57 protein-coding genes and 1 pseudogene (1 of these 58 cut by a window edge) are annotated in these 55,651 nt (G+C 68.5%); 36 read left to right on the forward strand and 22 right to left on the reverse strand.

The features are described from left to right. The 8 genes from VF106_RS27510 to VF106_RS27545 form a co-directional block, all read left to right on the forward strand. Window positions 1–410: DUF4097 family beta strand repeat-containing protein (locus VF106_RS27510; RefSeq protein ID WP_330842755.1), on the forward strand; the 410-nt coding region annotated here is incomplete at its 5' end. 151 nt (window positions 411–561) lie between these two features. Continuing rightward, window positions 562–2,421, forward strand: coding sequence for a molecular chaperone DnaK (dnaK, locus tag VF106_RS27515; protein ID WP_330842756.1), 1,860 nt, complete (start codon window positions 562–564; stop codon window positions 2,419–2,421). Further along, window positions 2,418–3,125 (forward strand): nucleotide exchange factor GrpE, encoded by a 708-nt coding sequence (grpE, locus tag VF106_RS27520; protein ID WP_330842757.1) that lies wholly within the window; start codon window positions 2,418–2,420, stop codon window positions 3,123–3,125. Before dnaK ends, grpE begins: the two co-directional genes overlap by 4 nt. A 21-nt stretch (window positions 3,126–3,146) precedes the next feature. Next, the gene (gene dnaJ / locus VF106_RS27525) at window positions 3,147–4,325 is read left to right on the forward strand and encodes a molecular chaperone DnaJ (RefSeq protein WP_330842758.1); all 1,179 of its coding nucleotides are present in this window, start codon (window positions 3,147–3,149) and stop codon (window positions 4,323–4,325) included. Window positions 4,326–4,327: 2 nt separating this feature from the next. Beyond that, window positions 4,328–4,756, forward strand: a complete 429-nt coding sequence (locus VF106_RS27530; protein ID WP_330842759.1) for a heat shock protein transcriptional repressor HspR — start codon at window positions 4,328–4,330, stop codon at window positions 4,754–4,756. 100 nt (window positions 4,757–4,856) lie between these two features. After that, window positions 4,857–5,258: a hypothetical protein gene (locus VF106_RS27535; RefSeq protein ID WP_330842760.1), complete on the forward strand. Its 402-nt coding sequence runs from the start codon at window positions 4,857–4,859 to the stop codon at window positions 5,256–5,258. Window positions 5,259–5,260: 2 nt separating this feature from the next. Continuing rightward, window positions 5,261–5,890 (forward strand): DUF3558 domain-containing protein, encoded by a 630-nt coding sequence (locus VF106_RS27540; RefSeq protein ID WP_330842761.1) that lies wholly within the window; start codon window positions 5,261–5,263, stop codon window positions 5,888–5,890. Continuing rightward, window positions 5,887–7,050 (forward strand): hypothetical protein, encoded by a 1,164-nt coding sequence (locus tag VF106_RS27545; protein WP_330842762.1) that lies wholly within the window; start codon window positions 5,887–5,889, stop codon window positions 7,048–7,050. The genes VF106_RS27540 and VF106_RS27545 overlap by 4 nt, the downstream gene beginning before the upstream one ends. A 2-nt stretch (window positions 7,051–7,052) precedes the next feature. On the opposite strand, the gene VF106_RS27550 is transcribed toward VF106_RS27545, so the two are convergent. Continuing rightward, window positions 7,053–8,156: a globin domain-containing protein gene (locus VF106_RS27550; RefSeq protein WP_330842873.1), complete on the reverse strand. Its 1,104-nt coding sequence runs from the start codon at window positions 8,154–8,156 to the stop codon at window positions 7,053–7,055. 302 nt (window positions 8,157–8,458) lie between these two features. Between VF106_RS27550 and VF106_RS27555 the strand changes: the two genes are divergently transcribed. Next, the gene (locus tag VF106_RS27555) at window positions 8,459–9,232 is read left to right on the forward strand and encodes a pyridoxamine 5'-phosphate oxidase family protein (RefSeq protein WP_330842763.1); all 774 of its coding nucleotides are present in this window, start codon (window positions 8,459–8,461) and stop codon (window positions 9,230–9,232) included. A gap of 292 nt (window positions 9,233–9,524) precedes the next feature. Continuing rightward, on the forward strand, window positions 9,525–12,116 hold the full coding sequence (gene clpB / locus VF106_RS27560; protein WP_330842764.1) for an ATP-dependent chaperone ClpB: 2,592 nt from the start codon (window positions 9,525–9,527) through the stop codon (window positions 12,114–12,116). Window positions 12,117–12,168: 52 nt separating this feature from the next. Here clpB and VF106_RS27565 read toward each other — a convergent pair whose 3' ends face one another. From VF106_RS27565 to VF106_RS27585, 5 genes are read right to left on the reverse strand one after another with little or no spacing between them, the layout of a single operon-like run. Then, window positions 12,169–14,319 carry an alpha/beta hydrolase family protein gene (locus VF106_RS27565; RefSeq protein ID WP_330842765.1) on the reverse strand — a complete coding sequence of 717 codons (2,151 nt, stop codon included), beginning with the start codon at window positions 14,317–14,319 and terminating at the stop codon, window positions 12,169–12,171. Then, on the reverse strand, window positions 14,316–15,428 hold the full coding sequence (locus VF106_RS27570; protein ID WP_330842766.1) for an alpha/beta hydrolase family protein: 1,113 nt from the start codon (window positions 15,426–15,428) through the stop codon (window positions 14,316–14,318). The genes VF106_RS27565 and VF106_RS27570 overlap by 4 nt, the downstream gene beginning before the upstream one ends. 21 nt (window positions 15,429–15,449) lie before the next feature. Further along, window positions 15,450–16,454 (reverse strand): ABC-2 membrane transporter-related protein, encoded by a 1,005-nt coding sequence (locus tag VF106_RS27575; protein WP_330842767.1) that lies wholly within the window; start codon window positions 16,452–16,454, stop codon window positions 15,450–15,452. After that, window positions 16,451–17,332, reverse strand: coding sequence for an ABC transporter ATP-binding protein (locus VF106_RS27580; protein ID WP_330842768.1), 882 nt, complete (start codon window positions 17,330–17,332; stop codon window positions 16,451–16,453). Before VF106_RS27580 ends, VF106_RS27575 begins: the two co-directional genes overlap by 4 nt. Then, window positions 17,329–17,721 carry a GntR family transcriptional regulator gene (locus VF106_RS27585; protein WP_330842769.1) on the reverse strand — a complete coding sequence of 131 codons (393 nt, stop codon included), beginning with the start codon at window positions 17,719–17,721 and terminating at the stop codon, window positions 17,329–17,331. Before VF106_RS27585 ends, VF106_RS27580 begins: the two co-directional genes overlap by 4 nt. A 127-nt stretch (window positions 17,722–17,848) precedes the next feature. On the opposite strand from VF106_RS27585, the gene VF106_RS27590 reads away from it, so the two are divergent. From VF106_RS27590 to VF106_RS27620, 7 genes are read left to right on the forward strand one after another with little or no spacing between them, the layout of a single operon-like run. Continuing rightward, entirely contained in the window at window positions 17,849–18,547 is a 699-nt protein-coding gene (locus VF106_RS27590; protein ID WP_330842770.1) for a TtfA family protein, read from the forward strand. Between the two features lie 10 nt (window positions 18,548–18,557). Continuing rightward, complete coding sequence (locus tag VF106_RS27595) at window positions 18,558–19,337, forward strand: SDR family NAD(P)-dependent oxidoreductase (protein WP_330842771.1); 780 nt, start codon at window positions 18,558–18,560, stop codon at window positions 19,335–19,337. After that, window positions 19,337–20,008 carry a DUF3137 domain-containing protein gene (locus VF106_RS27600; protein WP_330842772.1) on the forward strand — a complete coding sequence of 224 codons (672 nt, stop codon included), beginning with the start codon at window positions 19,337–19,339 and terminating at the stop codon, window positions 20,006–20,008. Before VF106_RS27595 ends, VF106_RS27600 begins: the two co-directional genes overlap by 1 nt. 57 nt (window positions 20,009–20,065) lie before the next feature. Continuing rightward, window positions 20,066–20,887, forward strand: a complete 822-nt coding sequence (locus tag VF106_RS27605) for an LURP-one-related family protein (protein ID WP_330842773.1) — start codon at window positions 20,066–20,068, stop codon at window positions 20,885–20,887. Window positions 20,888–20,903: 16 nt separating this feature from the next. Beyond that, window positions 20,904–21,458, forward strand: coding sequence for an orotate phosphoribosyltransferase (pyrE, locus tag VF106_RS27610; RefSeq protein ID WP_330842774.1), 555 nt, complete (start codon window positions 20,904–20,906; stop codon window positions 21,456–21,458). A gap of 47 nt (window positions 21,459–21,505) precedes the next feature. Continuing rightward, entirely contained in the window at window positions 21,506–21,931 is a 426-nt protein-coding gene (locus tag VF106_RS27615; protein WP_330842775.1) for a DUF2784 domain-containing protein, read from the forward strand. Further along, on the forward strand, window positions 21,877–22,527 hold the full coding sequence (locus VF106_RS27620; protein WP_330842874.1) for a TrmH family RNA methyltransferase: 651 nt from the start codon (window positions 21,877–21,879) through the stop codon (window positions 22,525–22,527). Before VF106_RS27615 ends, VF106_RS27620 begins: the two co-directional genes overlap by 55 nt. 37 nt (window positions 22,528–22,564) lie before the next feature. Here the strand turns inward: VF106_RS27620 and VF106_RS27625 are convergent, their stop codons facing one another. Beyond that, window positions 22,565–23,359, reverse strand: a complete 795-nt coding sequence (locus VF106_RS27625) for an AfsR/SARP family transcriptional regulator (protein WP_330842776.1) — start codon at window positions 23,357–23,359, stop codon at window positions 22,565–22,567. Between the two features lie 26 nt (window positions 23,360–23,385). On the opposite strand from VF106_RS27625, the gene VF106_RS27630 reads away from it, so the two are divergent. Next, complete coding sequence (locus tag VF106_RS27630; protein WP_330842777.1) at window positions 23,386–23,601, forward strand: DUF397 domain-containing protein; 216 nt, start codon at window positions 23,386–23,388, stop codon at window positions 23,599–23,601. Between the two features lie 24 nt (window positions 23,602–23,625). Here the strand turns inward: VF106_RS27630 and VF106_RS27635 are convergent, their stop codons facing one another. The 3 genes and pseudogenes from VF106_RS27635 to VF106_RS27645 form a co-directional block, all read right to left on the reverse strand. Continuing rightward, window positions 23,626–24,294: a DUF5753 domain-containing protein gene (locus VF106_RS27635; protein WP_330842875.1), complete on the reverse strand. Its 669-nt coding sequence runs from the start codon at window positions 24,292–24,294 to the stop codon at window positions 23,626–23,628. Then, window positions 24,295–24,501 (reverse strand): annotated as a pseudogene (gene relB, locus VF106_RS27640) (type II toxin-antitoxin system RelB family anti-toxin); the annotation flags it as partial. Window positions 24,502–24,700: 199 nt separating this feature from the next. Then, complete coding sequence (locus VF106_RS27645) at window positions 24,701–26,842, reverse strand: molybdopterin-dependent oxidoreductase (RefSeq protein ID WP_330842778.1); 2,142 nt, start codon at window positions 26,840–26,842, stop codon at window positions 24,701–24,703. A gap of 130 nt (window positions 26,843–26,972) precedes the next feature. Here VF106_RS27645 and VF106_RS27650 point away from each other — a divergent pair, with 130 nt between their 5' ends. The 3 genes from VF106_RS27650 to VF106_RS27660 all read left to right on the forward strand — a co-directional run bounded on the left by VF106_RS27650 (window position 26,973) and on the right by VF106_RS27660 (window position 29,355). Further along, entirely contained in the window at window positions 26,973–28,055 is a 1,083-nt protein-coding gene (locus VF106_RS27650; RefSeq protein ID WP_330842876.1) for a glycoside hydrolase family 76 protein, read from the forward strand. Between the two features lie 10 nt (window positions 28,056–28,065). Beyond that, window positions 28,066–28,809: an SDR family oxidoreductase gene (locus VF106_RS27655; protein ID WP_330842779.1), complete on the forward strand. Its 744-nt coding sequence runs from the start codon at window positions 28,066–28,068 to the stop codon at window positions 28,807–28,809. 138 nt (window positions 28,810–28,947) lie between these two features. Beyond that, a complete protein-coding gene (locus tag VF106_RS27660; RefSeq protein WP_330842780.1) occupies window positions 28,948–29,355 on the forward strand; it encodes a VOC family protein in 408 nt (135 codons plus the stop codon). Here VF106_RS27660 and VF106_RS27665 read toward each other — a convergent pair whose 3' ends face one another. Next, window positions 29,356–29,961: a DedA family protein gene (locus tag VF106_RS27665; RefSeq protein WP_330842877.1), complete on the reverse strand. Its 606-nt coding sequence runs from the start codon at window positions 29,959–29,961 to the stop codon at window positions 29,356–29,358. A 137-nt stretch (window positions 29,962–30,098) separates the two neighbouring features. Then, window positions 30,099–31,067, reverse strand: a complete 969-nt coding sequence (locus VF106_RS27670; protein ID WP_330842781.1) for an alpha/beta hydrolase — start codon at window positions 31,065–31,067, stop codon at window positions 30,099–30,101. 114 nt (window positions 31,068–31,181) lie between these two features. Here VF106_RS27670 and VF106_RS27675 point away from each other — a divergent pair, with 114 nt between their 5' ends. Further along, window positions 31,182–32,567, forward strand: coding sequence for an FAD-binding oxidoreductase (locus tag VF106_RS27675; protein ID WP_330842782.1), 1,386 nt, complete (start codon window positions 31,182–31,184; stop codon window positions 32,565–32,567). A gap of 607 nt (window positions 32,568–33,174) precedes the next feature. Here the strand turns inward: VF106_RS27675 and VF106_RS27680 are convergent. The 4 genes from VF106_RS27680 to VF106_RS27695 all read right to left on the reverse strand — a co-directional run bounded on the left by VF106_RS27680 (window position 33,175) and on the right by VF106_RS27695 (window position 36,287). Continuing rightward, window positions 33,175–33,843, reverse strand: coding sequence for a DedA family protein (locus VF106_RS27680; protein WP_330842878.1), 669 nt, complete (start codon window positions 33,841–33,843; stop codon window positions 33,175–33,177). Between the two features lie 52 nt (window positions 33,844–33,895). Continuing rightward, a complete protein-coding gene (locus VF106_RS27685) occupies window positions 33,896–34,174 on the reverse strand; it encodes a hypothetical protein (protein WP_330842783.1) in 279 nt (92 codons plus the stop codon). A gap of 148 nt (window positions 34,175–34,322) precedes the next feature. Beyond that, the gene (gene nagA, locus VF106_RS27690; RefSeq protein WP_330842784.1) at window positions 34,323–35,477 is read right to left on the reverse strand and encodes an N-acetylglucosamine-6-phosphate deacetylase; all 1,155 of its coding nucleotides are present in this window, start codon (window positions 35,475–35,477) and stop codon (window positions 34,323–34,325) included. Window positions 35,478–35,702: 225 nt separating this feature from the next. Next, window positions 35,703–36,287 carry a SigE family RNA polymerase sigma factor gene (locus VF106_RS27695; protein ID WP_330842785.1) on the reverse strand — a complete coding sequence of 195 codons (585 nt, stop codon included), beginning with the start codon at window positions 36,285–36,287 and terminating at the stop codon, window positions 35,703–35,705. Between the two features lie 48 nt (window positions 36,288–36,335). Here VF106_RS27695 and VF106_RS27700 point away from each other — a divergent pair, with 48 nt between their 5' ends. After that, complete coding sequence (locus tag VF106_RS27700) at window positions 36,336–36,623, forward strand: YciI family protein (protein ID WP_330842786.1); 288 nt, start codon at window positions 36,336–36,338, stop codon at window positions 36,621–36,623. Here VF106_RS27700 and VF106_RS27705 read toward each other — a convergent pair. Further along, window positions 36,617–37,084 carry a pyridoxamine 5'-phosphate oxidase family protein gene (locus tag VF106_RS27705; RefSeq protein WP_330842787.1) on the reverse strand — a complete coding sequence of 156 codons (468 nt, stop codon included), beginning with the start codon at window positions 37,082–37,084 and terminating at the stop codon, window positions 36,617–36,619. The two genes, VF106_RS27700 and VF106_RS27705, sit on opposite strands and share 7 nt — an antisense overlap. Before the next feature lie 8 nt (window positions 37,085–37,092). Then, a complete protein-coding gene (locus VF106_RS27710; RefSeq protein WP_330842788.1) occupies window positions 37,093–37,986 on the reverse strand; it encodes a short-chain dehydrogenase/reductase in 894 nt (297 codons plus the stop codon). Window positions 37,987–38,095: 109 nt separating this feature from the next. Here VF106_RS27710 and VF106_RS27715 point away from each other — a divergent pair, with 109 nt between their 5' ends. The 4 genes from VF106_RS27715 to VF106_RS27730 all read left to right on the forward strand — a co-directional run bounded on the left by VF106_RS27715 (window position 38,096) and on the right by VF106_RS27730 (window position 42,384). Continuing rightward, window positions 38,096–39,718, forward strand: coding sequence for an alkaline phosphatase D family protein (locus VF106_RS27715; RefSeq protein WP_330842789.1), 1,623 nt, complete (start codon window positions 38,096–38,098; stop codon window positions 39,716–39,718). 53 nt (window positions 39,719–39,771) lie between these two features. Continuing rightward, the gene (locus tag VF106_RS27720; protein ID WP_330842790.1) at window positions 39,772–40,599 is read left to right on the forward strand and encodes an LLM class F420-dependent oxidoreductase; all 828 of its coding nucleotides are present in this window, start codon (window positions 39,772–39,774) and stop codon (window positions 40,597–40,599) included. Window positions 40,600–40,927: 328 nt separating this feature from the next. Beyond that, the gene (fbaA, locus tag VF106_RS27725; protein ID WP_330842791.1) at window positions 40,928–41,962 is read left to right on the forward strand and encodes a class II fructose-bisphosphate aldolase; all 1,035 of its coding nucleotides are present in this window, start codon (window positions 40,928–40,930) and stop codon (window positions 41,960–41,962) included. Window positions 41,963–41,964: 2 nt separating this feature from the next. Beyond that, window positions 41,965–42,384 (forward strand): DUF3151 domain-containing protein, encoded by a 420-nt coding sequence (locus VF106_RS27730; RefSeq protein WP_330842792.1) that lies wholly within the window; start codon window positions 41,965–41,967, stop codon window positions 42,382–42,384. Between the two features lie 479 nt (window positions 42,385–42,863). Here VF106_RS27730 and VF106_RS27735 read toward each other — a convergent pair whose 3' ends face one another. From VF106_RS27735 to VF106_RS27745, 3 genes are all read right to left on the reverse strand, one after another. Continuing rightward, window positions 42,864–43,493, reverse strand: coding sequence for a GmrSD restriction endonuclease domain-containing protein (locus VF106_RS27735; RefSeq protein WP_330842793.1), 630 nt, complete (start codon window positions 43,491–43,493; stop codon window positions 42,864–42,866). Between the two features lie 105 nt (window positions 43,494–43,598). After that, window positions 43,599–44,237, reverse strand: a complete 639-nt coding sequence (locus tag VF106_RS27740) for an HNH endonuclease family protein (RefSeq protein ID WP_330842794.1) — start codon at window positions 44,235–44,237, stop codon at window positions 43,599–43,601. 52 nt (window positions 44,238–44,289) lie between these two features. Then, window positions 44,290–44,943, reverse strand: coding sequence for a hypothetical protein (locus tag VF106_RS27745; protein WP_330842795.1), 654 nt, complete (start codon window positions 44,941–44,943; stop codon window positions 44,290–44,292). Between the two features lie 75 nt (window positions 44,944–45,018). On the opposite strand from VF106_RS27745, the gene VF106_RS27750 reads away from it, so the two are divergent. Then, entirely contained in the window at window positions 45,019–46,308 is a 1,290-nt protein-coding gene (locus tag VF106_RS27750) for an adenylosuccinate synthase (RefSeq protein ID WP_330842796.1), read from the forward strand. Window positions 46,309–46,366: 58 nt separating this feature from the next. On the opposite strand, the gene VF106_RS27755 is transcribed toward VF106_RS27750, so the two are convergent. Then, window positions 46,367–47,437 carry a glycerophosphodiester phosphodiesterase gene (locus VF106_RS27755; protein WP_330842879.1) on the reverse strand — a complete coding sequence of 357 codons (1,071 nt, stop codon included), beginning with the start codon at window positions 47,435–47,437 and terminating at the stop codon, window positions 46,367–46,369. Between the two features lie 176 nt (window positions 47,438–47,613). On the opposite strand from VF106_RS27755, the gene VF106_RS27760 reads away from it, so the two are divergent. The 8 genes from VF106_RS27760 to VF106_RS27795 all read left to right on the forward strand — a co-directional run. Then, window positions 47,614–49,611 carry a TRAP transporter permease gene (locus VF106_RS27760; RefSeq protein ID WP_330842880.1) on the forward strand — a complete coding sequence of 666 codons (1,998 nt, stop codon included), beginning with the start codon at window positions 47,614–47,616 and terminating at the stop codon, window positions 49,609–49,611. 8 nt (window positions 49,612–49,619) lie between these two features. Beyond that, window positions 49,620–50,591, forward strand: coding sequence for a TAXI family TRAP transporter solute-binding subunit (locus VF106_RS27765; protein ID WP_414639070.1), 972 nt, complete (start codon window positions 49,620–49,622; stop codon window positions 50,589–50,591). Window positions 50,592–50,954: 363 nt separating this feature from the next. Beyond that, the gene (gene purD, locus VF106_RS27770; RefSeq protein WP_330842798.1) at window positions 50,955–52,211 is read left to right on the forward strand and encodes a phosphoribosylamine--glycine ligase; all 1,257 of its coding nucleotides are present in this window, start codon (window positions 50,955–50,957) and stop codon (window positions 52,209–52,211) included. A gap of 146 nt (window positions 52,212–52,357) precedes the next feature. Further along, a complete protein-coding gene (locus tag VF106_RS27775) occupies window positions 52,358–52,735 on the forward strand; it encodes a hypothetical protein (protein ID WP_330842799.1) in 378 nt (125 codons plus the stop codon). Further along, on the forward strand, window positions 52,629–53,345 hold the full coding sequence (locus VF106_RS27780; protein ID WP_330842800.1) for a DUF3558 domain-containing protein: 717 nt from the start codon (window positions 52,629–52,631) through the stop codon (window positions 53,343–53,345). The genes VF106_RS27775 and VF106_RS27780 overlap by 107 nt, the downstream gene beginning before the upstream one ends. A 9-nt stretch (window positions 53,346–53,354) precedes the next feature. Further along, window positions 53,355–54,575 (forward strand): PPE domain-containing protein, encoded by a 1,221-nt coding sequence (locus tag VF106_RS27785; protein WP_330842801.1) that lies wholly within the window; start codon window positions 53,355–53,357, stop codon window positions 54,573–54,575. Then, window positions 54,576–55,343, forward strand: coding sequence for an ESX secretion-associated protein EspG (locus tag VF106_RS27790; protein WP_330842802.1), 768 nt, complete (start codon window positions 54,576–54,578; stop codon window positions 55,341–55,343). It abuts the gene before it with no gap. A 51-nt stretch (window positions 55,344–55,394) separates the two neighbouring features. After that, on the forward strand, window positions 55,395–55,651 hold the 5' portion of the coding sequence (locus VF106_RS27795) for a hypothetical protein (protein WP_330842803.1). 58 nt of this gene lie beyond the right edge of the window; only the first 257 of its 315 coding nucleotides appear in the window; it begins with the start codon at window positions 55,395–55,397; its stop codon lies off the right edge, out of view.

Raw genomic sequence — 55,651 nt, forward strand, 5'->3', positions numbered from 1 at the left:
AGGTCATCGTCCCCCAAGCGGTCACGGTCAGTGGTCATCTCGACTCCGGCAGCGTCGAGGTGATCGGGGCGAAGAGTGCGAACGTCGCGGCCGAGTCCGGCGACGTGACGGTCCGGGACGTCGACGGCGAGGTGAACGCCAGCACGCAGTCCGGCAATGTCGACCTGTCCGACATCGGTGGTGCCGTGGTGGCCGGCGCCCAGTCCGGAGATGTGACTGTCGCCATGGCCGCGGCGGAGAACGTCACCGCGAGCACGTCGAGCGGCAACGTCGACGTGCGGGTGCCCAACGCGAGCTACCAGGTCGACATCCAGGCCGACGACCAGACGAACGAGGTGGGCGACGACGGCACCGGTCCGGCCATCGAACTGCGGACCGACAGCGGCAACGTGACTCTTCGACCCGTCTAGGGAACACACGGCCCCGGTCGCTCGTTGGTAGGGTCAGGAAGGTTGAGTGGCAGGGACTCAAGTCTGGTTTGACGAGTGATCGAGCCCGGCGGCAGACTTGAGCGGGAGACACTCAACCCACTCACGAGAAGTAATCAGGAGGGAAGAACCAATGGCGCGAGCGGTCGGAATCGACCTGGGGACGACCAACTCCGTCGTCGCTGTCCTCGAGGGCGGTGAGCCGACGGTGATCGCCAACTCCGAGGGTTCGCGGACGACCCCGTCCATCGTCGCCTTCGCCAAGAACGGTGAGGTGCTGACCGGCCAGCCGGCGAAGAACCAGGCCGTGACCAACGTGGACCGTACGGTCCGTTCGGTCAAGCGGCACATGGGCACCGACTGGTCGACCGAGGTCGACGCGAAGAAGTACAGCCCGCAGGAGATCAGCGCCCGCGTGCTGATGAAGCTCAAGCGGGACGCCGAGGCGTACCTGGGTGAGCCGATCACCGACGCGGTGATCACCGTCCCCGCCTACTTCGAGGACGCCCAGCGGCAGGCCACCAAGGAGGCCGGGCAGATCGCCGGCCTGAACGTGCTGCGGATCGTGAACGAGCCGACCGCGGCGGCCCTGGCGTACGGCCTGGACAAGGGCGAGAAGGAGCAGACCATCCTCGTCTTCGACCTCGGTGGTGGCACGTTCGACGTGTCGCTGCTGGAGATCGGCGAGGGCGTGGTCGAGGTCCGCGCGACGTCCGGTGACAACCACCTCGGTGGCGACGACTGGGACCAGCGGATCGTCGACTGGCTGGTCGACAAGTTCAAGCAGTCCGCGGGCATCGACCTCACCAAGGACAAGATGGCGCTCCAGCGCATCCGTGAGGCCGCGGAGAAGGCGAAGATCGAGCTGTCCAGCTCGAACAGCGCGAACATCAACCTGCCCTACATCACGGTGGACGCGGACAAGAACCCGCTGTTCCTCGACGAGACGCTGTCCCGTGCCGAGTTCCAGCGGATCACCAGCGACCTGCTGGACCGCACCAGGGCCCCCTTCAACAACGTGATCAAGGACGCCGGCATCAAGGTCGGCGACATCGACCACGTCGTGCTCGTTGGTGGCTCCACCCGTATGCCGGCCGTCAGCGACCTGGTCAAGGAGCTGACCGGCGGCCAGGAGCCGAACAAGGGCGTGAACCCGGACGAGGTCGTCGCGATCGGCGCGGCGCTGCAGGCCGGTGTGCTGAAGGGCGAGGTCAAGGACGTCCTGCTGCTGGACGTCACGCCGCTGTCGCTGGGCATCGAGACCAAGGGCGGCGTGTTCACCAAGCTCATCGAGCGGAACACGACCATCCCGACCAAGCGGTCGGAGATCTTCTCCACCGCGGACGACGGCCAGACCACGGTCGGCATCCAGGTCTTCCAGGGTGAGCGCGAGATCGCGGTGCACAACAAGAAGCTGGGCACCTTCGACCTCACCGGCATCCCGCCGGCACCCCGCGGCGTGCCGCAGATCGAGGTCACCTTCGACATCGACGCGAACGGCATCGTGCACGTCAGCGCGAAGGACCTCGGCACCGGCAAGGAGCAGTCGATGACCATCACCGGCGGCTCGGCGCTGCCGAAGGAGGACATCGACCGGATGGTCAAGGACGCGGAGGCGCACGCCGAGGAGGACAAGCGCCGCCGCGAGGAGGCCGAGACCCGCAACCAGGCCGAGACACTCGTCTACCAGACGGAGAAGTTCGTCAAGGACAACGACGAGAAGATCCCGGCCGACGTCAAGGACAAGGTCAACGCCGCGATCAAGGACGCGCAGGAGTCGCTGAAGGGCACCGACGTCGCGGCCATCAAGACCGCGATGGAGAAGCTCGCCACCGAGTCGCAGGCCATGGGCTCCGCGATCTACGCCCAGACCGGCGCGACGCAGGACGCGGGCGCGGGTGCCGCCGGCGACGGCCAGCAGGCCAGCAGCGGTTCGACCCAGGGCGCGGACGACGTCGTGGACGCCGAGATCGTCGACGAGGACAAGAAGTGAGTTCGTCCCGATCCGACGGCACCGCGGAGAACGGAGAGGAGCCGCGCGTAGTGGTGCGTGACCGGCGGCGCATCGACCCGGAGACCGGTGAGGTCCGGCCGCCAGCCCCAGACGCGGGGTTCGGCGCGCCCGAGCCCGAGGTGGCATCCGCGCCAGAAGAGGTGCTGGAGGTCATCCCCGGTCAAGAGGCCGAGCTGAAGGCACAGCTGGACGAGCGGACCGCCGACCTGCAGCGCCTGCAGGCCGAGTACGCCAACTACCGCAAGCGGATCGACCGCGACCGGGAGGTCGTGGTCAACTCCGCGAAGGCGTCGGTGGCCACCGAGCTGCTGTCCGTGCTCGACGACATCGATCGGGCACAGCAGCACGGCGACCTCACCGGTGCCTTCAAGGCGGTGGCGGACAAGCTCGTCGCGACGCTGGAGCGCACGGGGCTGGAGTCCTTCGGGCACGAGGGCGAGGCGTTCGACCCGGCCGTGCACGAGGCGGTCCAGCACGACACGTCGCCGGACGTCGCGGGGCCGACGGTGACCGCGGTACTGCGCCGCGGCTACCGCTTCGGCGACCGGGTGGTGCGGGCCGCGCTGGTCGCGGTCACCGACCACGAGCCGGCGGCACCGGACGTTCCGGCGGACGAGGGATTGCCGAGCAGTGAGTGGTACGACCCCAACAATCCCAACGACAAGCCGAACGAACAGGACTGAGTCGGGAGGAGGGGACGTCCGGTGAGTGCGAGGGACTGGATCGACAAGGACTTCTACCGCGAGTTGGGCGTCCCGTCCGACTCCAGTGATCAGGAGATCAAGAAGGCGTACCGGAAGCTCGCGCGTGAGCTCCACCCGGACGCCAACCCGGGCAACGCCCAGGCCGAGACGCGCTTCAAGGCGGTCTCCGAGGCATACGGCGTGCTCGGCGATCCGGACAAGCGCAAGCAGTACGACGAGGCCCGCCGGCTCTTCGGTTCCGGCGGGTTCCGTCCGGGCGGGTTCGGTGGCTTCGGCGGCGGGAGCGGCGGCGGGTCGACGTTCGACTTCAGTGATCTGTTCGCCGGGCAGCAGGCCGCAGGCGGTGGCGGCATCAGCGACCTGTTGGGCAACCTGTTCGGCCGCCGCGGCGGCACCACGTCGGCGGCCAACCGGCCACGGCGTGGCGCCGACGTGGAGACCGAGGTGCGGATCGACTTCGTGGAGGCGGTGAAGGGCGCGACCGTCCCGTTGCGCCTGTCGAGTCCGTCCACATGCGAAACCTGCAAGGGGTCGGGGGCCAAGCCCGGCACCAGCCCACGGACGTGCCCGACATGCGCGGGCGCGGGACTGGTCAGCCGTTCGCAGGGCGCGTTCGCGTTCAGCGAGCCGTGCCGCGACTGCCGTGGCACCGGGCGGATCGTCGACGACCCGTGCCCGGAGTGCCGCGGCGACGGCGTCAGCACCAAGTCGCGCACGTTGACCGTCCGGATCCCCGCTGGTGTCGACGACGACCAACGGATCCGGCTGGCGGGCCAGGGCGAACCGGGCACCGGCGGTGCGCACGCGGGTGACCTGTACGTGCGGGTCCACGTGACGCCGCACTCGGTGTTTGGGCGGACCGGCAACGATCTGACGCTGAAGGTGCCGGTCACCTTCAGCGAGGTCGCCCTTGGCACCACACTGGAAGTGCCGACGCTGGACGGCAAGGTGGCGTTGCGCGTGCCACCGGGCACAGCCAGCGGCCGGGTGTTACGGGTGCGGGGCAAGGGCATCGTCCGCCGCGACGGCCAGGCCGGTGACCTGCTGGTGACGCTGCAGGTGTCGGTTCCGTCCAAGTTGGACGATGCCGCGAAGGCGGCGTTGGAGGCGTACGCGTCCGCGACGTCCACACAGGACCCACGGCCTGAACTGACCGCGATGCTGGAGAAACGGAGCTAGCCATGACCGGATTCCCGTTTCCCCCAGGCGCCGACGAGGACACACCGGTGTTCGTGATCTCGGTGGCCGCCGAGTTGTCCGGCCTGCACGCGCAGACCCTGCGCGGGTACGACCGGATGGGCCTGGTGTCCCCCGGCCGAACCTCCGGCGGCGGGCGGCGCTACTCCATGCGCGACATCGCACTGTTGCGCGAGGTGCAGCGCCTTTCCCAGGAGCAGGGCGTCAACCTGGCCGGCATCAAGCGGATCATCGAACTCGAACGAGAGGTCGACGAACTGCGCACCAGGCTCGCCGAACTGACCGAGGAACTGGCCGCCGTCCACGCGGCAGCCGAACAGGCCGCCGCGGCCATCCACCGTTCCTACCGGAACGAACTGGTACCCGTCTCCCGCCAGACGGCTCTGGTCGTGTGGAAGCCCCGCAAGAAGTAGATCGTTTGATCGCAAGGGCCCGCGTCCGCGCGGGCCCTTGCCGTATCCTCGACTACCGAGTGCGTCCGACTGGTGACTGCCGGACAAGGGGAGGTCGGGGATGGGCAAACTGGAGCGAGGCGCGGGCCTACGCAGCCTGAGCGCCATCGCGAACAGCGGCTCCAGCGAAGCCGGCAGCTTCGCCTACGACGAGGACACGCTCCGCAGCTTGATCAAGAAGTGGCTGGAGCTGGCAGACCACTACGAAGGATCGCTCAAACGGGTGAACCTGGGCGAGGTCAAACCGCCTGGCTTGGACTTCGCGAGTGAGCGTCATGCCAAGGCTGCCAACAGCTCCGGCAAGGCATACATGGCCTATCTGGCTCAGAACTACGAGTACAGCATCCAGCAGGCACAGCTTCTGCAGAACACCTTGGACGACTACCTGGGCGTGGAGCACCACAGCGTCGCCGACTTCAACAAGACCGAGGTCGAGGAGACCGGACCTCAGGCGGGAATTTGACCGTGCGCACGCGACTGCTACTCGCCATCACCGCCCTCAGCATGGCCGTGGTCGCCGGCTGCACAACAACAAGCGAGGGGGTCCCGCTCCCGGGCTCGAACGCGACGACCAAGCCCTCGCTCGACGACCCGTCCACTGACGACGGGCTTCCGTCTGATGGCGCTCCCAAGGTCGAGAATCCGCTGGATGTCTCACGTTTCGAGCAGAAGCCGTGCGATGCGCTCACCTCCCAGCAAACCAAGGAACTGAACGTCCCGCTGGCCGGGGAGCAGAAGGGAGATTCCCTCGGCGAAACCTGTTATTGGCGGAACAGCCAGACACGGGGTTCGGTGAGCCTGAGTCTCCTCTCCGGAGACGAACGCGGGTTGAGCTCCCTGTATCGAGAGGCAGAAGGGAAGGTTTTCCCCTACTTCGAGTCGATTGATGACATCGAGGGACATCCAGCGATGGCCTTTAACACCACAGAGGCGAAACCCACCATCGAATGCGGAGTGGGTGTGGGTGTCACGGACAAGCTGGCGCTCCTGGTCCTGGTTGGTTTGTCCGATGCGAGGATCGGCAACAGGGATCCGTGCGAAGCGGCTACGCAGGTGGCCGGGATGGCGATGAAGACAATGAAGGAAGCAGCATGACTGATCAGGTTGTGCCGTTCTTCATGACCCCGGCGGAGATCTATCGCCAGCTCACCGAGGGACCGGGCGCCGCGCTGCTGAGGACGGAGCAGATAGACGCCGGCGACGAGTGGTCTGCGGAACAGGAGCGGGCCGACCTGATCAGGTCGCTGGCGGACACCATCAAGGCCGGCTGGCAAGGAGAAGCCAGTGCCGGCGCCTATGGCGCCGCGATGCCGTTGGCGGAGCTGGCGATCGAAAATGCTGTCAAGATTGGATTTTGCCAGGAGTTGCTGGCACGTCAGATCGAGTCTTTCGACACCGCCGTAAACAGTGTTCGGCCTGTTTCGGGTCCGCCTGAGAATTCGATGGACGAGCCCTTTCCGTTTGATGTGGACTATGAGAAGTCGGTCACGGACTATCAGGACGGCGCTCAGCACAACATAGCTGTTTTCCGCGTATACGACGATGCCAGCAGCTTCAATGAGACCAACACTCCGCAGGATTTCAACAACGGCGCTCGGTCCAGTGGGGATGTTTCCGTCGCGGGGCCGGTTGACACCATGCCAGTCACGGAGCCTGGGCCTCGTTCGGCAGTTGACCCTCGCGACGTCGGCCAGGTCAAGCACAGTTCCTCGTCGTTTGGTGCGCCCTGGTCCGTCTCTGGTGATCTGGCTGAGCCTGGCGTGGCGTCTGGAGGGTTTGAGACCAGTCCCAACGACTTCCAGCCCGCGCCGCCGGCTTTGTCGTCCCCTGTGACGTCACTGTCGAGTCCCGGCTTGGGACAGTCGCCGGTGTCGGCTTCACCAACCGGGGGGTTTGTCGGGGGCGTTCCGGTGGGTGGCTCCCCCGGTGGCGGTAGCGGCGGGTTCGGGCCACGTGGCGGAGGTGGTACAGGCGGTGGTTCTGGTGGGGTGCGGAATCTTGGGCCAGGGATGGGTGCTGGTGCGGTCGCGGCTGAGGATGCGGCTGCGCGGCGGGCCGGTCAGGCCGCGGCCGCCGCGGCTCGGCCCGGTGGGGCAGGGCCTGTAGGGGCTCCGGTGGGTGCCGGGCGCGGGAAGGGCGATGAGGACACCGAACACCAGCGCAAGGTGCTCATCGAGAACGACGCTGAGGAGACGTTCGGCAGCGACGTGCTGACCGCGCCTACGGTCATCGGTGACGACGAGTACGAGGACTGAGGTCAGTCCACTGTGAACGGGTCGTATACGACGCGGTCCAGGGCGGTGCCTGCCACCAGCATTCGGGACACCGTGGAGCGGACCATGCCCGGTGAACCGGACACGAGCACATCGTGGTTCGGCCAGGCGCCGTAGCGGGTGACGACGTCCGCCAGGGTGCCTCGCTCCGCTGTGGGCAGTGGGGAGTCGGACTCCAGGACCGGCACGACCTGTAGCCAGGGGTTGCTCGCCGCCACGGCCTGGAGGTTTTCCAGGTCGTACAGATCGGACCGGACGCGGCCGCCGAAGAACAGGTGCACCCGTGGGTTCTCGCCCCACTGGGACAGGTGGTCGATGATCGCGCGCATCGGGGCGACGCCCGTACCGCCCGCGATCATCAGGATGTCTCTTCCGGACTCGCGGTTGACGCCCAGCCGGCCCATGGCCGGGCCGATGCGCCACACGTCCCCGAGCTCGCCGTGCGTCACGAGTGCTCTCGACACCCAGCCGCCCTCGACGGCTCGGACGTGGAACTCCAGCAGGCCATCCTCCCTCGGGGCGGTTGCCGGGGTGAGGTAGCGCCACATCCTCGGGCGCTGCGGTATCTCCACGCTCAGGTACTGCCCCGGCTGGTACGGCACCGGGTAGTCCGGGCGGACCCGCACGACCGCGAGGTCCCTGCCCAGACGATGCCTCTCGACGACCGTGCCGTTCCACCACGGCGGGTTGTCGTCGGCGTTGGCGGCCTCCAGCATGGCCCTGGCCATGATCGTGTAGGCCTCGGCCCAGGCGCGTTCGACCTCGACGGTCCATGCCTGCTTCGCGTACTGCTTCACCGATGACAGCAGTGCCATGCCGACCGCTTCGAAGTGCTGAGTGACCACACCGAACTTGCGGTGGTCGCGGCCGAGCTGCCGGAGGAACGGCATCAGGTCGTCCGGGCGGTCGACCATCTGGACGATGTGCACGAGGGCGCGCAGCAGCCGGGAGCGCTGCACCTCCATGTTCACGGGGAACATCTCGCGAGTGGCCGGGGCGATGCTGAACAACGTGGCGTAGAACAGCTCGGCCATCTTCTCGGCGTGGGGCTCCACGACGGCGAAGCTTTCGCGGACCAGGCGCACCATGGTCGCGACGGGGCCGTCATTCGTCGCGGGGCCGTCCTGGTTCGGGATGGGGCTCACAACGGCGTTGGCGCTCATGGTCGGGACACAGTCACCCTCTCGGCGTCCGGGGTCGACGCCCTGCCACCTGGTCGTCGTCGTCCGTCCCCGACAACAGGACCCTAGACGGAATCTCCCCGGTTGTCCGCCCTCCTGACACTTTCGTGTGACGCGACACTACGGAAAGTCGTCCGTTTCGGACGCTCGAGCGACATGCCGGGGCGTGGGCCTCGCTTTCGCCGCGCCGTTATGAAACTGTGTCCGCCGTGCGTCCTGATCTGGTGACACCCACAGGCGTTGCCGATGCGGCTCTGCTGGACCTGGAGTTCGCGGAGCCCTCGCCCGAGCCCCACGTTGAACTGCTTGTCACGGCCCCACCACCGACAGTGGACCCGCCCACGGTGCAACTTCACCCGATTGGCGGAACGGCCGCTCTGCCGGGCTGCGCCGGGGAGCACCTGTTGCAGCAGGCCTACGGGACCGCCGAGCGTGCCGAGCGCTTCTACCGCGACCAGGTCCTCGATCACCTCAACCCCGAGATGATCGAGTTCGTTGGCCGGATGGAGATGGCCTTCGTCGGCACGGCCGACGCCGGCGGCGAGTGCGACTCCACCTTCCGCGCTGGTCCACCCGGCTTCCTGCACGTACTCGACCCCAAGCGGATCGCCTACCCGGAGTACCGGGGCAACGGCGTGCTCGCGAGCCTCGGCAACATCAGCGAGAACCCGCACGTCGCCGTCCTGATGATCGACTTCGTGCGCGACCTGATCGGACTGCACGTCAACGGGCGCGCCAGCATCATCGACGACGTCGAGCTGCGCCGTGAGCACGCAGCACTCCCCGTCGCCGAGGACCGCGGCCGCACCCCCGAGCGCTGGGTCGTCGTGCACGTGGAGGAGACTTATATCCACTGCCGCAAGCACATCCCCCGAATGGAGCCTGTGTCCCGCGAGCGCGACTGGGGCACCGACGACATGCGCCGCAAAGGCGGCGACTACTTCAACGCCAAGGCTCGCCAAGCCAGCGCCAGTCACCATTGAGCCCCCGCATTCACCCTGGTGGCGGTATCGCTCCGGGTGATCTTTCCTTCTCCGCGTAGCGCTCACACGTGCCTGTGGATAGACACCTGGGGATTGTGGACAAATGGGCACCTGCTGTGGACAACCCTGCTAGGACATGTGGGTGAGGCGGAACCCGACCATCGTGACCCCGCGCTGTGACCCTGCGCTGAACGGGTTCGCTCCGGCACACAAGTGAGGGTTGAGCGGAACACGCTCAACTTTTCTGACGTTGTGCATGGTGAGTACGACTGCGTTGCACGTGAGGGGACAAATGGACGCCTTCAACCCGACGACGAAGACACAGCAGGCCATCTCGGCGGCCGCCCAGGCCGCGACCGTGGCCGGCAACCCGGATGTGAAGCCGGTGCACCTGCTCGGCGCGCTCCTCGCGCAGGGCGACGGCCTGACCGCGCCGCTGCTGTCGGCCGTCGGGGCCGACCCGAACGTGGTCCGCAAGGAGCTTGACCAGCTGGCCAACTCGCTACCGTCCGCGACCGGGTCCACGGTCTCCGCGCCGCAGCTCGACAGCGACGCGTTGCGTTCGGTCACGCACGCCCAGAAGCTCGCCACCGAGATGGGTGACGAGTACGTGTCGACCGAGCACCTGCTGGTCGGCCTCGCCGCCCAGGGCGGCCCGGTGGCCCAGCTGCTGAACCGGCACGGCGCCACGCCCGACGCACTGCGGGACGCGTTCGCCAAGGTCCGCGGCTCGGCCCGGGTCACCAGCCCGGACCCCGAGTCCACCTACAAGGCGCTGGAGAAGTACGGCCTCGACCTGACCGACCGGGCCCGCAGCGGCGACCTCGACCCCGTCATCGGCCGGGACGCCGAGATCCGGCGGGTCGTGCAGGTGCTGTCGCGGCGGACCAAGAACAACCCGGTGCTGATCGGTGAGCCGGGGGTCGGCAAGACCGCGATCGTCGAGGGCCTCGCGCAGCGGATCGTGGCCGGTGACGTGCCCGAGTCGTTGCGGGGCAAGCGCGTGGTCGCCCTGGACCTTGGGTCGATGGTCGCCGGCGCCAAGTTCCGCGGTGAGTTCGAGGAGCGGCTCAAGGCCGTGCTCAAGGAGATCACCGAGTCGGCCGGCCAGGTCATCACGTTCATCGACGAGCTGCACACGATCGTGGGAGCCGGCGCGACGGGCGAGGGCGCCATGGACGCCGGCAACATGATCAAGCCGATGCTGGCCCGCGGTGAGCTGCGCATGGTCGGCGCCACCACGCTCGACGAGTACCGCCAGCACATCGAGAAGGACGCCGCGCTGGAACGCCGCTTCCAGCAGGTGCTGGTCGGCGAGCCGTCCGTCGAGGACACCGTCGGCATCCTCCGTGGCCTCAAGGAGCGCTACGAGGTGCACCACGGTGTGCGGATCACCGACGGCGCGCTGGTCGCCGCCGCCACCCTGTCCGACCGGTACATCACCGCGCGCTTCCTCCCGGACAAGGCCATCGACCTGGTCGACGAGGCCGCGTCCCGGCTGCGCATGGAGATCGACTCCCGGCCCGTCGAGATCGACGAGGTCGAGCGGGCCGTCCGGCGGCTCGAGATCGAGGAGATGGCCCTCGAGAAGGAGGAGGACCCCGCGTCGCAGCAGCGACTCGCGGCTCTGCGGGCGGAGCTGGCCGAGAAGCGGGAGGCGCTGACCGCGCTGACCGCCCGCTGGCAGAACGAGAAGGGCGCCATCGAGAAGGTCCGCGACCTCAAGGAGCAGCTGGAGCAGCTGCGTGGCGAGTCGGAGCGGGCCGAGCGTGACGGCGACCTGGGCCGCGCGGCCGAGCTGCGGTACGGCCGGATTCCCGCGCTGGAGAAGGACCTGGAAGCCGCGACGGCGACCGCCGAGCGGGCCGAGGAGAAGGCCATGCTCAAGGAGGAGGTCGGCCCGGACGACGTCGCGGACGTCGTGTCGGCGTGGACCGGCATCCCCGCGGGCCGGCTGCTCGAAGGTGAGACCGCGAAGCTGCTGCGCATGGAGGACGCGATCGGCGAGCGGGTCGTGGGCCAGGCGGAGGCCGTGCGTGTGGTGTCCGACGCGGTGCGGCGGGCCCGCGCCGGCGTCGCCGACCCGGACCGGCCGACCGGCTCGTTCCTGTTCCTCGGCCCGACGGGTGTCGGCAAGACCGAGCTGGCCAAGGCGCTCGCCGAGTTCCTGTTCGACGACGAGCGGGCCATGGTCCGCATCGACATGTCCGAGTATTCCGAGAAGCACTCGGTCGCGCGGCTGGTCGGCGCCCCGCCCGGTTACGTCGGCTACGACCAGGGCGGCCAGCTCACCGAGTCCGTGCGGCGCCGCCCCTACAGCGTCGTGCTGCTGGACGAGGTCGAGAAGGCGCACCCGGACGTGTTCGACGTGCTGCTGCAGGTCCTCGACGACGGCCGCCTGACCGATGGCCAGGGCCGCACGGTCGACTTCCGGAACACGATCCTGGTGCTGACGTCGAACCTGGGCTCGCAGGCCATCGCCGACGTGAACCTCGACGAGCTGCAGCGCAAGGACGCCGTGCTGTCGGTGGTGCAGCGCCACTTCAAGCCGGAGTTCCTGAACCGGCTCGACGACGTGGTGGTGTTCCACTCGCTGGCGACCGAGGAGCTGACCCGGATCGTCGACATCCAGATCGCCGCGCTGGGTCGCCGCCTGGCCGCGCGCCGGCTGACGCTGGATGTGAGCCCGGCGGCGCGGGAGTGGCTCGCGATGAACGGGTTCGACCCGGTCTACGGCGCCCGGCCGCTGCGCCGGCTGGTGTCCTCGGCCATCGGCGACCAGCTGGCGAAGTCCCTGCTGGCCGGCGAGATCCTCGACGGGGACACCGTCCGCGTGGACGTCGCGCCGGACAACTCGGCGCTGATCGTCGGCCGCGCCTTCTGAGCAGACGAAAGCGGCGCCCTCCCCCTGTGGAGTGGCGCCGCTTTCGGTCCGGTCAGTGGCAGAACGCCACCTCGGGGTATCCCGGCGAGTCCAGCAGTGGCGAGGACTTGCCACGCAGGTGCCGGTCGAAGAACGCGTTCACGTACGCCCGGCTGATCTCCTGGGTACGGGTCGCGGTCGTGGTCGCGCCGATGTCGACTCCGAGCTGGTCGGCGACGAGCCCGACGTCGGTGAACGACGCGTGCTGCGTGCCCGACAGTTCGAGCCAGCGCTTCCACCCGGTCATCTGGGCCCAGTCACGCTCCCACTTCGTGTTCACGCCCGGCTCGCACGTGGTGGGGGTGAGCTGGTGGCTCATGAACATGAACGGTCGTGACAGCCCCGGTGCGGTGAGCGGGACCTCCGTGCTGCCGTCGATGTCCATCCCCGCCCTGATCCGGGAGTCGGCGACCATGGTGGGAATGGTGCTGGCCCCACCGATGGAGTGCCCGGCCATGCCGATCCGCTTCGGGTCGATGAGGCTCGCCCACTTCGAGTGGGTCAGCTCGTCCAGGACGAACGACACGTCGGCCGCCCGGCTCAGCTCCAGCTTCTGCCAGAACGTGTCCTCGTGCGGCACCTCGCACGAGGCGCACCCGACGAACCGGCCGTCGGGGAAGCTCGTGCCGGCGTTCTCGTACGTGTGACCCACCACCGCGACGACGTAACCGTGGCTGGCCAGGTCCTCGGCCAGCGCGGAAAGCGTGGCGCGGGGCTTGGTGTAGCCGGGTGACAGCACGATCAGTGGCAGGTTCCGCCCGGCGGGCCGAGCGTTCGCCACGGAGTTCGTCACCATCGTGCTCAGCCAGTCCGACGGCACGTCGAGACCGCTGTCGGTGAGCAGTGCCGCCGACTCCTCCGGGGTCACGTACCGCGTCTTCGGTCCGTTGGCCGAGGCCGTCGGATAGAAGAGCGAGACCATCAGCTCCCGGTAGGGCACGGTCGGCACCCACGGGTCGGGGCGCGAGGTGTCCTTCAGGTAGACCGACGTGCTGCCCACCGGCTTGTCGCCGGTCGGCGCGGGTAGGTACGGCGTCGAGGTTCTGGCGATGGTGACCTCCGGGTAGCGCGACGAGGGCTGCTCCATCAGCGGCTGCGCCTTGCCACGCAGGTGCAGGTCGAAGAAGGCCCGGGCGTAGGCCGCGGTGATGGCCTGGCCCCGTGCGGCGGGGGTGTCCGCGCCGAAGTCGAGGCCGAGCTGTTCGCCGACCAACCCGATGTCGGTGAACGACGGGTGCTCCATGCCGGCCACCACCATCCAGCGCTTCCACCCGGTCAGCTGAGCCCAGTCACGTTCCCAGCTGTCGGACTCGGGGCCGGTGCCCGGGGCGTAGGTGTTCTCCCGCCCCAGGAACATGAACGGCCGGTCGAGCCCTGGGGCGAGCAGCTCGTCGTCCGTGGTGCCGTCGATGTCCATCCCGGCCTTGATCCGCGAGTCGGTCAGCATCGCGTTGATCGTGCTCGCGCCGCCGACCGAGTGCCCGGTCATGCCGATCTTGGACGGGTCGATCAGGTTGGCGCCGCGCCACTTGGGGTTCGGCCCGGTCAGCTCGTCCAGCACGAACGACACGTCGGCCGCCCGGCCGCGCTGCAGCTTCTGCCAGAACGGGATGTTGTAGTTGCCGCACGCCACACAGCCGGTGACGCGACCGTCGGGGAACGTGGTGGCCACGTTCTCGTAGGTGTGGTCGACCAGCACGACAACGTTGCCGTGGCTCGCCAGGTCCTCGGCCAGCGAGGTCAGCTCGGCACGCGGCCGCTTGAAGCCGGGGGACAGGACGATCAGCGGCAGGCTGTGCACGCGACCGACCGGTTGTGCGTCGATCACCGCGTCGGTCTGGACCGAGGACAGGGCGGTGGCCGGCACGGAGTCGATCTCCGCCTCGTCGAGGAGGGCCTGTGCCTCCGCCTCGGTCAGGAACTGCTTCTTCGGCCCGCTGGTCGTGTTCGTCGGGTAGAAGAGGGACACCATCAGCTCCCGGTAGGGCACGGTCGGCACCCACGGGTCGGGGCGGGAGGTGTCCTTCAGGTGCAGGGACGTGGTGCCCACCGGCTGGTCGCCCGTCGGTTTCGCCAGCTCGGCGGGTGAGGCCGCCGAGGCCGGCGACGTCGTCAGGACGAGCCCCAGTGCGGCGACGAGGCCGCCGAGGATCAGGTTTTTCATCCGACGAAGGTCACTTCCGGGTAGGAGGAAGACGGCGCGGCCATCAGCGGCTGTGGCTTGCAGCGCAGGTTCTGGTCGAAGAAGGCGCGGACGTAGGCGCGGGTGATGGCCACCGCACGTTCCCCGCTGACGGACGCGCCGAGGTCGACGCCCAGCCCGTCGGCGATCACGCCGAGGTCGGTGTAGGACGCGTGCGCCGTGCCAGCCACCATGATCCAGCGCTTCCACCCGGTCAGGTGCAGCCAGTCCGTCTCCCAGTCGTCGTATGGACCTGGCGCGCCCGGGACGTACTCGTCCGTGCTGCCCATGAACATGAACGGCCGGGACAGCCCTGAGTCGGGGATCGGCACGTGAACCGAGCCGTCGATGTCTGCTCCGGCGCGGATCCGGGAGTCGGCCAGCATCACCTGCGTGGTGATCGCACCCCCCGCGGAGTGGCCGGTCATGCCGATCCGCTTCGGGTCGATGAGGTCGAACCGCTTGGCACGCAACAGCTCGTCCAGCACGAACGACGTGTCGGCCGCGCGACTCTTGGCCACCTTCTCCCAGAACCCGGGCAGGTCGTCGACCTCGCACGCGGCGCAGTCGGTGACCCGGCCGTCGGGGAAGGTCTGGGCCCGGTTCTCGTAGGTGTGGTCGATGACCGCGACGACGTAGCCGTGGCTCGCCAGGTCCTCGGCCCACGAGGTGAGCGTGGCGCGGGGCTGGGTCGAGCCCGGCGACAACACGACGAGCGGGGCACTGTGTCGCCGGCCGGCCGGACGCGCGTCGACGACGGCGTTCGCCCTGACCGTGCTCATGACGTCGAGCGGTACGTCGGGTAGGCCGAGGCGCGACATGTAGCGCTCCGACTCGGTCGGTGTCATGTACTGCTTCGTCGTACCGTTCGTGGTGTTGGTCGGGTAGAAGACGGAGATCATCAGCTCCCGGTAGGGCACGGTCGGCACCCACGGGTCGGGGCGCGAGGTGTCCTTCATGTACAGCGAGGTGACGCCAACCGGCTGTCTGCCGGTGGGGGTGGGTAAGGAGAGTGTCGTCGGGTCCGCCGAGGCGGCTGGCGCGGACACGAGGGCAACGGTCAGTGCGGTTGCGACCGCGAGAGTACGCATGATTCCCCCTGTGGAATCGAGTTAGGACACGTGACGGATACGTCGGAAGCAGAACCAGGTCACCAGTGCTGACAGCGCGAGGAAGAACGCCAGCTCGATCCACTGCAGCGGCCAGAAGTGGCTGGCGGGCTGGTAAACCAGGCGCTGCTTGTAGCCGAGGTCGGCGAACCCCTGCGCGATGCACTCGTCCGGCAAGCGGTCCAGTGGGGCGGCGGCAACCCCTGCTTCCCTTCCCGGCAACGGTGGCAGGCAGGGATGCAGCGAGGCGGGTAGTGGGCTGACCGTGTTGCCGGCTCGGTCCACCGTCTCGTTGGTCAGCGCCCACGAGCCGGCTGGTTCCATCACGGCTATCTCGTCCAGATCCATGTTCTCGTTCCCCCGGATCTGCCAGATGTTCGAGTCCGTGACCGTGACGGTCTCCTCCGACGGGGGCAGGATGTACGGGCGGACCAGGAACGGGACCGCCACCATCACAGCGACGAACGCCACGAGGGTGATCGCCATGGCGGTCACGGTTCGGCGCAGTGCGATCCCGAACGCGATCCCGAGAACGAAGGCGAAGGCCGCATAGCCGATGGGGGCGATCCCGCGGGCGTCGAACACCACCGGCGACATGCGTGCCGTCGTGGTGGCCTGCGGATCCGCGTCGGCCAACGCGTCGATGGGGCTGGTCCACCAGGTGACCGCCAGGCTCAGCAGCCCGGCCGCGACCATGGCGGTCAGCACGCCGACCACCAGCTTGGTCGTGAGCCACTGCTTGCGCGTGACGGTCTGGTTCCAGACGAGGCTGTGGGTGCCGGCCTCCAGCTCCCGCGTGACCATGGGCACACCCCAGAAGACGCCGAGCACTGCGGGCAGGGCGTACATCACCAGCAGGGTGACGCTGTACATGAATTCCTGGTCGGAGAAGTTCGTCTCACCGCGCATCTCCATCCCGCTGATCACGAGGACCACGCCGATCGCGGCCAGGGCCGCGAACACCGACAGCGCGGGGATGCGGAACTGACGCCAGGTCAACCAGGTCATCGGAGGACCTCCAGCGCGGGACGGGTGGGCACCGGGTTGCTCATGTACTCCAGGACCAGGTCCTCCAGGCTGGGCTGGCCGACCGTCCATGCTGGGTCGAGGATCGGCGCCTCGGTGCGGACGAACACGGTGGTCTGCCGGTTGGTGTGATTCGCGGAGATGACCTGCTGGTCGGACGGCAGCGTGTCGACGTCCCGGCGCGGGCCGGAGAGCCGGTGGTGCGAGGCGAGCAACTCCTCGACGTCACCGGCGACCCGCACCTGCGAGTCCACCAGCACGACGACGTGGTCGCAGACCCGCTCCAGGTCGGCGACCAGGTGCGAGGACATCACGACGGACAACCCGTGCTCGGCGACCGCCTCCATGAGGTCGGACAGGAACTCCCGGCGCGCGAGCGGGTCGAGCGCGGCAACCGGCTCGTCGAGCAGCAGCAGTTCGGGGCGCTTGGCGATGCCGATCGTGAGCGCCAGCTGCGCTCGTTGGCCGCCGGACAGCTTGCCCGCCGCCTGCTTGGGGTCCAGCCCGATCCGCTCGATGCGGTGTTGCGCCAGCTTGTCGTCCCAGCTCGGGTTGAGCTTGGCGCCGAACCGCAGGTGCTCCTCGACCGACAAAGCCGTGTAGACGGGGGTGTTCTGCGCGACGTAACCGACCTTGGCCAGCTGTTCCGGACCACTGCCCGGCACGCCGCCGCAGACCTCGATCGTGCCGGTCGTCGGTTCGAGCATGCCGGACGCGATGTTCAGCAGCGTCGACTTGCCGGCGCCGTTCGGGCCGACGAGGCCGGTCACGTGGCCGGCCTCGATCTCGAGCGTGCAGTTGGACAACGCCCACTTGCGCTTGTACTTCTTGCCAACACCCCGGGCGCTCAGGACGGTCACGCTATGTCCTCTCTGGCCGCGGTGCGAAACGTGGCGAGGAAGAGGGCCTCGATGCTTTCTTCGTCGAGGCCGGCGCGGCGGGCCTTGGACAGCCAGCGCCGCAGGTCCTGCCGCAGCGGGCCGAGCACGGCGAGCGACACCCCGCCCAGGGTCTTCGTCACGAACGTGCCCACGCCCGGCCGTGCGGCGACGAGCCCTTCGTGTTCCAGTTCGCGGTAGGCCTTGAGCACCGTGTTCGGGTTGATGGCGAGGCTCGCCACCACGTCCTTGACCTTGGGGAGCTGGTCGCCCTCGTTCAACAGCCCCAGCCGCAGTGCGTGTCGCACCTGCTGGACGAGCTGCTGGTAGGGCGACAGTCCGGACTTGCCATCCAGATGGAACTCGATCATCAGTGCCTCCTCTCTATTTATCTAGTTACCTAGCACTATAGAACTATGGCACAAGTTTCCGCCAGAAAGTCGAGACACGGGGGGCGGTGATCTTGGCTCTGACGTCGCGATGACTACTCTGTGCGGGGTGGGCATACCGGCATGGGTGTGGTTCGTCGTGGCGGTCGTCGCCGGGGTGGCCGGCGCCGCGCTGTTGCTACGTGACCGCGCCCGCCTGACCTCGCGAAACCGGGAACGTCGGCACTGGGCGGCGCTGCGTGGCTGGCAGTACGCCGACGCCGACCACCTCCTGCCGACGCAGTGGACCGGCGGGGCGATCGCGTTCCATGGCGGCGGCGTCGCCATCGACGTGGTCGCCGGGTCGACGTTCACCGCCGACGGCCGGCGCAAGGTGTACGTGTTCGACCTCGAGACGAACGGCCGCGTCACGACCGTGATCGCCGCCGTGCAGTGCCGGCGGGTCCATCCGGCCACCATCGAGCTGTGGCTGCCGAGCGCGCCGTTCCAGCGGGAGACCATGCCCGAGCTGCTCGGACCGGTCGGCCAGCGGTACGCGTTCGTCTCCGACATCACCGCGGCCCGCGGCCTGATCACGCCGGACCTGGTGGACGCGACGGAGGAGATCGGCGCGGACATCCCGGTGGCGTGGATCGAGGCGGGCTGGGTGCTGGCGAGCGTCGCGCCGCACGCGTCGCCGTCCCGCCTCGAGCGGCTGCTGCGTGGCATCGGCGAGGTCGCGGACGTGATCGACCCGTTCGACGCCGAGGTGGATCCCGTCGGGGAGAGCGAGCAGCCGACCGGCAAACACGGGGAACAGTCCGACTAACGTTGGGTACATGCCAACCGCACTCGTAACGGGGGCGACGGCCGGGATTGGTGCCGCCTTCGCCAGGAAGCTCGCCGCCGAGGGCTACGACCTGGTGATCGTCGCCCGCACCAGGGACCGCCTCAGACAAGTCGCGACCGAACTGTCCGAGCGGTACGGCGTCTCCGTCACGCCGATGACCGCCGACCTGTCCACCGGCCGTGCCCGCAAACGCGTCGAGGAACGGCTGGCCGACGCGGACCAACCCGTCGACCTGCTGGTCAACAACGCCGGCTTCGGCACCCGCGGCGCGTTCGCCGAGACGAGCGTCGACCTGCTGCAGTCACAGCTGGACGTCAACGTCACCACCGTGCTGCGGCTGACCCACGCCGCGATGCCCGGCATGCTGGCCCGCGGGCGCGGCGCGATCGTGAACGTGTCGAGCGTGGCCGGCTTCTTCCCCGCCACCGGCCCGACCTACGCGGCGACCAAGTCGTGGGTGACCACGTTCTCGGAGGGCATGGCCGCCCACCTCGCCGGCACGGGCGTGCGGATCATCGCGCTGTGCCCCGGTTTCACGAAGACCGAGTTCCACGAGCGCGCGGGCGACGACATCGCCGCGGTGCCGGTGGCCCTGTGGCTCGACGCCGACCGCGTGGTCGCGGACTGCCTGCGTGACCTGCGGCGCGGCCGGCCGCGCTCGGTGCCGGGCGTGCTGTACAAGGCGATGCTCGCCGTGCCACGGCTGTTACCGAGGTCGGTGCTGCGCAGAGCGGAGACCCGCGTCGTGAGTGGCCGAAACCGCACCTGATGGAGTTGTGGGCCTGGGCACTGCTCGTCGCAGCGGTCATCGGTGCCCTCTGGTACTTCCAGCGCCTGGCGCACAAGAAGAAGGTCGCCGAGTTCACGGCGTATGCCGCGAAGCGGGGCTGGCGGTACCGGGAGAAGGACCACGAGCTGGCTGACCGGTTCACGGGCCGCCCGTTCGGCATCGGACACGGCCGTCGCGTCACGCACGTGCTGCGGGGCAGTCACCGCGACCGGGACGTGCTGGTGTTCCAGTACACCTACAAGGAGACCACCGGCGCGGGCGACGAGCGCAAAACGGAGATCTATCACCGCACGGTCGCCGCGCTGCCGACCCCGGCGCCGCGTCCGACGCTGGAGGTCACCAGGAAAGGCCTGGGGCGCAAACTGTTGGACGTCTTCGGCGGCCGCGGTCTCCGGCTGGACAGCGAGGAGTTCAACAAGACCTTCGTCGTCGAGACCGAGGACGAGACGTTCGCCCGGGACGTCCTGGGGCCAGGGATGGTGGAGTGGCTGCTGTCGGACTACCGGCCGCGCACCATCCCGTTCCGCTTCGAGCGCGCCGACCTGCTGGTGTGGCGGCCTGGCGAGATCAATCTGTCCGCAGTGGACGAGTTGGCCGACTACGTGTGCGACATACTGGACCGAACCCCCTCTTTCGTGTGGAAACCGTGATCGGGAGTTATCCGACATCGGCTGCGGTCCGACCGCCTGGATGCGAAGCTGACCGCCATGACGCAGCCTCCCGGGTGGTACCCAGAGCAACCAGGGTCCCCCGTCCTCCGCTGGTGGGACGGGCAGCAGTGGACCCAGCACACGCAGCAACAGCAACAGCAACAGCAACCCAGGAGCGACGCCAGTGCCTGGGAGGTCCAGGTCGGTCGTGGGCCCACCCCGGACCGGATCCGGGAGCAGACCCGGGCCGCCGGCGTCGGGCAGGTCGGCTACGGCGGCGGCACGCTGTTCACCGAGCCCGTGCTCGTGGTCAACCAGAAGGTCAAGCTCATCGAGATGGCCAACGAGTACTCCGTGTTCGACCAGCACGGGCGCCAGGTCGGATCGGTCGCGCAGATCGGGCAGAGCGCGCTGAAGAAGGCCGTCCGGTTCCTCGGCAGCTACGACCAGTTCTTCACGCACAAGCTCGAGGTGCGCGACGCCAACCACCAGCCGGTGCTGTACCTGACCCGCCCGGCCAAGGTGTTCAAGTCCCGGATCATCGTGCAGCGGCCGGACGGCTACGAGATCGGCCAGATCCAGCAGGACAACATGATCGGCAAGATCCGCTTCTCGTACCTGGTCGGCGGCCAGCCGATCGGCGGTATCCAGGCCGAGAACTGGCGTGCGTGGAACTTCGCCATCGTCGACCACACCGGCGGTGAGATCGCCCGCATCACGAAGACCTGGGAGGGCTTCGCGAAGACGATGTTCACCACGGCCGACAACTACGTCGTGCAGGTCCACCGGCCGCTCCAGGACCCGCTCGCCAGCATGGTCGTCGCCTCCGCGCTCACCGTGGACACCGCCCTCAAGCAGGACCAGCGCGGATTCGGCTGAGCTAAGGTGTGGAGCCGTGCGCACCCTTGACCTCACCGCGAAAGGCGAGCTGGCCCGCCTCGTCACCGAACTGTCCGTCGTGCGCGGGCGTGTCACGCTCGCGTCCGGCAAGGAGGCCGACTACTACGTCGACCTGCGACGCGCGACGCTCCACCACGCCGCGGCCCCGCTCATCGGCCGGTTGCTGCGTCAGCTCACCGACGACTGGGACTACGTGGCCGTCGGGGGGCTCACACTCGGTGCCGATCCCGTGGCGTACGCGATGATGCACGAGGCGGCCGCCGCCGGTGAGGTGCTCGACGTGTTCGTGGTGCGCAAGGAGGCCAAGTCGCACGGCATGCAGCGCCGGATCGAGGGCATCGAGGTGGCCGGTCAGCCGGTGCTCGCCGTCGAGGACACCTCCACCACCGGCGGCAGCGTGCTCACCGCGGTCGACGCGCTGTCGGAGGCCGGCGCGAAGGTGGTCGGCGTCGCCACCGTCGTGGACCGGGACACCGGGGCGCGCGAGGCCATCGAGGCCCGTGGCCTGCCCTACCGTTACCTGCTGAGCAAGGCCGACCTCGGGTTGTGATCGCGAAACCGGCCGTGCGCGTGGCTGATTCCCGGTAGCGTTGCACCATGTCCGGATTAGCCACGGTGGCTCAGGGCGGGGGCGGCTATGGGTTCCTCGCCGACGCCACCATGGTCGTGCACTTCGCGGCGCTGCTCTACATCGGACTCGGCGGATTCGTGGCCTGGCGGTGGCGCAGGACGATCTACCTGCACGTGTTCTTCGCGGCATGGGGCGTCGCGATCAACGTGCTGCCGATCGTGTGCCCGCTGACCGCCCTGGAAGACTGGTTCCGCGCCAAGCAGGGGCTCGGCTCGCTGCCTGGTGGTTTCAACGAGTACTACATCTTCGGCGAGATCATCCCGGACGCCCTGCTCCCCGTGGTCGCCGTGTTGGCGATCATCCTGTTGGTCGTGTCGTACGTGGGAGTGTGGAAGCGGTGGCCCAGGAGTCCGGTCCAACCGAGTGGGAGTTCGGCGAACCCGTCGGCGTAGGTCCGTGGGAGGGCGACTGGCCGACCGACGACCGCTACGACCCGGCGCTGCTCACCGATGGCGACCGACGCAACGTGGTCGACGCCTACCGGTACTGGCGCCGCGACGCCGTGGTCGCCGACCTCGACACCCGTCGCCACGACTTCCACGTCGCCATCGAGAACTTCCAGCACGACCACAACATCGGCACGGTCGTCCGCACGGCCAACGCGTTCGCGGCCCGCGCGGTCCACATCGTCGGCCGCCGCCGCTGGAACCGCCGGGGCGCGATGGTGACCGACCGCTACCAGCACGTCCACCACCACCCGGACATGACCGCGCTGCTGGACTTCGCGACCGCCGAGGGCCTCGCCGTCGTCGCGATCGACAACACCCCCGGCGCGGTTCGGCTGGAGACGGCGTCCCTGCCGAAGCGGTGCGTCCTCGTCTTCGGCCAGGAAGGCCCGGGCCTCACCGAGGACGCCCGCAAGCAGGCGACCCAGGTCGTGTCGATCGCCCAGTTCGGCTCGACCCGATCGATCAACGCGGGCGTCGCCGCCGGCATCGTGATGCACGCGTGGATCCGCGAACACGCCGACCTGAGAACCGCCTGGTAAAGCCCGGCCTACCCCCAGCGAGGCCGGGCCTTACCAGTCAGCGGTGCGTCTCCAACGCACGCGTCTCGGGGGTGGGGTCGTCGTCTCGGAGGATGTGTAGGTGCAGGTGGGACATCTCCTCCGGCACCTTCATGCCCAGTTCGACCAGTCGTTCGCAGCAGCGCCGGTGTATGGCGAGTGCTTCGGCCTGTCGTCCGGCGATGGCCAGTGCGCGCATCGTCAGCGTGGCGACCTCGGTGTCCTCCGGTCGTTCCTGGAACAGCCGCATGAGGTCGGGGAGGCGGTGTGCCGCGTAGCCGAGGCGGAACTCGACGCGGATGAGCATGAGCTCCGCGCGCCTGCGTTCGGCGCGCAGCATCTGTCGGCAGCCGTCGATGCGGTGGCCGCGGAGGCCGGCCAGCGGTTCGCCGCCGCAGAGGGCGAGTGCCTCGCGGAGTCGTCCGGCCGCCGTCCGGTCGTCTCGGCCCTCGACCTCGCGCAGGACCGCGCCGAGGCGGTGCACGTCCACCTGGTCGGGCAGCACGTTGAGGCGGCACACCCGGTCGCGGTTGACCAGCGCGCCGCGCAGCCCGAGTTGGGCGAGCCGGTTGCGGAAGTCGCCCATGTGTTGGCCGAGGTCGTCCAGTGCGCTGCTGGGCGAGCCGTCCCACATCCAGTCCGCCAGCTCCAGGTACGACACCGGGCGCCGGATGTTCAGCAGGAGCGGCACGATCATGCGGCGGTCCTTGTCGGAGCCGAGGACCAACCGCGTGCCGTCCACGCTGGCCTCGACCGGGCCGTACAGGTGGAACGTGACTTTTTTGGTCGAAAGAATGTCGAACTCTTTCGTCATCTGTCGCCTTCGGTTTTTATTGACTCATGAACGGCAACTTCGACAACTGGATCCGGGCGCACGCCGCGTTCGTGAAGAGCAGTTTCAGCGAGGGTGGTGACTGCGTGGAGGTGGCCAGGACCGAGGTCATCAGTGTGCGGGACTCCCGTGATCCCAACGGACCCGTGTTGCTGTTCACGCGGAGCAGGTGGGAAGCGTTCGCCGGCGGAATGCTGGCCGGCGTTTTCAACCGCATTTGCTAGTTCACGTGCACGGACGGGATTGCTCTATTGGGCCGAAGCCGCGCGTAGCTCGGTGACGAGCCCGCTCAGGAATTCCTGGGCGGGCTCGTCGACCAGCGCCGACTCACAGAGCCGGGACCATCGGGACCGGTAGACGTCCAGGTGCTCCGGGGCGGACACCTTCATCTCGGCGTGGATCGTCTCGACGCTCGCCCACGCATCCTGACCACCGCCTTCGTACAGTGCGAAGCCGTGGGTGTTGAGCGTGGTGGCCTCGATGCCGAGCGGGATCAGTCCGATCCTGACGTTGTCGAGGGTGCTGAGCGACGCGATGTGGTGGAGCTGGGCCAGTAGGAGTCTCAGTGGTCCTGGTCGCCACCGCAGTGCGGCCTCGGTGATGAGGAACTCGAAGTGCCGGTCCGTCTCGTACAGCGCCAGTTGACGGTTGAGCCGGCTCGCGATCTCGGCGGCCGGCTCGGTGTCCGAGTACTGACCGTGGAACATGGCGATCACCCGGCGCGCGTACTCGGCGGTCTGAAGTAAGCCCGGCACCACCGACGGCTGGAAGATCCTGATCCGCGTCGCGGTCGATTCCTGGTCCTGGATGCTTTCCTGGAGGTTGTTGCCGCGGCGTAGCGCTGATCCCCACGGGTGCACCTCGTTGTACGCGGTCTCGGTCAACGTCGTCAGTCGCCCCTGCGTATCGACGGACACGCCCAGCTCCTTTCCCCAAGCCGTGACTTCCGGAAGGGACGGGACGACGGCGCCCGACTCGATCCGGGACACCTTGGACTGACTGATGCCGATGCGCTGTGCGAGGTCGCGCCCCGAGACTCCAGCGAGGTCGCGCAACCGCCTCAGTTCCGACGCCAACCGCTCCCGTCCGGTTGGCGTCGGACCCAACCCACCCGAGGTGTCCATAGAACTCAGAACCTTCTCGTCATCCCTCGAGCCCGGATGAATCGAGGTGATTCGTAGTGATTCAGATCAGATCAAATGGTTGGTCACAAGTCAAGACAATGAGTGACCAAATCAGGTGTCGGTGTGTCACCCACATGGTCTACTGCATACATGAGATGACTTGTGGTTACGGAACGGAATCGGTCTGATTCAGATTGATTCAAGCTGGCTCGATCTCAACCGGGATGCCGTTCAGTGCCGCGGTGCCGGAGAGGGCGTCGAGCAGCTGGTCGTCCGCGAGGATGTTGGTGTTCACGCCGGCGTGGGCCCTGGCCACCGAGGTACGGGTGCCGTCCACGTCGTGGCCCCAGCCGTGCGGGATGCTCACCACGCCGGGTCGGATGGCGTCCGTGACCTCCACCGGGACCTCGATCTTGCCGGCACGGGAGCGAACCACCGCGGTACCGCCGTCGACCAGCCCAAGCCGGGTCGCGTCCGCCGGGTTCAGCTGCGCCGTGCACCGGTTGCTGCCCCGGACCAGCGGCTCGAGGTTGTGCATCCACGAGTTGTTCGAGGACAGCTGCCGCCTGCCGATCAGCAGCAGCTCGCCGTTGACCGGGGTGTCGAGCATGGCGGCCAGGCGTGGCACGTCGGCCGTGACCGGCGCGGGCGCCAGCTCGACCAGGGCGGACGACGTGGTCAGGATTTCCGGCAGTCGCGGCGTCAGCGGGCCGAGGTCGACACCGTGCGGCGCGGCCTCCAGGTCGGCCAGCGTCAGGTCGTACGGGCCACCCCGCAGCATGATGTCGATCAGTCGCTCCGGACCTCGGCGGTCGCCGATCGGCACGTCGTACCGTTCGGCCATCTGGGTCGCCACGAAGTCGTCCAACCCCGCGATGTCCGCTCCAGAGCCCATGCCCATCACGATTCCCGTGAGCCGCAGCAGCGTCTCCCACTCCTGCGGGACGTCCGTCGGCAGGGCGGCCGGTGTCCAGTTCGCGACGTTGCGGACCGCCAGCTGGTACAGCGCCAGGTCGTAGTGCGGGCGCTCCAGCGGGGTCGGGCCGGGCAGGATGACGTCCGCGTGCCGGCTCGTCTCGTTCAGGTAGACGTCCACCGACACCATGAAGTCCAGCTGCCCCAACGCCTCGACGAGTCGATCCGCGTTCGGTGTGGACAGGCACGGATTGCCGCACACGGTGAGCAACGCGCGGACCTGGCCCTCGCCGGGCGTCACGATCTCGTCGGCCAGCGTCGCCACCGGCAGCTCGCCCATCACCTCGGGCAGGCTCCGCACCCGGCTGTGCCACCGGCCGGTCTGGAAGCCGCGGCGCTTCTTCTCCGCCCGCGCGTTGGCCTGGCCGGCCGCCGCGAGCGGGAACATCGCGCCGCCCTCGCGGTCGAGGTTGCCGGTCAGCGTGTTGAGGACGTCGATCAGCCAACTCGCGAGAGTGCCAAACGCTTGCGTCGTGGTGCCGATCCGCCCGTACACCACCGCCCGCTCGGCGGCGGCCAGCTGACGGGCCATGTCCCGGATGGTGCTGGCGTCGATGCCCGTGTGCTCCGCGACGGCTTCCGGCGTGAACGGCTCGGCAAGCAGCCGCAGCTCGTCGAGCCCGTCGACCGGCAGGGCCCGCAGGTTGGTCAGCGACTCGGCGAACAGGGTCTGGACCAGTGCGAACAACAGCAACGCGTCGGTGCCCGGCCGGATCGCGTGGTGCTCGTCGGCCAGCTCGGCGGTGCGGGAGCGGTTCGGGTCGACCACGACGAGCTTGCCGCCGCGCTGCCGCAGTGCCTTCAACCGGCCACGCACGTCCGGCGCGGTCATCAGGCTTCCGTTGGACACCAGCGGGTTCGCGCCGAGCATCAGCAGGTGGTCGGTGCGGTCCAGGTCCGGGATCGGGATCGTGAGCGGGTGGCCGAACATGTGCCCGGCCGAGAAGTGCTTCGGCAGCTGGTCGACCGTGCTCGCCGTGTAGAAGTTCCTGGTGTTCAACGCCTTGTAGAGCACCGGCCCGTACAGCGACGTCGAGGTGTTGTGCACCGACGGGTTGCCCGCGTACACGGCCACCGCGTTGCGCCCGTGCTCGGCGATGATCGGCGTGAGCCGCCGGTCGATCTCGGCGAACGCCTCGTCCCAGCTGACCTCGACCAGTTCGCCGTCGCGGCGCACCAGCGGCCTGCGCAACCGGTCCGGGTCGTGGTGCAACGCACCGAGCGACGCGCCCTTCGGACAGATGAAGCCGTGGGAGAACACGTCGGCGTCGTCACCACGCACCCCGACCACCTGGTCCCCGTCGACCGTCACCGACAATCCGCAGGTCGCTTCACACAGAGGGCACGTCACCGGTGTCGTGGTCATGACCCAACTCTGACACAGGAAGGTGATGTCACTCTTCCGGCGGACACATCGGAACCGATTCAGCACGCACGATGGACAAGTGACGCAACGCGCCGGCTTCGCGGAGAGCGAGGCGGGAAACTCGCCGACCCTGTGGGGTGCGCGCGCGGCCGTCGCCGAGCGGGCGGTCGTCGCCCGGCATGTGCGCAGGCTGTGGGGTCTGCCCGGCACCCGGCTCGGTGCCGTCGGCTGGCCGCAGTCGACGAGCAACCGCCTGCACGGTGGCTGGAACTACTGGTGGCAGGCCCATTTGCTGGACTGCCTCGTCGACGCGCAGGAACGCCACCCGCACCCACGCCGGGCCGACATGATCAGCAGACTCGTCCGCGGCATCCACCTGCGCAACACCGGGTCCTGGACCAACGACTTCTACGACGACGTCGCGTGGCTGGGCCTCGCACTCATGCGCGCCAACGACGTCGAACGCATCTCGATCACCCCGGCCCTCACGAAGATCGCCGCTCAGCTGCGAAGCGGCTGGACCGACCATGGCGGTGGCGGCATCTGGTGGCGGCGCAAGGACAACTTCAAGAACGCGCCATCGAACGGCCCTGCCGCGATCCTGTTCGCCAGGTGGGCGACGCGTGGCGGGGAGCGGTCGGACAAGCAGCGTGCCCGCTCGATGACCGAGTGGATGGCGCAGGTGCTGGTCGATCCTGCCACCGGGCTGCTGTGGGACGGCGTGTACGTCGAGCCGGACGGGGCGATCGAGAAGATCGTCAAGATCACCTACACCTACTGCCAGGGCGTCTACATCGGCGCCTGCGTCGAGCTGGCCGAGGGCGACACGTCCGGCGTGTGGGTCGCACGGGCAGAGCGGACGATCAACGCGGTCGCCGCGCACCTGAGCGACGACAACGTGGTGCGTGGCCAGGGCGGCGGCGACGGCGGTCTGTTCGCCGGGATCCTCGCCAGGTACCTGGCACAGGCCGCGCTGCGGTTGTCCTCGCCGGCCGCCGCGGTCGCGCACCAACTGGTCATGGGCTCGGCGGAAGCGGCATGGAAGAACCGGGCACTCGCGCGCTCCGGACCGCTGTTCGGCCCGGAGTGGTCACAGCCGGCCCGTGTGCCGAGGTCGTGGGCGCACCGGCGGGTGGAGCGGGACCTGTCCGTGCAGCTGTCCGGGTGGATGGTGCTCGAAGCCGCGGCGCTGCTGGAGCGATCGTCGGGATAGGTTCACCCGCATGGGCGTGGTGATCGTGACCGGTGGTGGCCGGGGTATCGGGGCGGCGGTGGCTCGGCAGGTCGCGGGGGACGGGTCCGCGGTGGTCATCGGGTATGCGGGAGATCATGAGGCGGCCCGTGGGGTGGTCGCGGACATCGAGTCCGCCGGCGGGGTCGCGCACGCGGTGGCCGGTGACGTGGCCGAGGAGAAGGACGTGCTGCGGCTGTTCGCCGCCGCCGCCGAGCTGGGCACCTTGAGTGGGGTGGTGTGCAACGCGGGTGTCACGGGTAACTCACCAGGACGGTTGGACGAGCAGGACGTGGCGACGGTGCGCCGGGTTCTGGACGTGAACGTGCTGGGGGTGTTCCTGTGCGATCGGGAGGCGGTCCGACGGATGTCGACGCGGTACGGCGGCGCGGGCGGAGCGATCGTGAACATCTCGTCGACGGCGGCCGGACGCGGCTCACCAGGCGAGTGGGTGCACTACGCGGCGAGCAAGGCGGCGGTCGAGTCCATGACCTACGGGCTCGCGCAGGAGGTGGCCGCGGAGGGGATCCGTGTGAACGCGGTCGCCCCGGGGCTGGTGGTCACGGACCTGCACGCGGCGGCCGGCATGCCGAACCGCCCGGCGGAGCGCGCACCGGTCATTCCCATGAAACGCGCAGGTCAGCCGGAGGAGATCGCCGAAGGCGTTGCCTGGTTGCTGTCCCCGGCGGCGTCGTTCGTGACCGGCGCGACGCTGCCGATCAGCGGCGGTTACTGACACACGCACGGCTCGTGTAGCGAGCCAGACAACACAGTATCGGCCTGCAGAAGATCCGATAACGGCGCGGGTTTTCCCATTGCGCTGCGGCACTATGGCTGAGGCGACCCGCGACCACCCGGGTCGGGAAGGACTCTGATGCCCACGCTGACCGGTGTTCACCATGTCGCGCTGACCGTGACCGACGTGGACCGCAGTGTCCCGTGGTACGAGCGGGTCCTGGGGTTCGAGCTGATCGGGAAGGACGAGGCGCCGTCGGGTATGCGCAAGGCGTTCCTGCGTGGGCCCGGTTTCGGGATCACGCTGACCCTTGTGCAGCACGCGGTGTCGGAGTACTCCCTGTTCGACGAGCGGCGACCGGGGTTGGACCACCTGACCTTCTCGGTGCCGGACCGGACGAGCCTGCTGGAGTGGTCGGCTCGCCTCACCCAGCACGGGGTGACGTTCTCACCGATCGCCGAGGAACAGTCGGCCCCGGGCACCGAGGTGATCGCCCTGCGAGACCCGGACGGCATCCAACTCGTCCTCTGGGCCCGCGAACCCTAGCTAGTCGTTGGCGCCCACGGTGGCCGGTACGGGCGGTTTGTGCATTTCCTGCCGGTAGCGGACCACGCCGTAGACCGTGCCGCCGACGAAGAACGCGATGCTGCCCCACAGGGCCACGGCCTTGAGCCAGGGGAACTGCTCCAGGAAGCCGGCGCCGTAGTAGCCGAGCAGCACCAGCGTCGGCACCCAGGCCAGGCCGCCGATCGTGGTGGCGAGCAGGAACTTGCGGGTGTCCATCTTGGCCGCGCCCGCGATCAGTGGCGCGAAGGTGCGGATCCACGGGATCCACCTCGCCAGCACGATCGCCCAGAAGCCGCGTCTGTCGAGGAAATCCCGTGCCTTGGCCAGGTTCTCCAGGTTCAGTACTTTCCCGCCGCGCCGAGCGATGATCGTGTGGCCGGCCTTGTGTCCGATGTAGTACCCGACCATGTTGCCGACCACGGCCGTCACCATGGCGGCCGCCGACAGGGCCCAGGCATGCACCTCACCGTCGTGTTCGGCCAGAACCACGCCCGCCGCGAACAGCAGTGAGTCGCCGGGCAGGAACAGGCCCACGATGAAGGCACATTCGGTGAACACGAAGCCCAACACGATGATCCACACCATGACCGGGCCGGCGGATTCGAGCACGCCACTTGCCACCGCGCTCGCCTCAGCCACAGAAGTCACGACCCGTAGGGTACGTGTCCCGGGTTTGGACGTACGCCGAACGTGCCCGAATTCGCCATTTCTCCACCGGCGTGTCAACTGGCGGTGGCAACGATGTCCTGTTCGGTGACGACGGTCGTGCCGCGGACGAAGTCGCCCACGTACCGGATCGCTGCCCGCCCTTCCGGGATCAGGTGGTAGAACGCCGGGAACACGTGTACCTGACCTGGCCAGACCTGCAGTTCACAGTGGCCGCCCGCGGCGCGGATGCTCTCGGCCATGCGCTCCGAGTCGCCAAGTAGACACTCGGTGTCGCCGACCTGGATGAGCACCGGCGGCCAGCGGCGCTTGCTCGCGCCAAGCACGTTCAGCCTGCGGTGCTTCGGTCCGTACTCCCCCGCGTAACTGAGACCGCACTCCATCGCCCGTTGGGGTGGCACGAACGGGTCGCGGCGGGCCGTGTCGCGTTCGACGACCTCCGCGCACCCCAGATCGAGAAAAGGGGAGAACATCACCGCCGCCGCGGGCATCGGCACCCGGCGCCTGGACAGGTCGGCCAGCAGGCCCGCCGTCAGGTGGCCGCCGGCCGAGTCGCCCATGACCGTGATGGCCTCCGGTGCGTGCCCGGTCTTCAGTAGCCAGCGGTAGGCCGCCAGCGCGTCGTCGGCCGCGGCGGGGAACGGGTGCTCGGGTGCCCGGCGGTACTCCACCAGGAACACCGGCCGGCCCGTGGACACCGACAGGGCCGCGGCCAGGTGTCGGTGTGTGCGCTGGGAACCGAACACGAAACCGCCGCCGTGCAGGTAGAGCACCACGCCGTTGGCCGGGTCGGCGCCGCGGCCGGTCAACCACAGGCCACGGACGTCCTCGTTGACAGCTCTGAGGCGAGTGCCTCTGGGGAGCGGGGTCAGGCCTACGGTGTCGAACACCTCGCGAACCAGGCGTCGCTGTGGCCAGCTCGTGATGGTCATCCGGTCGCCCAGCGGACGCAGACCACTCATCAACAACTGAGCGAGGGCTCTGCTCTGCACGCTCGGGCTCGTGGGCACCGTAGGTCGCGTCATCGCAAACCCCCGACCCTCCTGATCAGCGTCATCGTTGACGTATCAACCACAGTAAACGATCTGTGCCATGACTAGGTCTCGAAATCCGCTCAAGAACGTGACTACGTTTGAGGTATGACCGCCCTTTTGGACAGCCTCCGCGCGGCCGTCGGTGACGGCGCGGTGCTTGTCGACCCCGATGTCACGGCGAGTTATCAGCGCGACATGATGCCGCTGGCCCCGTTCGGGTCGCCGCTCGCGGTCGTGCTGCCGGGCAGCGCGGAGGAGGTGGCCGCGGTCGTCCGGGCCTGCGCGGCGGCCGGCGTGCCGATCGTGCCGAGAGGCGCCGGCAGCGGGTTGTCCGGCGCGGCGAACGCCATCGAGGGCTGCGTCGTCGTGGCGATGACCAGGATGAACGAGATCGTCGAGGTCGATCCGGACAACCGGCTCGCGGTCGTGCAGCCGGGTGTGGTGAACCTGGACCTGCGTGGTGCGGTGGAGAAGCACGGGCTGTTCTATCCGCCGGACCCGTCGAGCTACGACTGGTGCACGATCGGCGGCAACCTGTCCACCAACGCGGGCGGGCTGTGCTGTGTGAAGTACGGCGTGACCACGGACTCCGTGCTGGGGCTGGAGGTCGTGCTCGCGGACGGGGAGCTGCTGAAAACCGGCCGCCGCACGGTCAAGGGGGTCGCGGGCTACGACCTGACGAAGCTGTTCGTCGGCAGCGAGGGCACGCTCGGGATCATCACCCAGGCGACGCTGGCGCTGCGGCCGTTACCGCAGGTGCCCGGCACGATGGTCGCGGCGTTCTCGGCGGTGGAGACCGCGGGCGAGGCGGTGAGCCGGATCGTCCGCGAGGGCATTGTGCCGTCGCTGATGGAGATCATGGACGCCACGTCGATCGCGGCGGTGGAGACACACCTCAAGACCGAGCTCGGCGCCGGCCAGGGGTGCGCGGCGCTGCTGATCTGCCAGTCGGACTCCGGTGGCGAGGCGGCCCGGCAGGAGCTGCGGGCCATCGAGCAGGTGTGCACGGACGTGGGCGCGGACCTGGTGCACTCGACGTTCGACCCGGCGGAGGGCGCGCTGCTCCTCGCCGCACGACGGGCCGTGCTACCCGCGCTGGAGGTCTACGGCGCGTGGATGACCGACGACGTGTGCGTGCCCAGGACGAGGATCGCGGAGCTGATCGCGGGCTGCGAACGCATCTCCGCCGAGGTGAACCTCCGGCTGGCGGTCGTCGGCCACGCGGGCGACGGCAACATGCACCCGACGATCGTCTACGACCCGACCTCGGACGACGAGTTCGAACGCGCGACCAAGGCGTTCAACGACATCCTCGCCGTCGGCCTGTCGCTTGGCGGCACGGTCACGGGCGAGCACGGCATCGGCAAGATCAAACGCGACTGGCTGGAACGCGAGGTCGGCCCGATCGCCATGCGCACCCACCGCGCGATCAAGACGGCCCTGGACCCGAAGAACCTGTTCAACCCAGGCTCAATGTTCTCGATGAGCTAGCGGTGTGACCGGCTCGCGGTGAGGCCGACTGCGCCGGTCGCGCCCGTGGCGGACGTCCTGAGGGGCCTCGCTCGCAGCACGTCCAGCGCGGGCGAAGCGCCGCGAAGGACGGGCGTTGGGGACATGGCTGGTGTCATGAAAGACGCGATGGGGACGTTCAACGACATGAGCGCGTCTTTCGGGACACCGCCCGTGGCGTGAACACGCCATTCGTGCGCGACGTGAGCGGTGTGGTGAAGGACGCCTTTCTCGCATGGCCGCCAGCCGAAACCGCGCAGCGAGTCCCCCGGGCCGCACTCCGAGCCACCAAGACCATCGGTGGATCTGGGTTGAACGTCCCGAACCTCTCGTTCGGGACACCGGCCACGTCCGACAGCGGGCGTAACGGCGCAAACCCTCGCGGCCACAGCGGGGGCGGCCTCCGGCCCCCGGGTTCAACGCTACCGGACAGCTGTGACAACGCCGGCCGGTCAAGATCGCGTGCGGCCGGGTTGTCCACAGCGCAGCCAGTTGTCCACAGGCATGATCATTACCGCGGATCGTGTCGGTGCCCACCGGTAGGCTGGTGATCGGGGGCCGGAGGCCACGCGTCCCTCGAATCCGGCAGTTAGATGCGCTCGATGATCTCCGTGGGCGCGTCGCCCGCAGCGGCTGAGCGCTTCTTCTCGCGGCGCGCCTTCACGACCTCGATGATGATCGGGATGATCGAGAGCAGCACGATGAGGATCAGCATCGCGTCGATGTTCTTCTCGATGAACGAGATCTCACCGAGGAAGTAGCCCAGCACCGTGATGCCGGTGGCCCACAGCACGCCGCCGATGGCCGAGTAGGTGAAGAACTTCTTCGTGTCCATCCGGCCCACGCCCGCGATCGCGGTGATGAACGTCCGGACGATCGGCACGAACCGCGCCATCACGATGGCCCTCGGGCCGTACTTGTCGAAGAACTCGTGCGTCTTGTCGACGTACTCCTTCTTGAACAGCTTGGAGTCGGGCTTGCTGAACAGCGCGGGTCCGGCCTTGGCGCCGATCCAGTACCCGCACACGTTCCCGACGAACGCGCACACCGTGACCAGCAGGCACACCACCCACAGCGGCGTCGCGATGGCCCCGGTCGCCACGAACAGACCCGCCACGAACAGCAGCGAGTCGCCAGGTAGGAAGAAGCCGACCAGCAGCCCGCATTCGGCGAAGATGATCAGGCAGAGCACGGCCAGTGCCCAGCCGCCCATCCCGCGCAGGATGACCTCCGGGTCGAGCCAGGAGGGCAGGAGCATCGTGTGCACGGTGGCGGCAGCAGTCGTCACGCCATCAAAGAGTACGCGAGCTTCATATGAGCGTGAGCAGCCCTACGACCGCACCGGACGCCAGGCCGAGGAGCAGCGCCAACAGCAGGATGAGCGCCGCCGGCACCTGCCGTGGCGCCAGCTGCGGCAGGACGATCTGCCGCGTGACTTCCGTCTTCGGCGCGGAGTGCCGCAACGCCGGCAGGTCGCTGGACACCAACCCGTAGCCGACCGGCGAGGTGTCCGCGGGCGCCCGGGTGGCCTGCGCCCGCAGCGCCTCGGCGAGCAGCTTCTCCGGGTCCTTCGCACTGCCGCCGCTCACGACGTTCCCTCACAGGCTCGGTGACGTCGCTCGTCGGCGGCGTACCCATGGTTCGCTCCGCAAGCTCCACTCTCCGACGACCCCTCGCAGGCTCGGTGTCGCCGCTCGCGGTCGCCCTGCGTTCGATGGTTCGCTCCGCAAGCTCCGCTCACGCCGGAGACGCTACCCACTCACCACGTCGCATGACCGAGACCGGGATCAACTTGTCATCGAGCAGTACGACATCGGCCGCGTAGCCGGCGGCGAGCCGGCCCGTCACGTCGCCGAGGCCCAGCAGTTCCGCCGGTCGCGTGGACGCGGCCGTCACCGCGTCGAGCACGCCGAGCCCGCAGCCGCGCACCAGGTTCCGGAACGCGGCGTCCATGGTGAGCGTGCTGCCGGCGAGCGAACCGCCACCCGCGAGCGTGGGGACGCCGTCGGTCACGTCCACCTCGAGCCCGCCGATGTCGTAGGTCCCGTCGCCGGCCGCCGCCGCGGCGATGGCGTCGGTGATCAGGACCGTCCTGCCGACCCCGGCGTGGCGGGCGGCCAGCCGGACGATCGTGGGGTGGAGGTGCACGAGGTCGCAGATCAGCTCGACGGTCACCCGCTCGTCGTCCAGCAGTGCGCCGATCGGTCCCGGCTCGCGGTGGTGCAGCGGCCGCATCCCGTTGAACAGGTGGGTCGCGACGGTCGCTCCCGCGTCGACCGCCGGCACGACGTCCTCGGCCAGCGCGTCGGTGTGCCCGATGGCCGCGATCACGCCCGCGTCGACCAGCCGCTTCACCGCCGGCACCGCGCCTTCGAGTTCCGGCGCGACGGTCACCATCCGAATCGTGCCCCGGCCGGCGGCCAGCAACGCGTCCACTGACACCGGGTCCGGCGGGATCAGGATGGCCGGGTCGTGCGCGCCGCAGCGGGCCGCGGACAGGAACGGACCCTCGAGGTGGATGCCGGCGACAAGGCCTTCTCGTACGAGGTCGGTCAGCGCCGCGACCTGTTCGACCAGTTCGGGGATGGGTCGGGTGACCAGGCTCGCGAGCATGGTGGTCGTGCCGTGCGCGGTGTGCGCGTCGACGACCTGCCGGACGTGCTCCGGGTCGGTGCTGGTGAACGCCGCGCCACCGCCGCCGTGGCAGTGGATGTCGACGAAGCCGGGCAGCACCCAGCTCCCGGACGCGTCGGTGACGGTGGCGTCCGGCCGGGCCGGCGGCTCACCGCTGCCGAGCGCGTTGATCAGGCCTTCCTCGATCAGCACCCAACCCGGGTCGAGCACGCCTTCCGGCGTGGCCACCCGTCCCCCCGTGATGAGCTGCGAACTCATACCTCACCCCTCGAACACTGACGCTATTGGTCTATACCATAGCCCCTCTGAACAGGTTGGGGATTATTCACAATATAACAAGCTGAGCATGTTATTGCCTAACGGTTCCTGGGCGCGACTAGGTGAAAAATCGCTCGCAGGCAAGTACCGAGGACAAGTCGAAACCTTGCCGGCGGCGGCTTCCCGCAGAGGGCAGTGGAGCCGGCTCGTTCCGACTTGTCCTCGTCAGTTAGGCCCGCGCATGATCTTTTGCAGCGCGTCGAGTGCGCGACTTGCGGTGGACTTCACAGTCCCCTTCGAGATGCCGGCGGCCTCGGCGATCTCCGCCTCGGTCAGATCGCCGTAGTAGCGCAGCACGAGCACCTCGCGCTGGCGGGGCGGCAGCTGCGACAAGGCGCGCACCACCGACTGGTGCTCGGCCGTCAGCATCGCCAGGCTCTCCGCCGATCGCGCGTTGACCTGGTGCGGTGGCGTGTACTCGCGGGCGGTCTTGCGCCTGCGCAGCACCGACCGCGACCCGTTGACCACGGCGGTCCGCAGGTAGCCGACGGCCGCGGCCGCGTCCCGCAGGTTTCCCCAGTTGCGGTGCAGGCCGGTGAACGCCTCCTGCACGACGTCCTCCGCCGTCCCCGGCTCGTCCACCAACAGCAGCGCGAGCCGAACCAGACGCATGCGGTGCGTGCGGTAGAGATCTTCGAGTGTCAGCGGCGCCGGTTGTGCCGTGGGCACGGGAAAGCTGCCGGTGTCGATCGCACGCAGATGACCGAGCGTCCGCTCGACGCTGCGTTCCGCACTCAGTTCCCCAGGCACAGGCGCACCCTACCGTTCTGCTCCCCAGGCCGTCTGTAACGTTCGTGCATGGCCTGGTTCACGGTAGAGACAAGGTACGTCGACGATCACGACAGGCTGGCGGACAGCCGGCCCCGGCACCGCGCTTACCTGCAGGAACTGGTCGATCAGGGCAAGGTCGGGGCCGCCGGCCCGTGGGTGGACGACTCCGCGGGTTTCGCGATCTACCAGGTCGCCGATCGCGCCGAACTGGATCAGCTGCTGGCGGACGACCCGTACACAGTGGATGGTGTGGCGGCCTCACGCTTGATCAACGAGTGGAAGCTGGTCCTCGGTTCAGTGGGGACCGTTCAGTAGTCGCCTGCTAACTTCGCGTGATCCCAGCTCACGATCCTGGTCGGCCGGCAGATCAGACCGACCCGCTTGGGTACCTGCAACCGCACGAACTGGCCGGCTGACGCCGCGACCTCCTCGTTCGGGCTGTAGCGGTTCATGAGCTGCTGGCCGATCGAGGCGATCCGCTCCGCGTCGGTGACCAGCTCGACGTCGCACTCCATGGAGACGCCACGCAGCTTCGCGTAGACGTCGCCCATCTCAACGAGGATCGTGGCCTGCGGCAGGCGGCGCAGGTTGGCGGCCTTCTGCGACTTGGCGAACGTCCAGGTCTCGATCACGTCGCCGTGCGGCACGTACCAGAGCGCGACCAGATGCGGCCGCCCGTTGGGTCCGATCGTCGCGAAGTTCGCCGCCTTCCCTTCGGCGAGGAAGGCGGCGACCTCCTCGGGGCTCATCCTGATCTTGCCGCGGCGCGAGGGCATAGCGCTGGTTATAGCGCACCTTCGCGGCGGGCGGCGGCTTCCGCGCCGGGGCCGACGAGGCTCGAGGCGACCGCGCCGCGTCGGGCGATGTCGGCCAGTGCCGCCTCGTCCGCGGCTGGCACGAGCTTGCGTGCCTGCCACTCGACCACTCGTGGGACGAGCGCGCGGAACAGCTTCAGCACACCGACCCAACGGGGCACGTGGACGACCCTGGCCCGCCTGGCGATGCCGGCGGAGATGAGATCGACGGCCACCTGGAGCGGATAGGTCTTGTTGATCCCGCCGCCCGTGCTGCCGCGGACCTTGCCGAACACCGGGTGCTCGTCGGCCGAGTTGACCATGTCGGTCGCGATCCAGGTCGGGTGCGCGACGCCGACGGCCACGCCGAGGTGCCTGACCTCCGCCCGCAGCGAGTTCGCGAACGCCTCCACCCCGGCCTTGGCCGCCGAGTACGCCGCGTTGCCGGGAAGGTGCACGATCGCGGCCGCCGAGGACACCAGCAACGCGTAGCCCCCGGACTCGACCAGATGGGGCAGCGTCACGCGGACGGTCCGCCAGACCCCGAGCAGGTCCACGTTGATCACGCGCTCGAACGCTGCGGGGTCGATCGACCGGGTGAAGCCGGTGGCCGCGATGCCCGCGTTGGCCAGCACGACGTCGATCCGGCCGTACCGCGCGACGATCTCGGCCGTCGCCTTCTCCAGGTCGGCCCAGCTGGTGACGTCCGCCTCCCACGCGCCGGCGTCGGGTCCGCATTCCCTCGCCACCGCGGCCAGCTCGTCAGCCTCCAGGCCGACGAGCGCCACCTTCGCGCCCTTGGCGGCCAGGTCCCGAGCCACGCCGGCGCCGATGCCGCGGGCAGCGCCCGTGACCAGCACGACCTTTCCCCTGATCTTGCGCATGACCCGAACTTACCACCAGTAACTTACTTTCAGTAGTTGGTAACTGTGCACGTGATGTTTACGCAAAATGGCTGTATGTCACACCCCTGGGTGTCGCCAGGATCGGTGCATGGACCAGACGTACGACCGTCGATCGGTACTGCGAGTAGGCGCCGCTGGGGTGGTAATCGGCGCCGGGGTGGTCACCGCCGGTGCGACGGTGGCCAGCGCGGCCGAGCCTGTCTTCGCCCACGGCATCGCTTCCGGTGACCCGCTTCCCGACGGGATCCTGCTGTGGACCCGTGTCACCCCGACCCCCGACGCGACCCCCGGTTCCGGCGTTGGCCCCGCGGTCGACGTCACGTGGGAGGTCGCCACCGACGCGGCGTTCGCCACGATCGTGAGATCAGGAGTGGTGAACACCGGCCCCGGCCGTGACCACACGGTGAAGGTCGACGTGACCGGGTTGAGCCCGGCGACGACCTACCACTACCGCTTCCGGCTCGCCGGCGCGGTGTCCGGCACCGGCACGACCCGTACCGCGCCCGCGCTGTCCGCGGCCGTCGCCCGGCTGCGCTTCGGTGTGGTGTCCTGCTCGAACGTCCCGGCGGGGTACTTCGCCGCCTACCGCTACCTCGCCGAGCGCGGTGACCTGGACGCCGTGCTGCACCTCGGCGACTACCTGTACGAGTACGCCGGCGACTTCAACGGCGAGGCCGTGCGGCCACACGACCCGCCCCGCGAGGTGCTCACGCTCGCCGACTACCGCCTCCGGCACGCGAACTACAAGTCCGACCCGGACCTCCAACGGCTGCACGCGGCGGTCCCGTTCATCGCCACCTGGGACGACCACGAGGTCGCCAACGACGCGTGGTCCGGCGGCGCCGAGAACCACACGCCGGGGACCGAAGGTGACTACGCCACCCGGAAGGCGGTCGCCCACCAGGCGTACTTCGAGTGGATGCCCGTGCGTAACCAGGCCGACCGGATCTACCGGCGCCTGCGCTTCGGCCTGTTGGCCGAGCTGTTCATGCTCGACCTGCGCAGTTACCGGTCGCAGCAGGTGGGCATCGGCAACGGCGGCACGGACGACCCGAACCGGACCATCGTCGGCGCCGAGCAGATGGCGTGGCTGGAGAACGGCCTGGTCACGAGCGGCGGTCAGTGGAAGCTGGTCGGCAACTCGGTGATGATCGCCCCGTTCCAGCTGCCGCCACTGTCACCCGACCTGCTCGGTCCGCTCGCCGAGCTGCTGGGCCTGCCGTCCGAGGGGCTCTCGATCAACCCCGACCAGTGGGACGGCTACGCGGCCGACCGGCGCCGGCTCCTGGCCACGCTCGCCGGCAACACCGTGCGCGACACGGTGTTCCTGACCGGCGACATCCACTCCTCGTGGGCGAGCGACGTGCCGCGCGACGCCGGCCTGTACCCGCTGTCGCCGTCGGTCGCGACCGAGTTCGTGTGCACGTCGGTGACCTCGGACAACATCGACGACATCCTGGGCGTGCCGCCGAGGAGCGTGTCGCCGGCGCTGGAGACCGCGATCCGGGCGCTGAACCGGCACATCAAGTACGTCGAGCTGGACTCCCACGGCGCCTCGGTGTTGGAGGTGACCCCGGCAGGTACGCAGATGGACTGGTACTACCTGGCGAACAAGGCCGACCCGGCGAGCGCACTGAGCTGGGCGAGGTCGTTCCGCACCCGGGCGGGCACGCAGCGGGTCCAGTCCGTCGGCACGCCGATCGGGAATTAGCCGCCCGGTGGCACAGTTGTCTTCGACAAGTATCGAAGACAACTGGAGGCGGTATGGCGATCAGCAGGCTCGGCGTCTGGGACCACGCGGGGTGGGCCGGGTTCAGGGACCCGGAGGTGCTGGCCGAGCTGGAGCGGTTGGGTTACGGCACGGTGTGGCTCGGCGGTTCCCCGCCGGCCGACCTGTCCACGACCGAGCCAACGCTGGCCGCGTCGACGTCCCTGGTCGTCGCGACGGGCATCGTGAACGTGTGGGAGGCGGAGCCGGCGGCGGCCGGGTCCGCCTACCAGCGGGTGGCGGCCGCGTACCCGGACCGCTTCCTGCTGGGTATCGGTGTGGGCCACCGGCCGCTGGTCGGTGACCGCTACACCAAGCCGTACGACAAGCTGGTGAGCTACCTGGACGGGCTGGACGAGGCCGGCGTGCCGGTGTCGAACCGGGTGCTGGCGGCGCTAGGCCCCAAGGTGCTCGGCCTGGCCCGTGACCGGACCGCCGGCGCGCACCCGTACTTCACGACCCCGGAACACACCGCGCAGGCGCGGGAGATCGTGGGCGAGGGAAAGCTGGTGGTGCCGGAGCAGAAGGTGGTCCTGGCGACGGACCCGGTGGAGGCGCGGGCGCTGGCACGGAAGGCGCTCAACTTCTACCTGTCCCTGCCGAACTACACGAACAACTGGCTACGTCTGGGTTTCTCGGAGTCCGACCTCGCGGACGGCGGCAGCGACCGCCTGGTCGACGCGCTGATCACGTGGGGTGACGAGGACACGATCCGCGAGCGGGTCGAGGCCCACCTCGCGGCGGGCGCCGACCAGGTGGCGTTGCAGGTGCTGAACGAGGACAAGCTGTCCGTACTGCGAAGCCTGGCCCCGGCACTGGTCTGAGCCGACCTCGAGCGAACGGTCCTTTCGTGCCGCCCACCGGCCCATTTCCGTCGGTGCTCACCAGTAGCGTGGAAACCGGGGGGCCCCCGGGTGCACGAAAGGACCATTCGTGCTGCCTGCACGTTGGTTTCCTTGTGGTTGACCCGAAGTACGGGCTGCCCTCGGCCACCCTGATGTCGTTGCTCTCGGCGATTACCTCACCGCTTCGACGTGCTGTTGCCAGATGCCGGGTCTGCCGCTTCTGAATCGGTCATCCTCCCGTTGAGCCGCGAGTCCGTGCTCGTAGGATCGGGCAGACGGCCCTGCCAGCCATGAGGAGGACGTACCGATGCCCATCGCCACACCCGAGGTCTACGCGGAGATGCTGGACCGGGCCAAGGCGAACGAGTTCGCATTCCCCGCCATCAACGTGACCTCTTCCGAGACGCTCAACGCGGCCCTTCGTGGCTTCGCGGAGGCCGAGAGCGACGGAATCGTCCAGGTCTCGACCGGTGGGGCCGAGTTCGCCTCCGGCACCAAGGTCAAGGACATGGTCACGGGCGCGACCGCCCTGGCCGAGTACGCGCACGTCGTAGCCGCCAAGTACCCGGTCAACATCGCCCTGCACACCGACCACTGCCCGAAGGACAAGCTCGACGGCTTCGTCCGGCCGCTGATCGCCATCTCCCAGGAACGCGTCGCCGCCGGCAAGGAACCGCTGTTCCAGTCCCACATGTGGGACGGCTCGGCCATCGACCTGGACGAGAACCTGACGATCGCGGCCGAGCTGCTCGACGCCACCGCCAAGGCGAAGATCATCCTCGAGGTCGAGATCGGCGTCGTCGGCGGCGAGGAGGACGGCGTCGCCCACGAGATCAACGAGAAGCTGTACACGGCCGAGGGCGACTTCGTGAAGACGGTCGAGACCCTCGGCGCCGGCGAGCGTGGTCGGTACCTGCTGGCCGCGACCTTCGGCAACGTGCACGGCGTGTACAAGCCGGGCAACGTGAAGCTCCGCCCGGACGTGCTCAAGCGCGGCCAGGACGTCGTGGCGCAGAAGCTCGGCCAGCCGGCCGGTGCCAAGCCGTTCGAGCTGGTCTTCCACGGCGGTTCCGGCTCGCTGCTGGAGGAGATCCACGAGGCGCTGTCGTACGGCGTCGTGAAGATGAACATCGACACGGACACGCAGTACGCGTTCACCCGCCCCGTGGTCTCGCACATGTTCACCAACTACGACGGCGTCCTGAAGATCGACGGCGAGGTCGGCAACAAGAAGGCCTACGACCCGCGCTCGTACCTGAAGGCCGCCGAGCAGGGCATGGCCTCCCGCGTCACCCAGGCGTGTGAGCACCTGAAGTCGGCCGGCCGGATGCTGGCGGGCTGACCATGACCTTGCAGGAGAACCTCTTCGGCGGGCCGCCGGCCACCCACCTGCCCGACCGGCCCGAGCCGCAGGCAGCCCTGGAGGCCGGCACGGAACCGGCCAAAGTGGTCACCGAGTGGCCGGACTTCAGCGAGGGCTGGGCCGCACTGGCCGAGCTCGCGCTGACGGAGAACAACCCGGTCGCGGCCTACGCGTACGCCCGCACGGGCTACCACCGCGGCCTGGACCAACTCCGCCGAGCCGGCTGGAAGGGCCACGGCCCGATCCCGTGGTCACACCGCCCGAACCACGGCTTCCTCCGTGCGCTGGCCGCGCTCTCCCGCGCGGCACAGGCGATCGGGGAGACCGAGGAGTACGAGCGCTGCAAGCAGTTCCTCGCCGACTCCGACCCGGAGGCCCCCGGACATCTGGGCCTGGCCTGAGACAGCTCGACACGATGCCGCCCTCCGCTCTCGGAGGGCGGCATCGCCTGTTTCCGGGTTTCGGGGCGTAGACCCGGCTGCGTGTCGGTGCCGTGAACGAATGCCCCGAACGCGCCGTTCGTGGCCCGCGCGGCAGGCAACCCACCAAGCGAAACCCGCGAATGGTCGACTTGCCCGAAGAAGTTATCCACAGCCCGCGCCGGCCAGCTGTTTTGTCGGCCACCACCGGTAGAATGGCACCGGGGCCGCCCCCGGGATCGGGTGGGGGCTGGGCTACTTCTACGGCGCGATCAGCCGTTTGGTTTGCCGGCCGCGATTCCGCCCGAGGCCGCGTGGGCGGAGTCCAATGCGGACAGTGATGTCCGCCGAGCAGGTCGACGAGATCCGACCGGACGAGTTCCGGCACGCTCATCCGGCCGGACGGCTACATCGTCTGGCGCTGCCCACCGATCCTGCCGCCGCGTTGCGCCAGGTGGCGTTCAGCAGGTTGCCAGCATCTCCTCCAGCGCATCCTGTTCCGCCGGCTTGACCGTCAGTTCGTAGGTGTACTTCACGTGTGTGAACGCCCGCGCGTACTGGCACCACTCCGACTCCAGCGGCGGCTTCCACGACTCCGGGGTCTTGTCGCCCTTCTCCTGGTTCACGTTGTCCGTGACCGCCCACAGCTGTGGGGAGTCCAGGTCGTTGGCGAACGCCTCGCGTTTCGCCGTGGTCCACGATGACGCGCCGGAGCGCCACGCCGCCGCCAGCGGCACCATGTGATCGATGTCCACATCGGACGGTTGGGTCCACGTGTCGCCGTCGTACGGGCTGGTCCAGCTGCCCGATGTGGCGGCGCAGTCGTCGCCCACCTCAACGCCGTCGCCGTCCCTTTGCAACACCGTCTCCCGCGTGTTGCAGGCGCCGGAAACGGTGTGCCAGTGCGGGAACTTGTCCCGGTCGTAGCCGTCCATCGAGCCGTCCGGGGCCACCGTCAGCGCGGCCAGTTCGGTACCGGCCACCTCCGCCGACGGGATTCCCGGTGGTATCGCGTTCGCCGTGCCGCCGCCGGGCCCCACCAGGATCCCGGCGGCGAGCAGTAACGAGGCACCAAAAGCCTTCCCCGACATCGCGCCTCCTCGGTATTCGGTTTGATCACCCCGACTCTGCGGTACCGGCGATCAGGAGGGCAATGGCGTACGGAGATTGCCGACTTTCGGTGCGGGCCAAACGGATCAGCAGTAGTCCAACATCGACGTCAGTGCCGACTTCTCCGCCGAGTTCACGGTCAGGGAGTAGCGGTACTTCACGTGGACCCACATCTTCGAGTAGGTGCACCAGTACGCGGTCCTCGGCGGCTTCCACGTCGCCGGGGTCTGGTCGCTCTTCGACTGGTTCACGTTGTCCGTCACGGCGATCAGCTGCGGGTTGGTCAGGTCGTTCGCGAACTGCGTGCGGCGGGCCTGCGTCCAGCCCGACGCGCCCGTGCGCCAGGCGTTCGCCAGCGGGATGACGTGGTCGATGTCCACATCGGACGCCGCGGTCCACGTGGCACCGTCGTACGGGCTGTACCAGCTGCCCGACGTCGACGCGCACGCCGAGTCGGTCACGACGCTCGTGCCGTCCCGCTTGAGGACGGTCTCCCGCGTGTTGCAGGTGCCCGAGACGGTGTTCCAGTGCGGGAACAGGTCTCGCGAGTAGCCGCTACTGGAACCGTCTGCCCTCACGGTCAGCGCGGCGAGCTCGGTGCGAGCCGTTGCCTCGGACGGGATGTTGGGTGGGGTCGCGCTCGCCGCCCCAGGAAGGGCCACCGCGAGCGCGAGCAGTAACACCAGGAGGGCGAACAGGGATCGGAACGTGCGTGCAGGGTTCATGGATCTGACTGTCGCGCACAGAAGTTGCCTCGCGGCAAAGCGTTACCAAAGTTTAAAAGACCGCTCGCAGGTCGTCCGTGTGCCGGTACCACGTCCAGCGGGTCATGGGCCGCGCATGGGTCACGCCGTCCCGCACCGGATAGGTCGCGTCGACGCCGAACTGGACCGCGCGGCCCTCGTACACCGTCGGGCGCCGCAGCCGGCCCCGCACGACCCGCACCGACACGCCGGCCTGGCTCGGGGTCACCTCGATGCGGTTGGCGTCGCCACGCAGCGCGACCGTGTCGTCGCAGTACACCGTCCCATGGGCCGGCGAGACCACGCCGAGGCCGACCAGGACCCCACCCGCGTCGTCCCGGACCAACGTCCGAGGACGATCACTCCCGGTGAGCGCGAGCTCCACGGTGTCCTCCGGTAGGCCCCACAGCCGGGCGACCGTCGAACGCTGGCGGTTCACCGGCACGTAGGCGACCGGGAGCTCGTCCAGACGTTCGAGCCGCATGAGCCGGAGGATGACCGCGGCCAGGTCAGCGTCGGTGCCGTGCACGACAACGCGGGTGACGTCGTCGGCCTTCACGAGCGGGTCGACGTCGTTCTTGCCGGGTGTGGCCGGGATCTCGTGCACCGGCGATCCCGTGCTCGAGGCCAGTTTTGGCCAGTCACCGCTGGTGATGGCCGTCCCACAACCGAGTATTAGTGCACCCACGCCAGAGCTCCTGGTCTACGCTCAATCACCGGCATTTCGCCTATCCGTATTCCGTTGAACATCCGGGAGTCTCACATGCCGGCCATCGTGCTCATCGGGGCCCAGTGGGGTGACGAAGGTAAGGGCAAGGCGACCGACCTGCTGGGTGAGCAAGTCCAGTGGGTGGTCCGCTACCAGGGCGGCAACAACGCCGGCCACACCGTGGTGCTCCCTGACGGGCAGGACTTCGCTCTTCACCTGATCCCCTCGGGCATCCTCACGCCAGGCGTGACCAATGTGATCGGCAACGGTGTCGTGGTCGACCCCGGTGTGCTGCTCACCGAGTTGGCGGGTCTGGAGGCACGGAACGTGGACACGTCCCGTCTGCTCATCTCCGCCGACGCGCACTTGATCATGCCCTATCACGTCGCCATCGACAAAGTCACCGAGCGGTACCTCGGCAAAGCCAAGATCGGCACGACAGGCCGCGGCATCGGCCCCGCCTACCAGGACAAGGTTTCCCGGGTCGGCGTGCGCGTGCAGGACCTGCTGGACGAGAAGATCCTGCGGCAGAAGGTCGAGGCTGCCCTCGACGTGAAGAACCAGATCCTCGTCAAGGTCTACAACCGCAACGCGCTGGACCCCGAGCAGGTCGTGGACTCCGTGCTGGAGTACGGCGAGAAGTTCGCGCACCGCATCGCCGACACCCGGCTGCTGCTGAACCAGGCCCTCGAACGCGGTGAGCGCGTGTTGCTGGAGGGCTCACAGGGCACGCTGCTCGACGTCGACCACGGCACCTACCCGTTCGTGACCTCCTCGAGCCCGACCGCGGGCGGCGCGTCGGCCGGCTCCGGCATCGGCCCGACCCGGATCACGACGGTGATCGGCATCCTCAAGGCCTACACCACGCGTGTCGGCTCCGGACCGTTCCCGACCGAGCTGCACGACGAGATGGGTGAGCGGCTGCGCAAGACCGGCGGCGAGTTCGGTGTGACCACCGGCCGCTCGCGCCGCACGGGCTGGTTCGACGCCGTGATCGCCCGATACGCGGCTCGGGTCAACGGGATCACCGACTACTTCCTGACCAAGCTGGACGTGCTGTCCGGTTTGGACCGGGTGCCGATCTGCGTGGCGTACAAGGTGAACGACGAGATCGTCACCGACATGCCGATGACGCAGACCGACGTGCACCACGCCACCCCGGTCTACGAGGAGATGCCGGGCTGGTGGGAGGACATCTCCGAGTGCCGCGGCTTCGATGAGCTGCCCGCGAACGCGAAGTCGTACGTGGAACGGCTGGAAGAGCTGTCGGGCGCGAGGTTCTCGGCCATCGGCGTGGGCCCTGGCCGCGACCAGACGATCGTGCGCCACTCGATGCTCGGCTGACATGCGTTGAAGGACGCCCTCCTCACGCTCGCGGTGAGGAAGGCGTCCTTCAGTGCGTTCAGGCCGCGGCCAGCTGCTCCTGGGCCACCGCGATGTCGGGGTTGTCGGTGAACAGGCCGTCGACGCCGACGGCCCGGAACGCGGCGATCTCCGCGAACAGGTCGCCATACGCCGACGGGACGGTCGACGAGCGGAAGTCGGCCGGCAGGAACTGGTTCTCGGCGCGGAACGTGTACGGGTGGACCTTCAGGCCGGCCCGGTGCGCGTTGGTCACCAGCGGCGTCGGCGTGGTCAGGAACCCGGCCGCGTCCCTCGGGATGATCTGGCTCTTCTCGGGACCGAGGCCCTTCGCGTACTTCGCCACCTCACGCAGGCCGGCCGCCGACACGATGTCGGCGTACGTGCGCGGGTCACCCGAGTCAACGAAGTCGAACGGCGCACCCGTCGCTGAGGTCAGCTGCACCAGCGGCACCCGCAGCTTCCGGTGCAGATCGATCAGGTTGGACACCTCGAACGACTGCACGAACACCTTCGCGTTCGGCCGGTTGAGCCCGTTGCGGTTGAGCACGTCGACGAGTCTCGGCTCGAGCGCGAGGCCCTGCTTGCGGAAGTACGTTGGGTGCTTGGTCTCCGGGTATATGCCGATCTCCCGGCGCAGCTCCCGCGAGAGCCGCTTCGACAGGTCGACGACCTCCTGGAACGTCGGGACCTGGTAGCGGCCGTCGTAGATCGTGTTGCGCTGGCGGATGTCCGGGATGCGCTCCTTGGCCCGCAGCGTCTTCAGCTCGGCGAGCGTGAAGTCCTCGGTGAACCAGCCGGTGACCTGCACACCGTCCAGCGACTTCGTGGTCTTGCGGCTCGCGAACTCCGGGTGGTTCGCCACGTCGGTGGTGCCGCCGATCTCCGGCTCGTGCCGGGCCACCAGCACGCCGTCCTTGGTGATCACCAGGTCGGGCTCGATGTAGTCGGCGCCCATCCTGGCCGCGAGCTCATAGGAGGCCAGCGTGTGTTCCGGCCGGTAGCCGGACGCACCCCGGTGGCCGACAATGGTGAAGCTGTCGTGGGTGGCCGGCGTGTGGTCCGCGGTCGCGGGTGCCGCACCGACCAGGGCGAGCGCGGCCGTCGCCATGACGGCCAGGCGCGTTAACTTCGAGCTCACTATCTCCTCCTCAGGTACAGGGCGTGCAGATAGTTGCCGACCTGAGGAAACTCCACCAGAGGAGAAGGTGACGAACCGATTACGCATCTGATCATCAGACGCGGGTGACGGGTAGGTTGCCGATGGTGACCAGGTCTACGGAAGACATGGACGCCGACCGGCCAGTAGCGGTCGGCGAGCACGACGAGGAGCGGCCCGCCCGCCGGCTGACCGGCCGGTGGGAGAACTTCGTGTGGGTGGCGTCGATCGCCGTCGCCCTGCTGGTGCTCAAACAGGTCTTCCTGCCGTTCGCCAAGGGCAACCAGTACTACCTGGTGATCTTCCTGGGGCTCACGCTGCCGCTGGTGTTCCTCTGCTACCGGATGCGGAACAAGGACTCGGACACCCCAGGCCCACTCGACTGGGGGCTGGCGGCGGCCGCGCTCGTGGTCGGTCTGTACCCGGTGCTGCCGTTCGGTGGCGGTGACTTCGCCGGCGGCTACGACGCGTTCCTGGACCGCCAGGGCATCCTGTCCACAGCGGACATCGTCGCCGGCGCGTTGTTGCTGGTCCTGATCCTGGAGGCGACCCGTCGCACGACGGGGCTGGTGCTGCCGGTCGTGTGCCTGGTGTTCCTCGCGTACTCGTACTACGGCGGCTACCTGCCGCAGAACTGGGGCATCGCGCACGCCGGCGTCGACTTCAGCCAGATCGTGAACGCGCTGTACAACGACCAGAGCGGGTTCTACGGCATTCCCCTCGACGTCGCCGCCACGTACATCGTCCTGTTCACGATCTACGGGGCAGTGCTGGCGTCGTCGGGCGCCGGCACGTTCTTCGTGGACCTGAGCTTCGCCGCGTTCCGCCGCTCCCGCACCGCGCCGGGACGCACCGCCGCGCTGTCCGGCTTCCTGCTCGGCACGGTGTCCGGCTCGGGCACGGCGACGACGGTCAGCCTGGGCGCGATCACCTGGCCGATGCTGCGTCGCGCTGGCTACCCGCGGGAGAACGCGGGCGGTCTGCTGGCGGCGTCCGGCATCGGGGCGATCCTGTCGCCGCCGACACTGGGCGCCGCGGCGTTCATCATCGCGGAGTACCTGGAGACGTCGTACCTGACGGTGTTGATGTGGGCCATCGTCCCGACGATCCTGTACTACCTGGGCATCGTGTTCGCGGTGGAGGCGGACGCCCGGCGGTTCGGCGCGAAGCCGGTCGACATCGAGACCCCGCCCGTGTGGAAGATCCTCAAGCAGGGCGGCTACCACTTCGCGTCGCTCGCGATCATCGTGGTGTTCCTGGCGCTGGACATCCCGCCGTTCACCGCGGTCGTCTACGCGACGGGCGTCGCCGCGCTGTTCGCGCTGATCGCCCAACTGGTGCGCGGCGAGTCGTTCCTCGCGTGGCTGCGCCTGGTCGCCGACTCCCTGGCGGAAGGCATCCGCGGCGCACTACCGGTGATCGCGGTGTGCGCGGCGGCGGGCGTGATCACGTCGACGATCACCAAGACGGGCCTGGGCCAGGAGTTGGCGGCGGCACTGGTCGACGCGGCACACGCGCTCGCGCTGAACCAGACGATGGCGCTGATGCTGACGGCGGTGTTCGCGGCGGTGGCGGTGAGCGTGCTCGGACTGGCCGTGCCGGTGACCGCGTCGTTCATCATCTCATGGGTCGTGCTCGCGCCCGCGCTGACCGAGTTCTCCTCGGTGACGCAGCCCGAGGTCGCGATGTTCATCTTCTACTACGCGGTGCTGTCGGAGGTGACCCCGCCGACCGCGCTCGCGGCGGTGGCGGCGGCCGCGATCACCGGCGGGTCGGTGATGAAGACGATGTGGCAGACGTGGAAGTACACGCTGCCCGCCTTCCTGGTGCCACTGGCCTTCGTGCTGAGCGACAACGGCTCGGCGCTGCTGCTCCAGCAGGACTTCGTGACGGTCCTGTGGGTGCTGGCGGTCTCCGCGCTGGGCGTGGCCGCACTGGCGGTGGTGACCGGTGCCTGGCTGTTCGGCCCAGCGCGCTGGCCGGAACGCGCGCTGTGTGTGCCGGCCGCACTGCTCTTGCTCTACCTACAACCGCTGTCGATAGCGATCGGCGTCGGTTTCGCTGTGGTGGCGGTCGTGGTCCATCTGATCGGCCGCCGAGCCTCGAGAGAACAAGGAGCCCAATGATGCGAGCCATGAGGATCGCGTCCGCCGCGCTGGCTGTTTGTCTGGTGGCAGCAGCCTGCGGCGGCAAGCAGACGAACAACGCGGAGAGCCAGGCAAGCGACAGCTGCGAGGCGACGAGCGGCCGAATCACCATCGCGACCGGCAACACCGGCGGCGTGTACTACACGCTGGGCGGCGGCCTGGCCCAACTGATCAGCGACAACACCTCACTGAAGGCGAGTGCCGCGGAAACGGGCGCGTCGGTGCAGAACATCCAACAGTTGGTCGCCGGCGACTACGACATCGCGTTCGCACTGGCCGACACCGCGGCGGACGCGGTGAACGGCAAGGAGTCGTTCGACGGAAAGCCGCAGGACATAGCCGCGCTGGCAAGGATCTACCCGAACTACACACAGGTCGTGGTCCGAGCTGACAGCGGCATCAACAGCGTCGCCGACATGAAGGGCAAGCGGATCTCGACCGGTTCGCCCAAATCCGGCACGGAAGTAATCGCAAACCGCCTACTGAAGGCCGCGGGCCTCGCGGAGGCGGACGTGGCGGCCCAACGCCTGGCCCTACGCCCGACGGTCGACCAGATGAAGGCGGGTCAAATCGACGGCCTCTTCTGGTCAGGCGGCCTACCGACCCCGGAACTGACCGACCTGACCACCTCGATGGGCGAGGACGTCAAGTTCATCGACATCATGGACCTCTTCGACGACCTGAAGAAAATCAACCAGGTCTACGAAGAGGGCTCGCTGCCCGCGGAAACCTACGGCCTGCCGGCCGACATCCCCACCATCGTGGTACCCAACCTGCTGCTGGTGACGAAGGACTTCCCAGCAGGCAACGCGTGCGCGATCACCAAACTGATCTTCGACAAGAAAGACGAACTGGCAAAGGTCCACAAGGCCGCGAACGCCATAGACCGCGAAACAGCGGTAGAAACCGACCCGGTGGAACTACACCCAGGCGCAGCCCAAGCACTGGGCGTGGATTAGACCGAGCAGGCCTGGCATAGCTGGCCCGGTGCGAACCCCCGCCGGGCCAGCTATCCACAACCACCCCAGTTATCCACAACCAAGATCAACAAGCACCACACTGTCACCCCCCACCGGTAGACTGGCACGGCGGGACGCCCCCGGGATGGGGTGGGGGTTGGGCAACGCGCGCGCGAGGCCGATGATCAAGGCTGCTTCGCGCGCAGTGGGTAGGCGCTCTGCGTGGTTCGTCACTCCGGGGCCGAATGATGCGTCCATCGTCCGCTGGCGCCGCGTGTGTCCAAGTGGCACTGAATCGTCACTTTCAGCACGTCATGGCCCTGGCGAAGCCCTCGTCGGTGCCGGCATCTACGCTGTTGGCTCGTGCGTGTCCTGGTGATCGGGTCCGGTGCGCGCGAGCACGCGCTCGTGCTCGCGCTCTCTCATGACCCTGCGGTGACGGCGCTTGCGTGCGCCCCTGGCAACGCGGGCACGGCCGCGGTCGCCGAGTCCTACGGAGTTGACGTCGCCACTTCGTCGTCGGTGGCCGCGCTCGCTCAGGAGTGGCGGGCCGACCTCGTAGTGATCGGGCCGGAGGTGCCGCTGGTCGCGGGTGCCGCCGACGCGGTCCGGGCGGCCGGGATCGCCTGCTTCGGCCCGTCTGCCGCGGCGGCGCGGATCGAGGGGTCGAAGGCGTTCGCCAAGGAGGTCATGGCCGCCGCCGGCGTGCCGACCGCGCACAGCGAGATCGTCGACAACCCCGCGAAGCTCGACGCCGCACTCAGCCGCTTCGGCCCCACGTGGGTGGTGAAGGACGACGGGCTCGCCGCCGGCAAGGGTGTCGCGGTCACGACCGACCTCGCCGCGGCCCGCACCCACGCGATGACGCTGCTCGACGGCGGCCACCCCGTCCTGCTGGAATCGTTCCTGGACGGACCGGAAGCGTCGCTGTTCTGCCTCGTCGACGGCACCACGGTCGTGCCGCTCCTGCCCGCGCAGGACTTCAAGCGTGTCGGCGACGACGACGCCGGCCCCAACACGGGCGGCATGGGCGCCTACGCCCCACTGCCGTGGGCGCCATCACGCCTGGTCGACGACGTCGTGGCGAAGATCGTCCAGCCCGTGGTCGAGGAGCTCGCCGCCCGCGACACCCCGTTCTCCGGCCTCCTGTACGTGGGCCTGGCGATCACCAGCGACGGCCCGCAGGTCATCGAGTTCAACTGCCGCTTCGGCGACCCCGAGACCCAGGTCGTGCTGGCCCTGCTCCGCACCCCGCTGGCCGGCCTGCTGAACGCCGTCGCCACAGGCACCCTGGCCAGCCACCCACCCCTGGAGTGGCACGACGGCCACGCGGTCACGGTCGTCATCGCCGCGGAGGGCTACCCGGGCCCGATCCGCTCCGGCGACGTCATCGCGGGCGCGGAGGCCCACGGCGTCCTCCACGCGGGCACCCGCCGCCGCGACGACGGCGCGATCGTGTCCTCCGGCGGCCGCGTGCTGTCGGTCGTCGGCACCGGCCCAACGCTGACCGCGGCCCGCGAGGACGCCTACCGCAAGGTCACGGACGTCCACCTGGCCGGCTCCCACTACCGCACCGACATCGCCGCCCGCGCCGCCAAGGGCGAGGTCACCCTTCCGTAACGGGGTTTCAGCCAATCAGCGGAACCGGTCGCACCACTTCTTCGTCAAAGTTCAGGTGAGCCCTGCGCGGCGTTGGTAGCCTGCGGAAAGAGACCAGATCGTCACGATCAGTTGGGGAGCGAACGGGGATGCAACTCGCTGGGGACATGGGAAGCTTCAACGCAGCCTTCGAGAAGCTCGGCGAAGCCACGAGAGGCATCACGTCCGGCACCTTCACAGTGAGCCGCGACAACGTCCTGGCCGCGGCCCGCATCATCGACTCCACAGCCGAAATGTTGTTCGACGCCACCAGGCACGTTCGAAGGGACCTGGAGATACGGCCCCCAGGCAATGACCAAGTCAGCCTCAGCATTACTGACGGGTGGAACGCGGTCTTGTTCAACGACGATGACTCGTACCGCAGCCGCATCACAGACTATGTCGTCGGGCTCCGCAAGCTCGCTGTTCAGTTGGGCGACACGGCCCGCGCTTACGGAATCTCGGAGGGTGAGATCGAGGCGGCGTTCGGAAACACCAGTGGGTAGTCGGTTGATTCTTGCTGCCCTGGCGGTCGTACTCGTGACTGCTGGGTGCACTTCGAGCGCTTCAGGCCAACCCACTCCGGTGCCGGACGACTCGGCAACCAGCAACTCGGAACCACAGACAAGTGCGTCGTCCGGTCCTACTGTCGAGGTCCCACCCCGACCCAGGGACATCTCTCTCGAAGGCCTGGATCCGTGCACGCTGTTCACCGACGAGCAGCGCGCGCAGCTCTTGGCTGACGACGTGAAGAGCGGTGAGTCGGAGTCCAAGGCCTTCGCGGGCATGAAGGAGTGCGTGCTCTCCAAGGAAGCCGGGGAGCCGTTCTACGAGTACAACGCATTGGCCGTGACCACCGAAGGTGTCGAGGAGTGGCTGACCGGTAACCGGAACGTCGACTCTGAACTCATCTCGGTGCAAGGCTTTCCAGCCGCGAAGTTCAAGTTCCGAAACGTCGAAGACGAGGGCTGTGACATAGCCGTCGGTGTTGCTGATAGGCAGTACCTGTGGGTCCAAATGTTTCCTGCCAGTCGTGGATTCAAACAGGACCAGCTCTGTCAGATGGCCGAAGAGGCCACCAACATGGCCATGACGACACTGCAGACGTTGAAGTGAGGACGGGCAATGTCCAGGGACCACGGAGTTAGTGACATTCGCTTCGAGGGCTACTCCAACGAGTCGCTTGCTCGCGAGGTTGACGCGCTGCGTGGAGGTGAGGGCTCGGGGTCTCTGCAGAACGCAATGAGTGCACTAGTGACGATCGCGGCTAATCTCCTCGTCGTTGACTCGGAGTTGCGGGAACAACTCAAGAAGATTGGCGTGTCGTGGCAAGGTGAGGCCGCCGATGGAGGGACGTCGGCCACCGAGAACGCTCGTATCTTCGCCGAGGGCGCCGTAGAACCGGTCAACGATTCGGTCAGAGGCATCGGTGAGCAGTCCGCTGCCTTCCACAACACCCACAACAGCGCCCCCGACGCGGGCACGCTCAACGGCCCCACGGAAGAGACACTTCTCGACCAGGCGGCCGGTCTCTTCGGTCACACCACTGACCATGCGCAGCAGGTCAAGGAAACAAACGCCTCCCGCAACCAGGCCATCGACGCCATGAACGGGTACCGGGACAGCAGTGTCGACGCCATCAACCAGGCGCGGCCGCTTCCCATTCCGCCAGGCATGAACCTCGTGGCGCAGCCGGTGGACACGAGCACGCACGTTTCCTCGGTCAGCGGCTACACCCCCGGCGGTTCGACGTTCAACCCGACCGGCCTTCCAGGAGGTGGCGGCGCGGGCGGCACCTTCGCGCCCGGTGGCCCCGGTGGCGCAGGCGGCGGCCCGCTGCCCACCACGTTCGGTCCGAACACGCCGCTTCCCGGCGGGACCCCACCCCTCACCGGCACCGGTCCGTTCCCCGGCATCAACAACCCGCTCAATCCGGCCGGCCCGCTCCCCGCGGCGCTGCGTGCCGTGAACCCCGCGCTCCTGGCCGGCGACGCGGCCACGGCGATGGGCTCTGGCGCGGCGAGCGGTGCGGGTGCCGGCGCCGAACGTGACCGCCTGGCCGCTCGCAACGCCGCCGCGAAAGGTTCGGTGAAGAACGGCGTCCCCCTCGGTGCGGCGCCGGAGGAAGAGTCACGGGCCGCCCGTAACGCCGAGCGGTACGGGGCGAGGGCGGGCCGTCCCGGCGGTTCGATCATGCAGCCGGCGGCCGCGGCTACCGGCAAGAGCGCCGAAGGCGAGGATGACCAGGAGCATGTCCGCCGCTACGGGGTCGAGTCGAGCGATGTGTTCGACGACGACCGGGTCGTGGCGCCGGAGTCGATCGGCGACGATGACGACGACCGGTAGATGAGCACAGGTTCCATCGTTCTCTCCAAGCTCGAGTTTGACGTGCTGTGGGAGTCCGAGAAGCTTCCGCCCAAGCACGAGGCGCTTCTGGTGCCCAGCCCGGGCACCACGTTCACCGAGCGCCGACAGCTGGTCGCCAAGGCGTTCGCCGACCTCGAGCAGCGCGGCCTCGCCGAGCGTGAGCGGGCCGTGCCGGAGCTTGTCGACCAGCTGAACCTGCTCGCCCACCACCAGCTGTCCATCGACACCTGGGTGTGGACGGACCGCCGTATCTCCTCGCTCGCGGTCGTCCACGGCGGCTCCGCGTTGCTCGCCGCCGTGGACGGGCCCGACGTCTGGCTCATCCCCGCCCGCGAGAGCTCGATCGCCGAGGCCGCCGTGTCGATCGCCGGGGACGTGGTCGCCGGGCGGGGGAGGTCGGTGAGCGTGCCGACCGACGTGCTCACCGCCGCCGACAAGGAGTCACGCGGCAACGTGCGGGACTTCACCACCGCGCTGGCGGCCAAGGGGATCTCTGGGTCGGACGCCAAGACACTCGCCGACATGGTGACCGGCATGGGCGTGCGTGGCCAGTTCGGCGCCAACCGCATGCAGCGGGACCAACGCATGGTCCGCGCCAGCCGGGTCGTCGCGTTCCACGACACCCCGCGTGGCCGCTACGCCCATATCGCCAGGCCCAACAACGACGGTCGCGTGTGGAGCACGGTCACCCCGGCCGACAGCCGCCGCCTGGTCACCTTCGTACAGGAGCTGACGGCCGAGATATAAGGGAACCGGGACGTGGCGACACCCGTCCGACGGGGGGCGAAGGGGTGGAACATGGCCAGGTACAACATCGACGCCATCAACGGCTGCATGCAGAAGGCGCTCGACCACAAGCCCAAGTTCGGCGAGGTCTCCGACATGTTCCCCGAGCAGTGCACGGCATCCACGGTCTACGGCGCGCTGCCCAGTTCCGCCGGGTTGGCGACCGCGGTCGACGCGCTCAACGACCTCATGCACGACGAGCTCGACGCCGCCGAGAACCGGATCGGCGGGGTCGCCGGCGCGCTCGACGCGGTGCTGCAGACGGTCCA

Origin of the sequence: Actinophytocola sp. (genome assembly GCF_036378875.1) — a bacterium.
In the GTDB taxonomy this organism is placed as follows: Bacteria; Actinomycetota; Actinomycetes; order Mycobacteriales; family Pseudonocardiaceae; genus Actinophytocola.

What these genes read in the sequence shown, in the direction of transcription:
- dnaK (WP_330842756.1), top strand. Translation starts at nt 562, where the DNA reads ATGGCGCGAGCGGTCGGAATCGACCTGGGGACGACCAACTCCGTCGTC.
- VF106_RS27530 (WP_330842759.1), top strand. Translation starts at nt 4,328, where the DNA reads ATGACCGGATTCCCGTTTCCCCCAGGCGCCGACGAGGACACACCGGTG.
- VF106_RS27535 (WP_330842760.1), top strand. Translation starts at nt 4,857, where the DNA reads ATGGGCAAACTGGAGCGAGGCGCGGGCCTACGCAGCCTGAGCGCCATC.
- VF106_RS27545 (WP_330842762.1), top strand. Translation starts at nt 5,887, where the DNA reads ATGACTGATCAGGTTGTGCCGTTCTTCATGACCCCGGCGGAGATCTAT.
- VF106_RS27550 (WP_330842873.1), bottom strand. Translation starts at nt 8,156, where the DNA reads ATGGTGCGCCTGGTCCGCGAAAGCTTCGCCGTCGTGGAGCCCCACGCC.
- clpB (WP_330842764.1), top strand. Translation starts at nt 9,525, where the DNA reads ATGGACGCCTTCAACCCGACGACGAAGACACAGCAGGCCATCTCGGCG.
- VF106_RS27565 (WP_330842765.1), bottom strand. Translation starts at nt 14,319, where the DNA reads ATGAAAAACCTGATCCTCGGCGGCCTCGTCGCCGCACTGGGGCTCGTC.
- VF106_RS27570 (WP_330842766.1), bottom strand. Translation starts at nt 15,428, where the DNA reads ATGCGTACTCTCGCGGTCGCAACCGCACTGACCGTTGCCCTCGTGTCC.
- VF106_RS27575 (WP_330842767.1), bottom strand. Translation starts at nt 16,454, where the DNA reads ATGACCTGGTTGACCTGGCGTCAGTTCCGCATCCCCGCGCTGTCGGTG.
- VF106_RS27585 (WP_330842769.1), bottom strand. Translation starts at nt 17,721, where the DNA reads ATGATCGAGTTCCATCTGGATGGCAAGTCCGGACTGTCGCCCTACCAG.
- VF106_RS27595 (WP_330842771.1), top strand. Translation starts at nt 18,558, where the DNA reads ATGCCAACCGCACTCGTAACGGGGGCGACGGCCGGGATTGGTGCCGCC.
- VF106_RS27600 (WP_330842772.1), top strand. Translation starts at nt 19,337, where the DNA reads ATGGAGTTGTGGGCCTGGGCACTGCTCGTCGCAGCGGTCATCGGTGCC.
- VF106_RS27605 (WP_330842773.1), top strand. Translation starts at nt 20,066, where the DNA reads ATGACGCAGCCTCCCGGGTGGTACCCAGAGCAACCAGGGTCCCCCGTC.
- VF106_RS27615 (WP_330842775.1), top strand. Translation starts at nt 21,506, where the DNA reads ATGTCCGGATTAGCCACGGTGGCTCAGGGCGGGGGCGGCTATGGGTTC.
- VF106_RS27625 (WP_330842776.1), bottom strand. Translation starts at nt 23,359, where the DNA reads ATGACGAAAGAGTTCGACATTCTTTCGACCAAAAAAGTCACGTTCCAC.
- VF106_RS27630 (WP_330842777.1), top strand. Translation starts at nt 23,386, where the DNA reads ATGAACGGCAACTTCGACAACTGGATCCGGGCGCACGCCGCGTTCGTG.
- VF106_RS27645 (WP_330842778.1), bottom strand. Translation starts at nt 26,842, where the DNA reads ATGACCACGACACCGGTGACGTGCCCTCTGTGTGAAGCGACCTGCGGA.
- VF106_RS27655 (WP_330842779.1), top strand. Translation starts at nt 28,066, where the DNA reads ATGGGCGTGGTGATCGTGACCGGTGGTGGCCGGGGTATCGGGGCGGCG.
- VF106_RS27660 (WP_330842780.1), top strand. Translation starts at nt 28,948, where the DNA reads ATGCCCACGCTGACCGGTGTTCACCATGTCGCGCTGACCGTGACCGAC.
- VF106_RS27665 (WP_330842877.1), bottom strand. Translation starts at nt 29,961, where the DNA reads ATGGTGTGGATCATCGTGTTGGGCTTCGTGTTCACCGAATGTGCCTTC.
- VF106_RS27670 (WP_330842781.1), bottom strand. Translation starts at nt 31,067, where the DNA reads ATGACGCGACCTACGGTGCCCACGAGCCCGAGCGTGCAGAGCAGAGCC.
- VF106_RS27675 (WP_330842782.1), top strand. Translation starts at nt 31,182, where the DNA reads ATGACCGCCCTTTTGGACAGCCTCCGCGCGGCCGTCGGTGACGGCGCG.
- VF106_RS27680 (WP_330842878.1), bottom strand. Translation starts at nt 33,843, where the DNA reads ATGCTCCTGCCCTCCTGGCTCGACCCGGAGGTCATCCTGCGCGGGATG.
- nagA (WP_330842784.1), bottom strand. Translation starts at nt 35,477, where the DNA reads ATGAGTTCGCAGCTCATCACGGGGGGACGGGTGGCCACGCCGGAAGGC.
- VF106_RS27700 (WP_330842786.1), top strand. Translation starts at nt 36,336, where the DNA reads ATGGCCTGGTTCACGGTAGAGACAAGGTACGTCGACGATCACGACAGG.
- VF106_RS27705 (WP_330842787.1), bottom strand. Translation starts at nt 37,084, where the DNA reads ATGCCCTCGCGCCGCGGCAAGATCAGGATGAGCCCCGAGGAGGTCGCC.
- VF106_RS27710 (WP_330842788.1), bottom strand. Translation starts at nt 37,986, where the DNA reads ATGCGCAAGATCAGGGGAAAGGTCGTGCTGGTCACGGGCGCTGCCCGC.
- VF106_RS27715 (WP_330842789.1), top strand. Translation starts at nt 38,096, where the DNA reads ATGGACCAGACGTACGACCGTCGATCGGTACTGCGAGTAGGCGCCGCT.
- VF106_RS27720 (WP_330842790.1), top strand. Translation starts at nt 39,772, where the DNA reads ATGGCGATCAGCAGGCTCGGCGTCTGGGACCACGCGGGGTGGGCCGGG.
- fbaA (WP_330842791.1), top strand. Translation starts at nt 40,928, where the DNA reads ATGCCCATCGCCACACCCGAGGTCTACGCGGAGATGCTGGACCGGGCC.
- VF106_RS27730 (WP_330842792.1), top strand. Translation starts at nt 41,965, where the DNA reads ATGACCTTGCAGGAGAACCTCTTCGGCGGGCCGCCGGCCACCCACCTG.
- VF106_RS27735 (WP_330842793.1), bottom strand. Translation starts at nt 43,493, where the DNA reads ATGTCGGGGAAGGCTTTTGGTGCCTCGTTACTGCTCGCCGCCGGGATC.
- VF106_RS27740 (WP_330842794.1), bottom strand. Translation starts at nt 44,237, where the DNA reads ATGAACCCTGCACGCACGTTCCGATCCCTGTTCGCCCTCCTGGTGTTA.
- VF106_RS27750 (WP_330842796.1), top strand. Translation starts at nt 45,019, where the DNA reads ATGCCGGCCATCGTGCTCATCGGGGCCCAGTGGGGTGACGAAGGTAAG.
- VF106_RS27755 (WP_330842879.1), bottom strand. Translation starts at nt 47,437, where the DNA reads ATGGCGACGGCCGCGCTCGCCCTGGTCGGTGCGGCACCCGCGACCGCG.
- VF106_RS27760 (WP_330842880.1), top strand. Translation starts at nt 47,614, where the DNA reads ATGGACGCCGACCGGCCAGTAGCGGTCGGCGAGCACGACGAGGAGCGG.
- VF106_RS27765 (WP_414639070.1), top strand. Translation starts at nt 49,620, where the DNA reads ATGAGGATCGCGTCCGCCGCGCTGGCTGTTTGTCTGGTGGCAGCAGCC.
- VF106_RS27775 (WP_330842799.1), top strand. Translation starts at nt 52,358, where the DNA reads ATGGGAAGCTTCAACGCAGCCTTCGAGAAGCTCGGCGAAGCCACGAGA.
- VF106_RS27780 (WP_330842800.1), top strand. Translation starts at nt 52,629, where the DNA reads ATGTCGTCGGGCTCCGCAAGCTCGCTGTTCAGTTGGGCGACACGGCCC.
- VF106_RS27785 (WP_330842801.1), top strand. Translation starts at nt 53,355, where the DNA reads ATGTCCAGGGACCACGGAGTTAGTGACATTCGCTTCGAGGGCTACTCC.
- VF106_RS27790 (WP_330842802.1), top strand. Translation starts at nt 54,576, where the DNA reads ATGAGCACAGGTTCCATCGTTCTCTCCAAGCTCGAGTTTGACGTGCTG.